Origin of the sequence: Microvirga sp. Mcv34, from assembly GCF_024519725.1 — a bacterium.
Lineage (GTDB): Bacteria > Pseudomonadota > Alphaproteobacteria > Rhizobiales > Beijerinckiaceae > Microvirga.
Window position 1 is genome coordinate 1 of record NZ_JALJRK010000016.1, and the last position, 57133, is coordinate 57133.

The following is a 57133-nucleotide window of genomic DNA, read 5'->3' on the forward strand; positions in this document are numbered from 1 at the left end:
CCCGCCACCGCAACCTCATCTTTACCAGACAAGGCGCCACTCAAGTTACAAGGATGAGGGCTATGTATGGCATCCTTTAGCGGAATGGACCTCACCCCCGCCCGGCGAGCACCGACACACCCGCCGCATCGAACACATGCAGCGCGCGGCGCGGCACGTGGGCCGTGTAGGAGCCGCCGGGCGCCGCGTCGGTTTCGCCCGGGGCGCGGACGATCACGTCGTCGCCGCTCGCGAGCCTCATATAGACATAGCTCGACTCGCCGAGCTGCTCGACCGCGTCGATGGTGCCGCGCAGCGAGGCCGTGTCGGCTCCACCCACTTCCATGTGCTCGGGCCGGATGCCGATGGTCACGGGGTCGCCCGCCGACAGGCTGCCGGGTCTCACATCCACCAATGCTTCCGTTCCGGCGAACCCGATGGTGGCGCGAGGGCCCTCCATGCGCAGGACCTGCCCCTTGATGAAGTTCATCCGCGGCGAGCCGATGAAGCCCGCGACGAACAGGTTGCGGGGAGACCGGTAGAGCTCCAGCGGCGCGCCGACCTGCTCGATCCGGCCGTGGTTCATCACCACGATCTTGGACGCGAGCGTCATCGCCTCCACCTGGTCGTGGGTGACGTAGATCATCGTGGCGCCGAGGTCGCGATGCAGCTTGGCGATCTCGAGGCGCGTGTTGACGCGCAGCGCCGCATCGAGATTCGACAGCGGCTCGTCGAAGAGAAAGACGCTCGGGTTGCGCACGATGGCCCGGCCGATGGCGACGCGCTGGCGCTGGCCGCCCGAGAGTTCCCGGGGCTTGCGGTCGAGGAGCGGCGTAAGCTTCAGGATCTCCGCCGCCTGCCGCACGCGCCGGTCCGCCTCGGCCTTGTCCGTCTTGGCGAATTTCAGCCCGAAGGCCATGTTCTTGTAGACGTTCATATGCGGGTAGAGCGCATAGGACTGGAACACCATGGCGATCTTGCGATCCGCCGGCGGCAGCTCGTTCACGCGCCGGCTGTCGATCCTGATCTCGCCGCCGCTCACCGTCTCGAGGCCGGCGATGATGCGCAGCAGGGTGGACTTGCCGCAGCCGGACGGGCCGACGAAAACGACGAATTCCCCGTCCTCGACCGAGAGATCGATGTCGCGCAGGATCTCCGTCACGCCGAAGGACTTGGCAACCTTGTGCAGGGAAACTTCAGCCATCGCGATCAATTCCAACCATGAGCCGTCACTTCACCGCGCCGGCCGTGAGGCCGCGCACGAGATAACGCGAGAAGACGAGATAAAGGACGAGCACGGGCGCGATCGCCAGGGTGAGCGAGGCGAGAACGGCATTCCAGTCCGTCACGTACTGGCCGATGAATTGCTGCACGCCCAGGGTGATCGTCTGCTTGCCGTCGCCAGGTGCCAGGATCAGCGGGAACCAGAGATCGTTCCAGACCGGCACCATGGTGAACACGGCGACCGTCGCGATGGCCGGGCTGATGAGCGGCAGGATGATGCTGAAGAAGATCCGGTACTCGCTCACCCCGTCGCATCGGGCCGCATCGCGCAGGTCCTTCGGGATCTGCTGGATGAACTCGCCGAGGATCAGGATGGCGAGCGGCAAGCCTTGCGCCACATAGACGAGGATCAGCGCCGTAAGCGTGTTGACGAGGTTCAGCTCCACCATCATGCGCAGGATGCTGACGCTGCCGAGGCGGATCGGCACCATGATGCCGATGGCGAGATAGAGGCTGAGCAGGGTGTTGCCGGGGAACCTGTATTCCGTCAGCGCCCAGGCGGCCATGGCGCCGATGAGCACGATCAGCACGAGGGAGACCAGGGTCACCGTCATGCTGTTGAAGAAATAGAGCCCGAAATCCGCGTTGGCGAAAACCCTGTCGAACCCGATGGTCGTGAAGGTCTGGCCGTTGGGCAGCCCGAGCGGATCGGCGAAGATCGCGCGCCGCGTCTTGAAGGCGTTGACCAGGATGAGGAGGATCGGGCCGAGCGCCAGGATCGTGTAGAGGATCAGGGCGATGTGGACGGCGATGCGGCCAGGTCTGGCGGTCGTTCCTCTGACGGTTGGTCCCATGGCGCCCTCAGAACGTATGCCGCTGCAGCCGCCGCTGCACGCCGAAGAGATAGATCAGCACGCCGATCAGGATGATGACGAGCATGGCGGTCGCCACTGCGGCCCCCATGGTCGGGCTGCCGACCTGGAGCTGGAAGCCGAAGAAGGTGCGGTAGAAGAACGTGCCGAGAATGTCGGTGGAGAAGTTCGGTCCCGCGAGCGCGCCCTTGATCGCGTAGATCAGGTCGAACGCGTTGAAGTTGGCCACGAAGGTCAGGATCGACACCACGCCGAGCGTCGGCAGGATGAGCGGCAGGCGCACGAACCAGAACACGCTGAAAGGCCCCGCCCCGTCGACGGTCGCGGCATCCAGCAGGTCGTCGGGAATGTTCAAAAGCGCCGCATAGATGAGCATCATGGGAATGCCGACGAACTGCCAGACCGAGATGAGCGAGACCGTGAGCAGCGCCGTCGATTCCTGGCCGAGCCAGGGGCCGAAGAGGCTTCTCAGGCCCACGGCGTCGAGAAGGCTCGGCGCGATGCCCCAGAGCGGATTGAGGATGAGCTGCCAGATGAAGCCGATGATGACCACGGACAGCATGGTCGGCAGGAAGATGAGCGTGCGATAGACGCTGCCGCCGGTGAGCCGCGGCAGGCTGAGCAGCATGGCAAGCCCGAGGCCGATGCCGTTCTGCACCACCATGTGGATGGCGAAGAAGATCAGGTTGTTGCGCAGCGCGTTCCAGAACTGGCCCGACCAGTTGGGGTCCGCCAGGAGGGTTCGAAAGTTCTGCAGGCCCACGAAGCTGCGCAGACCGGTCTCGTCACCCGCGTAGAGGCTCAGGCGGATCGTATCGATCAGCGGATAGATCGAGAACAGCGTGTAGATCGCCACCGCCGGCGCGAGAAAGACCGCGATATGGACCGGAAAGCGCGACCGGGCCCGCACCGCGTCCGTCGACTGAACCTGTGAAGCCGTGAGATCGGTCATGCTGCTCCGGGCCGAAGGAGAAGGAAAGGCGGGCCGCTTTTGGGAAGCGGCCCGCCCCGTCGCGCGTCGGCGCTTACTTCTTGTGCGGCTCGTACCAGCTGGCGAGGCCGTCCTCGGCCTTCTTGGCGGCCTCTTCCGGCTTCATGCTGCCGTTCATCACCTGGGCGCTCACGTTCCAAAGCTCGTTCTCGAGGTTCGGCGTGCCGCGCGACAGGATCTGATAGGAGTTGCGGATCGAGCTCTCGCAGGTGCCGCGCCAGCCGACGAACTTCGCAGCGACCGGGTCCTTCACCTCGACCTTCGCCTTGGAGAGCGGGAAGAAGCCCGGCAGCTCGTTGGCGTAGATGTCGGCGAATTCAGGTGAGGCCACCCACGACAGGAAGGTCTTGGCCGCATCCATGTTCTTAGACTTGGCGTTGATGCCGATCGCGATGTCCGTGTGGTCGCTGATGTAGCACTTGTCGCCGTCCTTCACGACCGGCGGCGCGAAGGCGTCGAACTGGAAGTCGGCCTGCTTGCGGAAGATCGGCACGTCCCAGGAGCCGGCCGGATAGATCGCCGCGCGGCCGAGCGTGAACAGGTTCTGCGTGTCGGGATATTTCTGCGACTTGTAACCGTCGCCCATATAGGGCGCCCAACTCGCCAGTTCCTTGAACACGTCCACATAGGCCGGATCGGTGAATTTCTGCTTGCCCTCGATGAGCGCCTTGCGGCCCTCCTCGCCCTTCCAGTAGTTCACGCCGATGTTCTGGAAGCCCATGGTGGCGGCCTCCCATTGATCGGCCGTGCCCATGGCGATCGGCGTGTATTTGCCGTCGGCCTTGATCTTGTCGAGCACCGCGTGGAACTCGGCCATGGTCTTGGGCGGCGTGAGCTTCAGTTCGTCGAAGATTTCCTTGTTGAAGACGAAGCCGTGGATCACCGAGGCCATCGGCATGCAGAAGGTGGTCTTGCCGTCGTCCGTGGACCAGGCGCTCTTGGCCACGTCGGAAAAGTTCTCGATGCCCTTCACGTCGTTGACGGAGACCAGGTTGCCCTTCTTGAACAGGTCGAGGGAGGCGTCGAACGGACGGCAGGTGATGAGGTCGCCCGCCGTGCCGCCGGCGAGACGCGCGTTGAGGGCGGCATTGTATTCAGTCGGCGGATCGGCCTTGAACTGTACCTTGATGTCGGGGTGCTTCTTGTTGAAGGCCGGAATGATCTTGGTGTTCCAGACATCCGCGTCGTCGTTGCGCCAGCTCTCGATGGTGAGCGTCTGGGCCGACGCGGCATGGGCGAAAGCAAGGGCCGACGCGGCCACCGAGGCGCCCGCGAGCAGCCGTCCTGCGCGACGCAGGAAAGCTTTCGAGTGGAGTTTCGTCATCGTCTTCGTCCTCCGTGACCGAGAGGCGCTCCTGACGCCCTCGATGATGATGGCCCTCTGATTGTCCCGTGCCGGTTTTATTGCATTCTTATGCTTTTCGACGGACCAGCCTGACTGTTCCACCGGAAAGCCCTTTGGACAAGTGACCTCATATTGGTATCGGCAAAATTCAAAGACAACTCCTCTTTGTGGACGCCGCGTACAATTTGCCGGCGCTCTTATTTCGACGCTTCACCCTCTTGTCCGATGACCACCGTCAGAGCTGTGGACAACGCGACTGGAGTTTCCATCCCGGCGCCTCTTCCCGAACTGGACATTAAGTGGCATGGTGCCTGTCCGTAAGATCCTTTCCGAGATCCCCCTGCATGACCGACCTTCTGTTCCTCGGCATTGACGGCGGCGGCACCAAGTGCCGGGCGCGGCTGCGCGATGCGAAGGGAACGCTTCTGGGCGAGGGAACTGGCGGCCCGTCCAACATCCGGCTCGAACCCGAACTGGTCTGGACCTCGCTCCTGACTGCCTGCCGCGAGGCGCTCGCGCAGGCGGGACTCCAGGAGAGCGATCTCGGGCGCATCCATGCAGGCATGGGGGCGGCCGGCGCCGGGCAGACCAGCGCGGTCGAGCGCCTTCTGACGCGCCCGCATCCCTTCGCGTCCTTCGAGATCGAGACCGACGCCCACACGGCCTGGCTCGGCGCCTTCAAGGGCGGCGACGGCGCCATCCTGATCGTCGGCACGGGCTCCTGCGGCTATGGCGGCACCAGCGGCCAGTGCCATTACGTCGGCGGCTGGGGCTACGAGATTTCCGACGAGGGCAGCGGCGCCGCCATCGGGCGCGAGTTGCTGCGCCGCTGCATCTGGGCCCATGACGGCCGCATCGCCGCGACGCCGCTCTCCGATGCGGTGCTGGCCGAGTTCAAGAACGACCTCGAGATCCTGGTCGATTGGGTCGGAAAAGCCCGCCCGGCCGATTACGGACGCTACGCGCCGCTCGTCCTGCAGCACGCGGAACGGCGCGACCCTCTCGGCATCGCCATCATCGAGGACGCGGCCGCTGGATTGAGTGCGATCGGCATGCGCCTCCTCGATCTCGGGGCTCCCGCGATCTGTCTGTTCGGCGGGTTGTCGGAGCCGCTCCGCCCCTGGCTGTCGCCGCCCGTGCAGCGCACCCTCGCGGACCCCATGGTCGACGCGCTCGACGGGGCCATCCTGCTCGCCCGTATGGCTCTCGGGGAGCCGCGGCCATGAACGAGCAATCCAGCGAACCGCTCGCCTTCGTGCCCCTGGACGAAGGCAATCCCACGCCGCTCTATCTCCAGCTCCAGCAATCCATCGAGGAGGCTGTCCGCAAGGGAGCCCTCAAGGCCGACGCGGCGCTGCCGGGCGAGCGGGACCTCGCCAAGCAGCTCGGCATTTCGCGCGTCACGGTGCGCAAGGCCATCACCGGCCTGGTGCAGAAGGGCGTGCTCGTCCAGCGCTGGGGTTCGGGCACCTTCATCGCCCCGCAGATGCGCCTCGAACAGCCCCTGTCCCGCCTGTCGAGCTTCACGGACGACATGTCGGCCCGGGGTCTGAACTCCTCGGCCGTGATGCTGAGCCGCTCGACCGGGCCGGCCTCCACGGACGAGCTGATGGCGCTCGGCCTCTCGCCGGGCGACCTCGTCAGCCGCGTCAACCGCCTGCGCCTCGCCAACGGCATTCCCATGGCGATCGAGAACGCGGTCATTCCCTCGAAGGTCCTGCCCGATCCCTCCCTCGTCAAGCAGTCACTCTATGCGGTGCTGCACGAGCACGGCTTCATGCCGACCCGCGCCCTGCAGCGCCTGCATGCGGTTCTCCTGAACGAGGAACAGGCCTCGCTGCTGGGCGTTGCGCCTCGGAGTCCCGCGCTCTACATCGAACGTCGCTCGTTCACCGCCACGGGCGAAGTCGTCGAGTTCACCTCGTCCTACTACCGGGGCGATGCCTATGATTTCGTGGCCGAGCTGACCATCAGCCAGCCCGAACGGATGCACAATGATGATACCTGACATGAATGCTTCTTCCCCGACCGCCATGCTGCGCGAGGCGCAGGAGGCGCCGCAGGTCGTGGCGCGCCTGCTCGAGAGCAACGCGCCCCTGTGCCGCGAGCTCGGCGAGCGCCTGCGCGCCTCGCCGCCGCCTTTCGCCGTCACCTGCGCGCGCGGCAGCTCGGACAACGCGGCGACCTTCGTCAAATACCTGCTCGAGATTCATTCCGGCCTCGTCACCGCCTCAGTCGGCCCGTCCGTGACCTCCGTCTACGAGGCGCGCCCGCGCATGCGCGACGCGCTGTTCCTCGCCGTGTCCCAATCGGGCCGCAGCCCCGACATCCTCAACCTCGCCCAGGCCGGTCGCGACGACGGCGCCCTGACGGTGGCGCTGGTCAACGACACGACCTCGCCTCTCGCCTCCACTTGCGAAGTGGTGCTGCCGCTCCATGCCGGTGCCGAGAAGAGCGTCGCGGCCACCAAATCCTTCATCGCGGCGCTCGCCGCCGGCTTGCAGCTCGTCGCGCATTGGTCGCAGGATCAGGAGCTTCTGGCCGCGCTCGACACCTTGCCGGACGTGCTCGCGAAGGCCGCCGCCACCGATTGGTCGGCGGCGCTGCCTGCGCTTTCCGACGCCGACAACCTGTTCGTCGTGGGGCGCGGCGTGGGCTTCGCCGTCGCGCAGGAAGCCGCCCTCAAGCTCAAGGAGACCTCCGGCGTGCACGCCGAGGCGATGAGCGCCGCCGAGCTGATGCACGGCCCGTGGACGCTCGCGGGCGATCACTTCCCGATCCTGGTGCTCAGCCAGCGCGACGAGACCCTGAGCGGCGTCAACGATCTCGTGACGAAGCTCGACGAGCAGGGCGTGCCCGTGATCGTGGCCGGGGCCGCCGAGGGCCGCGCCAGCGTCGCCCTGCCGGGCATCGAGGCGCATCCCTATCTCGCCCCCATCGCGCTCATCCAGAGCTTCTATCCCCTCGTGAATGCCATTGCGCTGGCGCGCGGCCGCAATCCCGACAGCCCGCCGCGCCTGCGCAAGGTGACGGAGACCGTCTGATGCCCATCGCCCTCGTGGGAGCCCGCGTCTTCGACGGCGCGCACATGCTCGACGGCCGCGCCGTCGTGATCGAGAACGGCCGCATCCTCGACCTGCCGCCTGCGCAGGACCTGGGCGCCGGGATCGAGCGTCGCCGGATCGAGGGGCTGCTCGCGCCCGGCTTCATCGACGTGCAGGTCAATGGCGGCGGCGGCGTGCTCTACAACGACGTGCGCAGCCCCGACGGCATCCGGACCATTGCCGAGGCGCACCGCGCCTACGGCACCACGGGCCTTCTGCCGACCTTCATCACCGACACCCGCGAGACCATGGCCGAAGCCGTGGAGGCGATGCGCCAGGCCCTGGCCGCGCGCGTGCCCGGCGTGCTCGGCATCCATCTCGAGGGGCCCTTCATCAGCCCCGAGCGCAAGGGCGTGCACAACCCCGCCTTCATCCGCCCGATGGAGGAGGAGGACATCGCAATCCTGACCTCGCTCACCGAGGGCCGCACCCTCGTGACGCTGGCGCCCGAGCGCACCGGCATGGAGGCGATCGCGCGCCTCGCCGCGGCGGGCGTGCTGGTCTGCGCCGGCCACACGGCGAGCGACTATGCGACGATCATGGAAGCCGCGCGCCACGGCCTGCGCGGCTTCACCCATCTCTACAACGCCATGCCGCCACTCGCCGGGCGCGATCCGGGCCCGGTGGGCGCGGCGCTCGACAGCCCGGACACCTGGTGCGGCCTCATCGTCGACGGGCACCATGTGAGCGATGCGGCATTGCGGGTCGCCGTCGCGGCCAAGGGGACCGAGCACATGATGCTCGTGACCGACGCCATGTCGGTGACCGGCACGGATCTCACCAGCTTCGACCTGCACGGCCGCACGATCTACCGCCGCGACGGCCGGCTCACCACGCAGGATGGAACGCTCGCGGGCTCCGATCTCGACATGGCGGGCGCCGTGCGCAACAGCGTGAAGCGGCTGGGCCTCGGCCTGCCGGACGTGCTGCGCATGGCCTCGCTGATCCCCGCCCGGTTCCTGCGCCTCGATCACGAACTGGGCCGCATTGCGCCGGGCTATCGCGCCGACCTCGTCCTCCTCGACGAGAGCCTACAGGTGCGGCAGACTTGGATCGGCGGCAACAGCAACTGAACGGGATTCTTTCGATGAGCGCACAACGGGTTCTCGTGGTCGGGCTCGGGAACATGGGCCTGTCCCATGCCCTCGCCTACAGCCGGATCGACGGCTACGAGATTGCGGGGCTCTGCACGCGCAATATCGATGGCCTGGACCTTCCGGCCGCCTTGCAGGGCGCACCGCGTTTTTCCGATTTCGAGGAAGCCCTTGAGGCCGTGAAACCTGACGTCGTGTCGATCAACACCTGGTCCGACACCCATGCGCCCTATGCCATCCGTGCCATGGAGGCGGGCGCGCATGTCTTCGTGGAGAAGCCGCTCGCCGATAATGTCGCGGATGCGGAACGCGTGGTTGAGACGGCGATGCGAACAGGACGCAAGCTCGTCATCGGCTACATCCTTCGCCACCATCCCTCCTGGATCAGGTTCATCGAGATTGCCAGGACGCTGGGCACGCCCCACGTGTTCCGCATGAACCTCAATCAGCAATCGAGCGGGACGGCCTGGGAGGCGCACAAGCGCCTGCTGCAATCCCTCTCCCCCATCGTCGATTGCGGCGTGCATTACGTGGACGTGATGTGCCAGATCACGAAGGCGAAGCCCGTGCAGGTCCATGGCGTCGGCACGCGCCTGACAGACGACATGCCGGCCGGCATGTACAATTACGGGCACCTCCACGTGACCTTCGACGACGGTTCGGTCGGCTGGTACGAGGCCGGATGGGGCCCGATGATGAGCGAGACGGCCTATTTCGTGAAGGACGTGATCGGCCCGAAGGGCAGCGTGAGCATCGTCATGGCCGAGACGGCCGGCGGGATCCGCTCGGACGACGTCAACGCGCATACCAAGACCAACCAGATCCTGCTGCACCACGCGGCGCTCAAGGACGATGGCAGCTTCGCGAAAGCCGACGAGCGCATCAGCACCACGGACGAGCCCGACCACGACGCCCTCTGCGAGCGCGAGCAGCGCTTCCTCCTACGGGCGATCCGCGAGGACCTGGACCTGACGGATCACATGAACGACGCCGTCCGCTCGCTGCGCATCGTCCTCGCCGCCGACGAGGCCGTGCGCACGGGACGAGTCATTTCGCTCTAACAAACGCTAGAACTTACCTCCACCCTCATCCTGAGGAGGATTGCGCGAGCAATCCGTCTCGAAGGAGGTTCCAGAGAGCACTGGATGCTCCTTCGAGACGGCGCTACGCGCCTCCTCAGGATGAGGTGAGTGAATGTAAGTGGCCTTGGTGCCGACTGTAGATCAGCTTTTCTCATAGAGAACGAAGCTGCGGCTGCGGCCCGCGAATTCCCGCTCGTATTCCCGGGACACCCGCCAGCCGTAGCGCTCGTAGAACCGGCGCGCGGCATGGTTGTCGCGGAAGCATTCGAGTCTTCTTGCGCCGCGTTCTTCCGCCTCGCGCAGCAGGAGCGCACCGCCGCCTTTACCACTCGCATTGGGATCCATGAACAGCATGTCGATATGGCCATCGGTCATGAGCAGGAACCCAGCCGGGCCGCCATCGGCGAGCGCGACCAGCATGCGCGGCCACGAGGCGGTGAACCGCTCGGCGAAGAAGGCGGCGTCGCGGCCTGCGAGCACGTCCTGCTCCAGGATGTCCGCGAAAGCGGTCCGGTAGGATCGCTCGGCGATGGCCGACAGGGCCGGGGTGTCCTCAGGCCTAGCCGGTCGCACGATCACGATTGGCCCCGCAGGCGCGGATCGAGCGTATCGCGCAGGGCATCGCCCAGAAGATTGAACCCGAAGGACAGGAACAGGATCGCGAAGCCGGCGAAGATCGCGCTCCAGGGCGAGAGCATGAGGAAGTTGCGGCCTTCCGACAGCATCAGGCCGAGCGACGGCGTCGGCGGCTGCGTGCCGAGGCCGAGGAACGACAGTGAGGCCTCGACCAGGATGGCGGCTGACAGCAGAAGGCTCGTCTGGACCAGGATGACGGAGGCGAGGTTCGGCAGGATGTGCAGGAAGATGATGCGAGCATCCGAGGCCCCGATGGCTTTCGCGCCCGCCACGTATTCGCTCTCGCACAGGACGAGCGCCGGGCCGCGCAGGAGGCGTGCGAAGATCGGCGTGTAGACCACCGCGATGGCGGCGGCCGCACTGTAGGTGTGCGGACCCAGAACGGCGATGATGCCGATGGCGAGCAGCATCACCGGGAAGGCGAAGAGCACGTCCATGACGCGCATGATGATGCGGTCGAGCCAGCCGCGGTAATACGCAGCGATGAGGCCGAGCGCGCCGCCGGCGAAGAGCGCGATGCCGACCGCGATCAGGCAGGCGATGAGCGAGGTGCGGTAGCCGTAGAGGATGCGCGTCAGCACGTCCCGGCCGAGCTGATCCGTGCCGAACCAGTTGAGCCAGGAGGGCGGGCGCAGGCGCCGCGCGACGCTCTGCGCCATGGGATCATAGGGCGCGAAGAGCGGCGCCCCGAGGGCGAGGATGAGCTGGATCGCCACCAGGACGACGGCGAAGGCGAGAAGCTTGTTCTTGGCCAGTTGCTTCACGGCTCAGGCCCTCACGCGCGGATCGACGACGATGTAGAGGAAGTCGACGAGAAAGTTCACGAACACGAAGCCTGCCGTCACCACCAGGATGGTGGCCTGGATCAGCGGATAATTGCGCTCGGCGATGGCGCCGAGGATCAGGCGGCCGAGCCCCGGGATGGCGAAGACCTGCTCGACCACGATGGCGCCGCCGAGCAGATAGCCGGTCATGATGCCCACGCTGGTGAGAAACGGGATCAGCGCATTGCGCAGGGCGTGCTTGTAGACCACGCGGCGCTCCGGCAGGCCCTTGGCGCGGGCGGTGCGCACGTAATCCTGCCCCAGCGCGTCGAGCATGGCCGAGCGCACGAGGCGCGAGAGATTGGCGAGGATCGGCAGCGCCAGGGCGAAGGCGGGCAGCATCATGCGCTGGAGATTGCCGACGGGATCCTCCGAGAACGGCACGTAGCCGAGCGACGCGAAGCCTGGCGCCCAGGCGGAGAGGAGCAGGATGAGCACGATGCCGAGCCAGAAGGAGGGAATCGTCAGGCCCGCGATGGCGGAGACGCGCATGGCCACATCGGCCGCGCCGCCGCGGGTCTGCGCCATCAGGCAGCCAACCGGCACGGCGAGAACCGCCCCGACGAGGAGCGCGAGAAAGGTGAGCTCCAGCGTCGGCCACAGGTGCAGGAGGATTTCGGTCGAGACCGGACGGCCAGTCCAGAGCGAGGTGCCGAAATCGCCGCGAAGCGCGGATCCGGCCCAGAGCAGGTATTGCTCGACAATCGGACGGTCGAGCCCGACGCGGCGGTTCAGCTCCGCCATGCGCTCGGGGGTGATCTCGGTGTTCGCGCCCAGCATGATCGCCACCGCGTCGCCGGGGATCATCCGGATCATCAGGAACACGATGATCGACACGCCGAAAAGGACGATGACGAGGTCGATGAGGCGTGCGAGCAGGACGCGGTTCATGCGGACGGGCTCTCTTCAAACAAAGATCCCGGCGCCGCGCGAAGGCGGCGCCGGGATGATGGCGGATGGATCAGTAGGATGCGTTGCGCAGCATCAGGAGCGAGCGGTTCGGCATCGTCTCGAAGCCCTGCAGCTTGCTGTTCATGGCCGAGAACAGGGTGCCGTAGGTCAGGTGCGCCACCGGACCCGAGCAGGCGAGCTTCTGCTGCACCTTGTCGTAGGCGGCTTTGCGCGCGGCCTGGTCCTGCTGGGTGCGCGCCTGATCGAGCAGCCCGTCGATCTCAGCGTCCGAATACTTGAACACGTTGGTCGAGCCGCCGGTGCGGAACGTGCGATAGAAGTAATCGTCCGGATCGGGCTGGCCGGCATTGATCGAGGCGAACAGGTCGAAGTTGCTGTTGCGCCAATCCTGGATGAACTGGCCCTGCTCCTGGTTGACGAGCTCGACCTTGAAGCCCGCCTTGTTCAGCTGCTCCTGCACCACCTGGGCGATGTCCTTGATGTCCTGGCGCGGCAGGACCTTCATGGTGACGGAAACCGGCGTGGCGACGCCCGCTTCCTTCAACAGCGCCTGCGCCTTTGCAGGATCGGGCTTGTAGCAGGCGAACTTGCTCACATCGAGCGCCCAGTTCTTCAGGGCCGGCGACAGCGGGCCGCCGGGAACGCCGGCGCCGAAGAGCGCCGCGTCGACGATCTCCTGGCGGTTGATGGCGTAGTTCACGGCCTCGCGCACCTTCGGATTGTCGAAGGGGGGCTTCGACACGTTCATGCCGATGAGCGTGTAGGCGAGATCCATGGTCTCGGAGAGCTTCACGTTCGGCTTGCCCTTGAGCTGCAGGGCCGTGGCCGCGTCGATGTTGGGCAGGAGTGCGTATTGGCCGTTGGTCAGGCCGACCTGGCGGGTCGCCGATTCGGGCACGATGTTGAACTTGAGGCCTGCGAGCTTCGGCATGCCCTTGTCCCAATAGGCCTCGTTCTTCGTGAGAAGGATGAAGCCGTTGGGCTGCCATTCCTGGAACTTGAAGGGGCCGGTGCCGACGGGCGCCTTCTGCAGGGCGTCCTTGTTCGCCTCCATGCTGCCCGGCACGATAGCGATGGTGGCAAGCGAGCTCAGGAGCGCGGCTGACGGCTCCTTCAGCTTCAGCTCCACGGTCGTGGGATCGACCGCGTTGGCGCTCTCAATCGCCGAGAGGCGGCTCGCGAGCGGCGAGGCGATGTCCTTGCTCAGCACACGGTTGAGCGAAGCGACCACGTCCTTGGCCTCCATGGCGGAGCCGTCATGGAATTTCACGCCCTGGCGCAGCTTGAAGGTATAGCCCTTGCCGTCCGGCGCGGCGGTCCAGGATTCGGCCAGACCCGGGACGATCTTCAGGTCCTTGTCGACGGCCGTGAGGCCCTCGTAGATGTTGCCGTTCACCACCATGAAGCTCGGGAAAGCCGTGATGAGATGCGGATCGAGACCCGTGGGGCCGTTATCCGCTCCGATCTCCAGAACCTGAGCCGAGGCGGAGGCCATCGCCGCCACCATGAAACCTGCACCGATTGCGCTGCGCAGTGCTGACCTGACCATGCGTCTTTTCTCCCTTGGAAGCCGCCGGGGATTTATAGGCCATCGGCGGGAGCCTGTCATGGTCCAATCTCATACCACTCTGGACCAGTTCAGCGCCTGTGCTATGGTCGGGCGGTCATTCAGAGCATCCCGGAGCCCCCATGTCGCAACGTCCCCTCGTCAAAGCCATCGGCGTGATCAGCGGCACGTCCATGGACGGCATCGACGTGTCCGTCGTGGACACGGACGGCGACACCGTCGTGAACCCGGGACCGGGACGGACCTTCTCCTATCCGGACGATCTGAGAAAAACCCTCCAGGCGCTCATCGCCCAGCCGGAGCGGGCGCAGAGCGAGCCGCTCGAGGAGCTCGAACGGGCGGTGACGGACGCGCATATCGCGGCGATCCGGCGCTTCATGTCGGAAACCGGCATCGCCTCCGGCGACGTAAGCCTGATCGGCTTTCACGGTCAGACCGTCTATCACCGGCCGGAGGTGCGCTTCACGCGCCAGCTCGGCCTCGGCGACCGGGTCGCGGCGACGCTCGGCATCGACACGGTCCACCGCTTCCGCCATGCGGACGTGGCCTCGGGCGGCGAAGGCGCGCCCTTCGTGCCGCTCTATCACCGGGCCCTGGCGAGCGGGCTTGCCCAGCCTCTCATGATCCTCAATCTCGGCGGCGTCGGAAACGTCACCTATATCGACCACGATACGGTGATTGCCTTCGACACCGGCCCGGCGAGCGCGCTCCTCGACGATTTCATCCTGCGCCGCCGGGGCCTGAGCTTCGACGAGAACGGACAGCTCGCGGCCTCGGGCCGGGCGGATGCGAAGCTCGTCATGGAGTTCATGCTCAATCCGTTCTTCGACCGCCCGGCCCCGAAATCCCTCGATCGTCAGGATTTTCATGCCCGCGCCAAGGGCGTGGAGGCCTTGTCCGACGCGGATGGCGCCGCGACCCTGGCGGAGTTCACGATCCAGTCCGTCATCGCGTCCCTGCGCCACGTTCCCCGCGCGCCGCAACGCTGGCTCGTCACCGGCGGCGGACGGCGCAACGCGCATTTCATGAAGCGCCTGCACGCGGAACTCGGCGTGCCCGTCGCCCCGGTCGAGGCTGTGGGATGGGACGGCGATTTCCTGGAGGCGCAGGCCTTCGGCTATCTGGCCGTGCGCTCCACCCTCGGCCTGCCGCTCAGCCTTCCCACCACGACGGGCGTGCCGCATCCCATGCCCGGCGGTGAACTGAACCGCGCGGCGTGAACGCATCATGGCTCTGACGTCCCTGATCGACCGGGCCTTCGCGCCCGCCGCCGCGTCCGTTCGCGACGGCAGGATCCCCGGCGCCGTGCTCGGCCTCGTCACGGCCGACGGCGAGCGGGCCGTGCAATGGGCAGGCCACGCGCAGATCGAGCCGGAGCGCCACGATGTTTCCCGTGAAACATGGTTCGACCTCGCGTCCCTCACCAAGGTCATCTTCACCACGACACGCATCCTGCATCTGGTGGAAGCGGGCCGGATCGCGCTCGACGATCCGCTCGTGACGGTCATTCCCGACCTACGCCAATACGACGTGAACGCGGCGGAGCGGCGGCTCACCTTCCGCCAATGCCTCGCGCATCAGACGCATCTGCCCGCCGTCGAGCCGCTCTACACCTACGGTCAGGACCCGAATACCCTGCGCGCCTTCATCCTGCAGCGCGTCTGGCAAAGCGGACCTCCGGTCTATTCCGACATCAACTTCATGCTGCTCGGCATCGCCATCGAGCGCATCACCGGACAGGCGCTGATCGACCAGCCCCTGCCCGAGCGTTTCTCCTTCCGGCCGGACCCGAAGCTGTGCGCCGCGACCGAGAAGGACACGTGGCGCGGACGCATCGTCCGCGGCGAGGTGCATGACGAGAACGCTTTCGCCCTCGGCGGCGCCTCGGGCCATGCGGGACTGTTCGGCACCATCGACGGCGTGCTCGATTTCGCCCATTCGCTTCTCGACGGCTCAGTCCTTTCGCCCGAATCCATCAAGGCCATCCGCACGCGCGAATCGGAGAAGCGCACGGTCGGATGGGAGGGCTTCCATCCGGGCTGGCACGGGGGCGATTCCTGCTCCTCAGACACTATCGGTCACACGGGCTTCACGGGCACCGGTCTATGGCTCGATTTCGAGCGTGGCCTCGCCTGGTCGCTGCTCACCAACCGCGTCCATCCGAGCCGTCACACGGACAGTGGGATCCTCCCCTTGCGCCGTGCAACGGCCGAGCAGGTAATCGCGTTGTTCGACCGAACCGCATGACTTTAAGGATGCCGACAGAAAGTTGATCGCAGCCCCGTCTGGGCTCGTTCAAACCGTTGTGAAGGATCGCCAACTGGTCCTATATTGGTCTGGAAGAAAGTTGGCACAATGGCGACAGAACATTTCAGCACCCGCTACCAGGATCTCGACACCTGGCCGAGCCTCGACGTCCTCTCGGCTTTCTATGAAGGCCAGCTTGCAGCGGTAGCCGCCGTCAGGCCCTCCCTCCCGGCCATCGCGGCCGCGGCGGAAGAGGCGGTGAAGCGCCTGCGCCGGGGCGGGCGGCTCGTCTATGCGGGCGCCGGCACCTCGGGCCGCATCGGCGTCCAGGACGGAACGGAACTGCCTCCGACCTTCAACTGGCCCGACGACCGGGTGGTCTATCTCATCGCCGGCGGCCAGGGCGCCATCATGCAGGCGGTCGAGAACGCGGAGGATTCGGTCGAGGAAGGCATCGCGGGAATCCGCAATAATAATATCGGCCCGGACGACGTGGTGATCGGCGTCGCGGCCAGCGGCCGGACACCCTTCACCATCGCGGCGCTCAAGGAAGCGGCCTCGCGCGGCGCGCAGACCATCGGCATCTCCAACAATCCCGACACGCCCATTCTGGATGCCTGTTCGCACCCGATTCTCGCCGATACGGGCGAGGAGGTGATCGCAGGCTCGACCCGCATGAAGGCGGGCACGGCGCAGAAGATCATTCTCAATCTCCTGTCCACCCTGATCATGGTCCGCATGGACCGGGTCTATCGCGGCCTCATGGTCAACATGCGGGCGACGAACGCGAAGCTGCGCCGCCGCAGCGAGATCATGGTGTCGCAGATCACCGATTGCGACGACGACACGGCCATCGAGGCGATCCGGCAATCGGACGGCGACCTGAAGACCGCCGTTCTCATCGCGCTCGGCGCGAGCCTGGAGGATGCGCGCGGCGCGCTCGCGCGAAACGGTGGCAATCTGCGCAAAGCCCTGGCAGACTTCGGCAAGACTGCATAAGGGCCGGCCGGTCACCCGGCTGAAACAAGAGGCGACAGGTCATGGGGCTGGGGCTTGGCATCGACGCGGGTGGCACCGCCACGCGCTGGCGGCTGGCGGATATGGGCGGCCAATGCGTGGCCCAGGGCTCCGTCGCTCCCCTGACCGGCCATCTCTTCTCCGCCGCCGCCGAGGAGCGCGCCCGCCAGATCGTCCTCGACATGGCCCAGGCGGTGATGAAGCAGGGCCGGCCGCTCGGCATCATCGCGGGCATCACGGGGCTGACCCGCGACACCCCCGCCGAGGCGACCATGCGTTCCATGTTCGCGGAAACATTCGAGCTCGCGCCCGACAAGGTCTTCGTCGCGGAGGACATGTGGATCGCCTACCTGTCCTATTTCGCCCTGGGCGAAGGCATCCTGGTCTATAGCGGCACCGGCTCCATCGGCTATTACCTGTCGGACGACAAGGAGGTCATCCGGGTCGGCGGACGCGGCAACCTGATCGACGACGGCGGCTCCGGCTTCTGGATCGCCCGAGAGGCCCTCAAGGCGGTCCTGCGCGCCGAGGAGGAGAGCCCAGGAGCGGGTTGGACGATGATCCTCGGCACCTGCCTCGCCAAGGCGCTGGGCGGCACGGATTGGAACATCGTGCGCTCCTTCGTCTATGGCGGCGATCGCGGCAAGATCGGCTCCCTCGCCCGCGCCGTGGGCGAGGCGGCCCAGGCCGGTGATGAAACCGCGCTGCGGATCCTGAAAGACGCAGGCGAGGAGCTGGCCCGCCTCGCCAATGCGCTGATCAAGCGCCTCGGCCCCCGGCCCGTGGCTCTGGTGGGCGGCTCGGCGCGCCTTCACCCGGTCCTGTCGAACGCCTTCCGGAAGCGGCTGGTGGCGCCGGTCGAGTTCATCGCCACCGACCTGGACGCCGCCCTTACGGCCGCCCGGCTGGCGGCCACGCTCAACAAGGTGTGATGCAGGATCGAGACCGCCCCGTGCGGCTGCCGTAGGCCAGGCCGGGGATCCACGATCAAGTGCAACGCCATGGATCCCCTGCCCGCATTGTGTGCGCCGGAGATGACGCCCTCCACGTCATGGCCGTCCCCGGACTGGATCCGGGGATCAGTCCCGGCTATCCCGATCCGGTGAGGCTCGCCGCTTCAATCCATCGGGATCACCGGCACGAGGCCGGTGATGACATGGGAGGGCGCGCGTCGCCCAACCCACGAGCCTGGAAGAGCTTGCCTAATCGGCCCTGCTCGTCCAAGACTTCCGGCATCGTATCCAGATCCGAGACGATTTCAGCGATGCATGCTCTCTTCGTGGGCCAGACCTATATCGACGTGACCTTCCTGGCGGACGAGCTTCCGACCGGGGACGAGAAAACCGTGGCGCGGGATTATGCGATCTCGTTCGGCGGCAACGCGGTCACGGCCGCCTTCGCGTGCGCCAAGCTCGGAATCGCCCCCGACCTGCTGACCTCCATCGCGGACGACTGGCTCGGCCGCATGTTCATCGACATGGCGGCGAAATACGGGATCTCGGTGCACCACCGTAAGGTCCACGAATCGTCCCTGTCCTTCATCATGCCCCGGGGCGGCAAGCGCGCCATCGTCCGCTGCCGCGACGACCATTACCTGCATCCGGTACCGCCGCTGAACCTCCAGGGCTGCAAGGCCCTGCATCTCGACGGCCACCAGGCGGATGCGGCCATGCACTACGCCAGGATCTGCCGCGAATCCGGCATTCTCACCTCCCTCGACGGCGGCGGCCTGCGCTCCAACACCCATGAGCTCCTGGAGTTCATCGACGTGGCCATCGTGGCCGAGCGTCTGTGCGAGCAGATGGACCTGAGCCCGTCCGGGATGCTGGACTACCTCAAGAGCCGCGGCTGCAAGATCGGCGGCGTGACCCTCGGCGAGCGCGGCCTCGTCTGGTACGACGAGACCGGGCAGGAAAGCGTCCTGCCGGCCCTGAACGTTCCCGGCGAGGCGGTGGTCGACACCAACGGCGCCGGCGACATCTTCCACGGTGCCTATGTCTATTCCGCCATGGCCCGTCCCGACCTGCCCTGGCGTGAGCACTTCATCTTCGCCCGCGCGGCGTCCGCCCACGCGATCCAGCATCTCGGCAACGAAGCGAGCCTTCCGTCCATCGAGGACATTGCCCAGGTGCAGGAGCGTTACACGGAGCGCAAGCTGGCCGCCTGAGCCTTAACGGCCTCCGCCGTTCGAGGCGTCGGTGGCCAGATCCCACCGTCGCGTGATCCCGACGGCTTCCAGGAACGCTTCGTCGTGGCTAACGATCAGCAGCGCGCCGTCATAGGCCCGCAGCCCCGCCTCGACGGCCTCGATGGAATCGATATCGAGATGGTTCGTCGGCTCGTCGAGAATCAGGAAGGCGGGCGGCGTCGGCCCACCCAGCACGCAGGCGAGGCCGGCGCGCAGCAATTGCCCGCCGCTCAAGGTTGAGACGGGCTGCAAAGCCGCGTCGGCGCGGAACATGAACCGGGCCAGGGCCGACCGGCACGCATTCTCGCTCGTCTCCGGGTTGATGCGGCGGAAATTGTCGCGGATCGACAGGGAGGCTTCGAGCAGGCTCACCTGCTGGTCGAACAGCGCGAACTCCGTCATGACCCGCACACTCCCGCTCCAGGGCTGGCGATGCCCGGCGATCAATGCCAGCAACGTGGTCTTGCCCGAACCGTTCGGCCCGGTGATGGCGACGCGCTCCGGCCCGACGAGCGCGAACGAGACATCGCGCAGGATCGGCCGCCCCGGCCCGTAGCCGACACTTGCGCCTTCGATGGCGAGCACCGTCCGGCCGGCCGGCAGACGCGTCGGCGGCAGCACGACGGAGAACGGCTGCAGGATTTCGATGCGCTCACGCGCGGACGCGGCCTCCTCGTGGGCCTGCACGCGGCGGCGTTCGGCCAACCGGGCATTGCTGGCGCTCGTCTCCTCGCTGCGGTTCTTCAACCCGTTCATGAGGATGCGCGGCATGTCGCCCTTGGCACGCTTTCGCTTGCCCGCGCCGTCCTTGCGCGCCTTCTTCTCGGCGGTCTCCTGTGCTTTCCGGTCGATCTCGGCCACGCGTTTTTCCGCATCGGCCAGGTCGCGCCGAGCGGCTGCGAGTTCCAGCGCCTTGCGCTCCCGGTAGCGGCTCCAGTTGCCGCCGTAGCGCGTCGCCGCGAGCGAGGTCAGCTCGACGATGGCATCCATCACGTCGAGCAGGTCCCGATCATGGCTGACCACGATGGCCCCTCCCCGCCAGCCGGCGAGAAGGCCGAGCACAGCGTCGCGCCCGTCCCGGTCGAGGTTGTTCGTCGGCTCGTCGAGGAGCAGGAAGTCGGGCTCCGCGAAGACGAGCGCCGCGAGACGGGCCCGGGTGTTCTGTCCGCCCGACAGGCTCCAGAGCAACGTGTCGGGCGGCGCATCGAGACCGAGCTTCGCAAGGGCGGAGGCCATGCGGGCCTCCAGCGTCCAGTCGGCATGGGCCAAATCCTCGGCCGAGGCGTCGCCGGTTTCGGCGCGCCGCAGGAGCGCCAGCGCATCGACGGCGCCGAAGAGGGACGCGATGGTCCCGCGCGTCTCAGCCTGCACCGTCTGGCGGAGGAGCCCCAGGCTGCCATGAACGGTGACGTGGCCCGCATGGGGCTGCAGCGCGCCGGAGATCAGATTGATGAGCGTGGTCTTGCCGACACCGTTGCGGCCAACGAGCCCGGTCCGCTCGGGACCGAAGTTCAGATCGATGTCGGAAAGAAGGGAGCGGCCGTCAGGCGCGGTCCAGGACAGATGGGAGAGCGTAATCGAGGCAGGCATGGCGATGGATGTTCCCGGTGGCAAGGCAGATCGGCATTGCTGTCCGGTTGAAATCCATTGCGGGGCACATCCTCTTGAAAGCGACGCCTCTCGGGCGTCCGGCATCCTCTATAAAGGGGCCTGCGCCCGGCGGCAAGTTCGCGGCCGGGCGCCTCGTCGTCACGACGCCGTCAGGCGGCTTTCTTCTGGTAATCCTTCACGTCCGAGAACCGGATCGCCTTGTAGCGGTCGACCTCGTATTGAAGGTTGAACATGTTCGGCGCCATGAAGACCGGCGCGTCATCGAGATCCCGCGCCATGGACGACAGATGGCCCTCGATGAACTTGTCGAGTTCGCGCGGATCGTCCGCTGTGATCCAGCGGCAGATGGAGAAGCGGGTCGGCTCGTAATCGATGGGCAGGCCGTATTCGGCCGCGAGCCGCTCCTTCAGCACGTCGAGCTGCAGCGCGCCGACCACGCCGACGATGGCGCCGGAGCCGTCCTGCGGCACGAAGAGCTGCACGACGCCTTCCTCGGCCATCTGCTGCAGGGCCTCGCGCAGCTTCTTCGCCTTCATGGCATCCTGCAGCTTGATGCGGCGCAGGATTTCCGGCGCGAAGCTCGGCACGCCGCGGAACACGATGTCCTCGCCTTCCGTGAGCGTATCGCCGATGCGCAGGGTCCCGTGGTTCGGAATGCCGACCACGTCGCCGGCCCAGGCCTCGTCCGCAATGGCGCGATCCTGGGCGAAGAAGAATTGCGGCGAGTTCAGGCTCATGGGCTTGCCCGTGCGCACGAGCTTCACCTTCATGCCGCGCTGGAGTTTCCCTGAGCAGATGCGCATGAAGGCGATGCGGTCGCGGTGGTTCGGATCCATGTTGGCCTGGATCTTGAACACGAAGCCCGACATCTTGGGCTCGCCCGCTTCGACAAGGCGCTTGTCGGCCTCCTGGCCGCGCGGCGGCGGCGCATAGGCGGCCAGCGCGTCGATGAGGTCGCGCACGCCGAAATTGCGCAGGGCGCTGCCGAAGAACACGGGCGTGAGATGGCCTTCGCGGAAAGCCTGCAGGTCGAAGGGCTTGCAGGCTTCTTGCGCCAGCATGACCTCCTCCTGCCACGCATCCGCCTCTTCCGGTGGCAGCAGGCTCATCAGCTTCGGATCCTCCGGGCCCGCGACCTCCGTCGGCTCCTCGTCCGTATCGATGCGGCGGACCATGTTGCGGCGCAGGTCGAAGGTGCCGGCGAAGCTCTTGCCCTGGCTGATCGGCCAGGTGACGGGTGCGGTGTCCAGCGCCAGGGTCTTCTCGATCTCATCGAGGAGGTCGAAGGGGCTGCGCGCCTCGCGGTCCATTTTGTTGATGAAGGTCACGATCGGGATGTCGCGCATGCGGCACACTTCGAAGAGCTTGCGCGTGCGCGCCTCGATGCCCTTCGCGGCGTCGATCACCATGATGGCGGAATCCACCGCCGTCAGGGTCCGGTAGGTATCCTCCGAGAAGTCCTCGTGGCCCGGCGTGTCGAGCAGGTTGAAGACGCAGCCGCCATACTCGAAGGTCATGACCGAGGTCACGACCGAGATGCCGCGCTCCTTCTCGATGCCCATCCAGTCGGACCGGGTGGACACGCGGTTCTTCTTGGCCTTCACCTCGCCGGCGAGCTGGATCGCGCCGCCGAACAGCAGGAGCTTTTCGGTCAGCGTGGTCTTACCCGCGTCCGGGTGGGAGATGATCGCAAAGGTGCGGCGGCGGCCCACGGGGGCCGGAAGATCGGTCATGGCGGTCTAAAATTCTCTGGGAACGACGGTGAAGGACAGAACGCCGCAGCGCCCCGCCCTTTTGCTGGGCTCTTCTCACCCCATATGGGGGTTTCCCGTCAACAGCGAAAGGAGGTGATCCAGTGTCTCATTGTCATACCCTACGGTCCCCGGTTGCCGTGACCTGGATCTTGGCCTCTGCCGAGATTGGTGCGTAACGCACGTCAAGGAGCGGCTCCTTCAGGGCCGTGGAACCGACAATGGAAAGGCCGCCTCTCGGGGCGGCCTTTCTTTTTGGTTCAACGGATACCTACGCCCCGAGCAGCTTGCCCGTCCGCTTCGCCGTGGTGCCGGCCACCTTGGCGATCCGCATGCCTTTGGTGGCGAAGCGCACGGCGACGCGGGCGAACATCACGCCGTCGGTGGGTGCCTTGGCCGGGGTCACGGCGCCGGTGAGCGGGTCGATCACCTCCGCCAGGACGTCGCCCTCCTTCACGGTCGCGCCGATCTCAGCTCTGAACACCAGGATGCCGTTCTCGGGGGCCTGCGTCGGCTCGGAGGCCGCCAGGGGCGTGGCCCGGCACAGGGCCTCGGGAACCTGAGGCATCTCGCCGGCGATGGCGCCGCGCAGGATCAGGTAATCGATCAGGGCGGCCGCATCGGCTTGGCCGGTTTCATGGGTCACGTCGCGCTCGCCCCGGAACTCCAGCGTGGTGGAATGGCAGGAGAACGGGATCGGGTGATCCGGGAAGCGGTCGGCCAGCTCCGCCCAGGGGCGGCTGCAAGCCTCGTCGAAGGGCTCGTCGCCCGACTCGTCGGCGAGCAGATAAGCATGGGAGCCGATGAGCGCCGAGAGCGGGGCGAATTCCTCCGCCGAGCGGGTATGGGTGTAGAGATGCACCACGGCTTCGGAGTCGCAATGCAGGTCGAGCACGATGTCCGCCTCCTGGGCGAGGCCCAGCAGGGCCTTCTTCATGACCTCGGCGGCGTTCGACGGCTGCCAGGCCTCCAGCTCGGCCCGCAGGGCCTCGCGGATCAGGCGGACATTCGCCTCCCCGTCCTGCGTGAGCCGGCTCGCGATCCGCTCGGCCACCTTCGGGACGAGGTGCGGATAGCCCCGGTTGAAATTGACTCCGTCGGCGAGGTGAAAGCGCCCGATATGGTCTCCCATGACCCGCTGGGCGAGGCCGATGGGATTGGCGGCGGGCACGAGGACGATCTCGCCCTTGATCCTTCCCTCCGCTTCGAGCGCGGTCAGGCGCTCGCGCAGGTGGTGGGCCGCGATCATGCCGGGGATCTCGTCGGCATGGAGCGAGGCCTGGACGTAGATGCGAGGGCGGGCCCCTTCCTGTCCGAAGCGCTGAACCGTCAGGGACAGGTTCGCCCCGGGGGCGAGCGGCGAAAGAGCAATCTGTTCTGTTTTCATAGGTAACCAAAAGGGTTCCGACGCGGGAGACGGCCAAGCCGTCCCGGTGCGTTGTCAGCAGTGCCTTCAGGTAGCCTGCCACCCTTGCGATTGGAAGATGAAACGCTGCGGATTCGACACGATGGCGGCCAGCCCCTCCAGGGCCGGCTCCGGATTGACGATGGCGTAGACCGGAACCTTCCGGGCCCAGGCATCGTGCGGCGCCTTGCGGTCGAACGCCTCCCGGAAGTCGCCCGCCTGCAGGATGTCGATCATGCGCGGCGCGATGCCGCCGGCGATGAAGACGCCGCCGGAGGATTCGAAGGTCAGCGCCAGATCGCCGGCGAAGCGTCCGAGGAAGCGCGCGAAATGCCTCAGCGCATCCATCGCCAGCGCGTCGCCCTCACGGGCCGCCGCCAGCACGTCGTTGGGGATCGTGAAGGGGCAATCCACGCACCGATGGGCAGCCAGCGCCTTGGCGATGCGGAAGAGCCCGGGACCGGACAGCACGACCTCTCCCGAGACCCGCCCGCCGACCCGCTCCAGATGCGGCCAGATGGCGGTCTCCTCGTCGTTCGTCGGACCGAATTCGATATGCCCCGCCTCGGTCGCAAGGATCGCCAGGCGATCCTCCACTGGGACCAGGGCCCCTGCCCCGAGCCCCGTGCCTGGGCCGAGCACGACCCGGGCGCCGTGCTTCGGCGGCGGGAACGTGCCGATGGGGGCAAGATCGCCCTTGGCTTCGTCGAGTACCGCCACGGAGGCGGCGACCGGCGTGTAGTCGTTGACGAGGGTGACGCGTTCGAGGTTCAGCGCCTTGCCGATGGCCTGGGCGTCGATCACCCAGCTCGCATTGGTGAGGCGGATCGCGGGCGCGTCCACGCGGGTCGCCACCGCGATGATGGCCGAGCGGGGCGCGGGCCCGTCATAGGCTTCGAGCGCGATCCTGATCGCTCCGGCCGGATCGGGCGTCTGAGCCGTCAGCTTGCGCGGCAGGAGTTTGACGGCCGCTCCGGGCGCGGAGAGCACGGCGAAGCGGGCATTGGTCCCGCCGATATCCCCGAGCAGAACAGGAAATGCAAACATCAAAGCCTATCGTCCTTTCTGCCCCTTACGCCAAACGACCCCGATCAGAACGCCTCCTCCCAGCTCCGGCTCAGGCGCACGGCGGAGTTGATGAGACCGACCATGGAATAAGTCTGCGGGAAGTTGCCCCACAATTCCCCGGTCGTGAAATCCGCATCCTCCGAGAAGAGCCCGAAGGAATTGCGCAAGCTCAGGATGTGCTCGAACAATTCCTTCGCCTCGTCCTTGCGCCCGATGGCGTTCAGCGCATCCACGTACCAGAAGCCGCAGATCATGAAAGCCGTATGCATGAGGCCGAAATCGTCTTCCACATCATAACGAAGAAGAAGATCGCCGCGCCGCAGCTTCGCGCCGACGGCTTCCACGGTCGCGATGAAGCGCGGATCCTCCGCCTTCACGAAATCGAGTTCCGCCAGGAGCAGGAGCGTCGCGTCGAGATCGGCGCCGCCGAAGGACGAGACGAAAGTCCCCGTCTCGGCATTGTAGGAACGCTCGTTGATGACCCTGTGCATATGGTCTGCATTCTCCCGCCAGAACGCGGCCCGGTCCTCGCGCCCCATGGCTTCGGCGATCTTGACGAGACGATCGCAGGCCGCCCAGCACATCACGCTCGGAAACGTATGAACGGCCGCCTTGGTGCGCAGTTCCCAAGGTCCGGCATCAGGCTGGTCGAAAACCTCGATGGCGCGGTGGCCCAGCTTTTCCAGATGCGCGAACAGGGCCCGATTGCCGGTGCGGATCAGCCGCCTGTCGAGGAAGGCGTGCACGGAGGCCAGCACGACGCTGCCGTAGGCGTCGTTCTGGATCTGCGTATAGGCCGCGTTGCCCACGCGCACGGGCCCCATGCCGCGATAGCCGGCCAGCGCCGTCGCCTCACGCTCCTCGAGGTCGGGCGAGCGCGTGATGCTGAAGAGCGGCGGCATGTCCTTCTGGTCGGGGATCGCCTCCATGTCGTCGACGATGTTCGTGATGTAGGTGAGGTATTCCTCCATCGTCTTGGTGGTGCCGAGCCGGTTCAGGGCCTGGATGACGAAATAAGCGTCGCGCAGCCAGCAATAGCGGTAGTCCCAGTTGCGCTGCGTATGCGGCGCCTCCGGCACCGAGGTGGTGAGCGCCGCCACGATGGCGCCCGTCTCCTCGTAGTTGCAGAGCTTGAGCGTGATGGCGGCGCGGATCACCGCTTCCTGCCAGTCGAACGGGATGGAGAGCGAGCGCACCCAGTCGCGCCAGAAATCGACCGTGCTGTCCAGGAAGGCCCGGGCCGTGGAATCCGTCTCGGAGCGGAGCGGCTCGTCCTCGCCGAAGAAGAACGACAGGGGCCGGTCGACCACGAAGGGCCGCTCATCCTGCACGTAGGACACGGAGGCGTCGGTGGTGAGACGCAGCGAATAGGCCGGTCCGACGAAGCGCAGATGGTTGCTGCCGCGGGTCAGGCTGGGCGGGCAGCCGCCCCAGTCGTAATGGGGCCGCAGGCGCACGCGGATGCGCGGGCGGCCCTTCACCGGATAGACCCGGCGGATCAGCATCGGCGGGCGGAAGGTACGGTCGTAATGCTTGAAGCGCGGGGCGAAATCCGTGACCTCGAGAATGTTGCCGAACGAATCCGTCATGCGCGACACGAGCACGGCCGTGTTCTCGAGATAGGTCTGCTCGCAGCTCACCATGCCGACCATGTCGATGGCGAAGATTCCCTTCTGCTCCGCGTCGGTCTGGCCCTCCGGGCTGTCGAGCAGGGCGGAAAACACCGGGTCGCCGTCGAAGCGGGGAAAGCAGCTCCAGACGATCTGCGCACGGCGGTCCACAAGGGCCGAGATCGTGCAGTTGCCGATGACGGCAAGATCTAGCGAACTCATATCAGCAATCATCCCCTTTGAAAGGCAGCGTCCCTTCGTAAGCCCACGTGGACAGGCAATGTCGCAGATCCGCAGGCGTTCCCAGGCGGACCCTGGCAATGGTGTCTCCCTGGCCGATGCGCACGGACAGGCCGTCATGCGCATTGACGGTCTTGAACCCGTGCTCGTCGGTGAGATCGTCGCCGATGAAGATCGGGCGCCGACCCTTGTAGGGAGCCTCCTGGAGGAATCGCTCGATCACCTTGCCCTTCCCGGCCGCCGAGGGAAGGATTTCTGCCACAGCTTTTCCGTGTTGAACACGGTAATCCGCGCCCAGTGCCTCGACGGCCGCCCGGGCGGTGGCGAGGGCGAAATCCTTCTCGTGCGGAGCAAGGCGCCAATGAATGGCGACAGAGCAGCCCTTGTCTTCGATCAGGACGCCCTCCTTGTCGGCAACGACCCGGGACAGGCGCTCGACCGCCTCCCGCAGGGCGGGGTGCTCGTCGGGATCGCACATGGAGAGCTGCCCGGCGATGCGGTGCTCGAGCCCGTGAAGGCCGGCCATGTCGAACACATGGGGCACGAAGCGCGCATCCAGAAACGCGACGGGGCGTCCGCTGATGATTGCGAGCGCACCGCCGAGCCGCTCATGCAGCCGGGTAAGAATGTCCGGCAGACCCGGGTCCACGGCCACCGCGTCGGGCCGTTCGACGATGTCGACGAGGGTTCCGTCGAAATCGAGGAAGAGCGCATAGTCCTTGTTCACGTCAGGCATCGAATCGGGTCTCGCAAGAGTTTCACGCATTGGCCGGTGCAAGCTTCCGCCCCCTGGCGATCAACCGCCTGATCCGCTGCTGCTTGCGCAGGCGGGAGGCGGCCAGCAGCATCTGGCCCGCCCACCGATAGACGTTTCTCTCCTTGACCTGATCGCGCATCAGCCGCATCCGCTCCCGTTGCTCGGGCTGCGGCATGGTCAGTGCGCGGTTGATGGCCTCGCCCATGGCGTGGGCGTTATAGGGATTCACGATCAATGCTTCGGACAGCTCGCGGGATGCGCCGGCAAAGGCCGACAGGATGAGCACGCCCTGTTCGTCGTCGCGCGCGGCCACGAACTCCTTGGCGACGAGGTTCATGCCGTCGTGCAGGCTCGACACGATGCACAGATCCGCCGCCCGGAAGAGCTCGAAGACCTGGTCTGGCTCGTGATGGCGGACGAGCAGCTTGATGGGCTCGTATCCGTTGCCGCCATGCCTCTCGTTGATGTCGCGCGCCAAGGCTTCGGCCTCTTCCTGGAGCTGGCGGTAGTTCGAAAGCTTGCTTCTGGTAGGCGCCGCCACCTGAACGAAAGCAAAATTACCGTGCCATTCCGGGTGCTCCGTCAGCAGCGCGTCGATGGCCTGCATGCGGTCGAGAATGCCCTTCGTGTAGTCGAAGCGCTCGATGCCGACGCCGATGCGCATGTCGGGGGACAGGCCCAGGCGCTCGCGCACGATCCTGCGGCATTCCTCCACGGGCTTCTGGCCCTCCATGGCGGTCGGCGGCCACTCGATCGAGATCGGATAGGGCCGGATCAGGGTTTCCTCGCCGCCGAAGAACACCGAATCCTTTTCCCGGTCGATGCGGCTCTCCACATAGGAATCGACCGCGTCCATGAAGTTGTTGCAATGGGCCTGGGTGTGGAAGCCGAGGATCGAGGAGCCCAGGAGCCCGTCGATGATCTCCTCGCGCCAGGGGCAGATGCCGAAGGTCTCCGCGTTCGGCCACGGGATGTGCCAGAAGGTCACGATGGTGGCCCGGGGCAGCCGGTCGCGGATCATGCGCGGCAGCAGGGCGAAATGGTAATCCTGCACGAGGATGATCGGATCCTCGCGCTTGGCCTCGGCCACGATCGCCTCGGCGAATTTTTCGTTCACGGATCGGTAGTACTGCCAGTCCGCCTCCCGGAAGATCGGCCGCACGAAGGCGATGTGGCACAGGGGCCAGAGCCCCTCGTTGGCCGCGCCGTAATAATACCCGTCCTGCTCCTCGTCGGTGAGCCAGACGCGACGCAGGGTATAGGAGGGGTGATTCGGCGGCACGGGCACCCGGTCGCTGGCGTCGACCGTCTCCCGGTCCGCCGTGCCGCTGCCATGGGCGACCCAGGTGCCGCCGCAGGCGCGCACCACCGGCTCCAGGGCCGACACGAGGCCACTGGCCGGGATCTGCAGGGAAATCTCGCCGCTCTCCGTCCGGTTGTGGATGTAGGGCTCGCGGTTCGACACCACGATGACCTCCGAGCCCGACAGCTCGTTGGAGAGCGCGGCCCTCAGGGTCTCGGGGCTCCAGTCCGTATGGGCGGCGTCGATGGTCCGCCGCGAGGCTTCCAGCTCCTGGAGCACGTCGCGGATCTCCTGCCCGAGCGGGATGATGTTCTCCTCGACGGGCGGGTTGGCGTTGCCCGCGCGGGCGCTTTCGAGGGCCTGGCGGATCGAGGCCAGCCAGCGGCGCATGATGATGGCCGCGATCATGGCCGCCAGGGCCGCGGCCCCAAAGGCGACGCCGGCGAGAGCCAGGAAGAGATAATTCCTCGCCTCCCCGCCGCGCTGGTCGGCATAGCTCAGATCGTGCAGGACCACGAGATGACCGGTCCGCCCCCCGACATTCAGCGGGAAGGAGCTGACCAGGATGTTGTGATCCTGGTTCCTGACGACGGAGAAGCTTTCCGCGTCGGACCGCGAGGCCTCCCGGCAGGAAAAGGACGGGGGCATGTTGCTGGTGGGGAAGCGCAGTTCCTGCCCGTCGCAATAGCCGATGGCGAGAACGCGCTCGTCGGTAGCGATGCGCTCGAACAGGATGCCGGCCTGCTGGATGTCGTTGCGGGCCAGGAGACCGCTCACCTGATCCCGGACGGAGTTGAAGACGAGGCGGGATCGCAGCTCGACGTCGCGGCGCGACCATTGTTCCACGAAGGATGTAGCAAAGGGCAGCACGGCCAGGATGACGATGGCCGCGACGAGCATTGCGATACCGCCAAAGCGGAAGATGATCCTCAAAACGCTAAGTCCCTTAAGAATACCAAGACCGTCATCGAGGCGGGCCGGTCCGATCCTGCGACGGAACCGCGGATTTTGCCTTCGATGGAGGAGCGCAGGAGAACCCAGCCCTCGCCCCTGTTATGGGTTCCCGCGCGGAACTTTCCAGGCTTGGCAGGTCTGCGGTTGAATCTCTTACGCCTTGTTCGGCACGGACAACGCTCCCGGGGGCTCAAACGAAAACCGCGGCCGAGGCTCATGGCCTCGACCGCGGTTTTCGATATTTGTCCGGACTGGAGGGATCAGTGCTCGCGGAAGGCGCGGGCGATCTGCTCCTCCATGGGCTTGAAGAAGTACTCGAACGGGGTGCGCTGGTTCACCTCGACGAAGACCTCGGCCTGCATGCCGGCGATCAGATGAAGGTTCTCGAGCTTCTTGATCTCGTCCTGGGGCAGCTCGACGCGGATCGTGTAGAAGGTCGCGCCCGTCTGCTGATCGCGCGATACGTCGGCCGAGATCCGGGCGACGGTGCCGTGCAGATCCGGGATCATGCGCGCATTCGAGGCATGGACCTTCACGGTCGCCTTCTGGCCGATCTTCACCTGGTCGATCTCGTTGGGCAGCACCTTGGCTTCGAGTTCGAGCTTGTCGTTCACCGGAACGATGTTCATCACCGGCTCGGCCGGGGAGATCACGCCGCCGATGGTGTGAACGTTCAGCTGGTGGACATAGCCGTCGCTCGGCGCGCGGATGTCGATGCGCTTCAGCTGGTCCTCGGCCGCCACGCGCCGCTCGGTGTATTCCGCGATCTTGCCCTGGATCTCGCGCAGCTCCTGCATCGCCTCGGCGCGCATCTGCTCGTCGATCTGGATGATCTGGAACTTGGTCTCGGCGATACGGCTCTCGGCCTGCGCGACGGCGGCGATGAGCTGGCCGCGCTGGCCTTCGATGCTCGCGGCGTCACGCTCGAGGGCGTTCAGGCGCGTGATCGGGACCAGATTCTTCTCGTAGAGATCGCGAACGCCCTTGAGTTCCGCCACGATCAGCTCGGCCTCACGGGCCTTGGCCGTCTGCTGGGCCTTCAAGCCCACGATCTCGTCCTCGGACTGCGCAATGCGCTTGCGGAGCTGGTCCTTCTGCGCGTCGCGCGAGGCGCCCCGCGCGGTGAAGAGCGTGCGCTCGGACGACATGATCTTGATGACGGCCGGCTCGTTGGTGCGGCTGGCGAATTCATCGGGCGTCCTGACTTCGGTCGCTCCATCGCGCTCGGCTTCCAGGCGCGCCTGGCGGCCGAGATACTCATCGAGCTGCTTGGACACCACCTGCAGGTTGGCGCGGGTCAGGGTCTCGTCCAGGCGGACCAGGAGATCGCCCTGGGACACCCGGTCACCTTCCTTGACCTTCAGCTCGCCGACGATGCCCCCGGTCGAGTGCTGGACCTTCTTCACGCTGGTATCGACCACGAACTGGCCGCCGGCAACAACCGCGCCGGAAAGGGTCGACGTGGCCGCCCAGAGGCCGATGGTTCCGGCGAAGAGGGCGATCATGGCCACGCCGCCGATCGTCGATTGCCGCAGCATCCGCTGGTGGGCGGAGGGTTTCTTGGGAGCTTGAATGACCAACATTTAACCAACCTCTCGCAGGTTCGCAGCCTGGGCTGCCGGCGCCTGCTGCGGCCGCACCGGGGCCGGTGCCGGCGTCGCATTGCGTTTCATGACGGACTGCAGAACCTCGTCGCGCGGTCCGACAGCCTTGATGCGGCCCTCTTCCATGATGGCGACCTGATCGACCTGGCCGAGAGCCGCCGGACGGTGCGTGATCACGATCACGACGCCGCCGCGCTTGCGAACTGCCAGGATGGCTTGGTTCAGAGCCTCGTCGCCGGCGCCGTCGAGGCTGGCATTCGGCTCGTCGAGCACGACCAGGAACGGGTTGCCGTAGAGGGCGCGGGCGAGGGCCACGCGCTGGCGCTGGCCACCCGACAGGGAGGCGCCGCTCTCGCCGATGCGGGTATCGTAGCCGTCGGGCAGGTTGAGGATGAGCTCATGCGCACCGGCGGTCTGAGCCGCGGCGATGATATCCTCCGGGTTGGGCTTCGGCTGGAAGCGGGCGATGTTCTCGGCGACCGTGCCCTCGAACAGCTCCACGTCCTGCGGGAGATAGCCCACGTGGCGGCCGAGAGAATCCGGCTCCCACTGGTCGAGCGCCGCGCCGTCGAGGCGGATCTCGCCGCGCAGGGTCGGCCACACGCCGACGAGGGCGCGGGCGAGGGTCGACTTGCCCGAGGCGCTGGGGCCGATGAGGCCGAGGCCCTGACCGGCCTGGAGTTTGAGCGAGGCGGCCTGGACGATCGGCAGCGAGGCGCCGGGAGCCCCGACATAGACCTCTTCCACCGACAGGGCGGCCTTCGGGGCGGGCAGCGGCATGCGCTGGCCCTGGGCCGGCACGAGCGACATGATGTGCTGCAGGCGGCGATAGGCCTGGCGGGAGGCGGTGAAGCCCTTCCAGTGCGCGACCGCGATTTCGATCGGGGCGAGAGCGCGGGACATCAGGATCGAGCCCGCGATCATGAGGCCGCCCGACATCTGTCCCTGGATCACGTAATAGGCGCCGAGACCGAGGACGGCCGACTGGATGACCATGCGGAAGACCTTGGCGAAGGCGCTGATGCCGGCCGAGGATTCGCTGGCGAGCAGGCCGTCATTGACGTGACGGACATGCACTTCGTCGTAGCGCTTGGCCAGGAAGCCGAGCATGCCGTTGGCGCGGATGGCCTCCGCGTTGCGGCGGCTCGTCTCGGCCATGGCATGGCGCTCGGCGCCGCTCTTGGTCACCTCATAGGACGGGGCCTTGCTCTTGGCGTCCGTGTAGAGGGTCAGGATGATGATGACCACGCCGCCGACCACGGACAGGACGCCGATGCCGGGGTGGATCATGAAGCAGCCGATGAGGAAGATCGGCATGAAGGGCATGTCGAACAGGGCTGTCGGACCCAGGCTCGACAGGAAGCCGCGGATCGTGTCGACATCGCGGATCGGCTGCATGCTCTCGGCCTGCTTGGCGCCCTTGAGGGGCATCGTGGCCACGAGATCGAAGACCCGGTGGGAGAGCAGCTCGTCGAAGCGGGCGCCGATGCGGGCCAGCATGCGGCCGCGCAGCATGTCGAGGCCGCCCGATAGGGAATACGCCGCGAGCGTGATCAGCGACAGGCCGATCAGGGTGGGGATGCTCCGGCTCGACAGCACGCGGTCATAGACCTGGAGCATATAGAGGGAGCCGGTGAGGGCCAGAAGGTTGACCACTGCCGAGAACACGGCAACCCCGGTGAAGGAGGGAAGACAGGACTTCAGAGCGTCTTGGACCTCTGTGCTTTCTTCCCGATTTCTCGATGCCTGCTTCATAATCTGTTTCCATCGGCCGACCGGCAATCCGGTGCCTTCGTGGTGGTAGAGCCATTGTGTAAGGTTATACCTTACCACAATGTTCGCCATCTGGCGATGGCTGCGATGTCGGGCTGTGGCCCCACAAGAGTATCCCGTTATGGTTAGGCCCGGAAGGGCCGGTTTCTCAGTACTCTTATGGGAATTGGAGGTGCCCCAAGATGGTCGCTTTCCGTTACGCCATCTTTGTAACCCTATTATATGTAACTATGTCAACAAAAAGTTCGATTCAGATATAAATTATTGATGTTCCTACCGATTTAGGGAGGCACGTAACGCAATTACCGAATTGTAAAGATAACCCTTTGGTAAACTTTCAGGGTTAATGCTCTCTGACCTGGAAATGAGGTCGGAATATGGACATCAACATACGTTCTCAGGCCCCCAGCGGAGCCGCCGAACAGGCCGGCGCAGCACCCGTTCACCCGACCCGGCTCGACCCCATGGCCAGTGCGGCCCTGGAAGAGGCCATCCGGAGCGCGAAGCTCGGCCTGAAGCCAGCGCCCTCCCCCGCGGCTGGAACAAGCGAAGCAGCGGCAGCGGGGCATCGACCCTCTCGCGCGAGGTACCTGGGACAAGCCGCCATGGCTCTTCTCCTGGTCGGAGCCGGCTGGACCGCCTCCTACATGGGAACATTGGCCAACCAGGAGGCCATCCGGCGCCTCGAAACCGAGACGACCCGCAGCCGGGATATCCTCGCCCGGCTGAGCACCGACCTGGACACCCTTCGAGAGACGGTCGTCGCGTTCAAGGATGTCGAGCACACCGCGTCCACATCGTCGGCGTCCGAACGGACGGAACTGTCGGACAAGGTCGAGCGCCTGACCGTCAGCCTGGAAGAGCCGGGCAAGAAGTTCTCCTCCCTCGAGGAAAGGTTCGGGCGGATGGAAAGCCAGATCATGACGGCTCTTGCGGAGCTGAACGCCAAGCCGGCGGCTCCGGCCGCACCTCCGGTGACGGAGGCGGTCCTGCGCGAGGAAGTCCCCGCGCCCAAGGAAGCTCCTGCTCCTAAGGAAGCTCCTGCCCCCAAGCCGCTGAAAAGCGAACCGGTCGACGGATGGGTACTCCGGGAGGTCTATGACGGCGCGGCCCTCGTCGAGAACCGCAGCCGCCGCCTCTACGAGGTCATGCCCGGCGGTCTCTTGCCCGGCGTCGGCCGCATCGAGGCCATCGAGCGCCGCGGCGCCCGCTGGGTGGTGGTCACCGACAAGGGCTTCATCGGCACCTACCGTTAACGGGGAATGATGCCCCTCAGGCCGTAGACGAGCCCCGCGAAGACCGCGAGGCTCGCCACATAGATCAGGACGAACCAGAGAAGGCGTTTCGCGCGCGATCCCGGCGGGCGATCCATGTCAGTCCGCATCAATGATACCCGTAGCCGCCGCCCGAGATCTCCTCGGCGACCTTGCCGCGGAAGACGTAATAGGCATAGGCCGTGTAGGCAAAGGTGATCGGCAGCACGATGGCGAAGCCGACCAGGGCGAAAAGCTGCGAACTGACCGTGTTGGCGGTGTCCCAGATCGTGAGGCTCGGCGGCACGATGAAGGGAAAGAGGCTGACGCCGAGGCCGAGATAGCCCAGCAGGAACAGGGCAATCGTCAGGAAAAACGGCCTCACGTGCCGCCCCTCCTCCAGGTCGCGGAAGAGCCGGTAGGCGACATAGGCCGTGACCAGCGGGATCGGCGCGAGGAAGGCGATATTCGGCCAGGTGAACCAGCGCGTCTCGATCTGCCGCCCCAGGAACGGCACCCATACCGACACGATCGCCATGGCGAGAATGGTGGCGAGGAGAAAGCGCACCGCCATGCGGCGCGCCCAGATTTCCAGTTCGCCCGTGGTCTTCATCACGCACCAGGTCGCGCCGAGAAGCCCATAGCCGCAGATGAGGCTGATGCCGGTGAGCACGCTGAAGGGCGTCAGGAAATCGAAGGTGCCGCCGGTGAACTGGCGACCGTCGGTGGGAAAGCCCTGCACGAAGGCGCCCAGCACCATGCCCTGGAAGAACGTCGCCAGGAGCGAGCCGAAGAAGAAGGCGTTGTCCCACACGAATTTCGAGCGATCCGCCTTGAAGCGGAACTCGAAAGCGACGCCGCGGAAGATCAGCGCGATCAGCATGAGGATGATCGGCACGTAGAGCGCCGGCATGAGGACCGCATAGGCGATGTGAAACACCGCGAAGAGACCGCCGCCGCCGAGGATGAGCCAGGTCTCGTTGCCGTCCCAGATCGGCGCCACCGAAAACATCATCCGGTCGCGCCAGTTCTCGCTGCCGGCCGCCTTGAAGAGGATGCCGACGCCGAGATCGAACCCATCGACAATCACGTACATGGCGACGGCGACCGCGATCAGCCCCGCCCAGATCAGCGGCAGCCAGAAGGCCAATCCTTCGTGTTCCATACCGAAACCGAACATGCCCTGCCCTCCTATTCCGCCGGCTGCGCGCGATGGCCCGGCCGTCCCTCGATCGCCTCATCCGGCACCGAGAACGGACGTTTCGGCCTCCTCCCGAGACCGTCTCCGGGGATATCCTCGACCGGGTCGGGCCCGCGCCGCAGGAGCTTGGCGAGGTAATAGGAGCCGAAGCCGAACACGAAGGCATAGACGACGATGAAGATCAGGAGCGACGCGGTCACCGCTCCAGCCGCGATGGGAGAGACCGCATCGGCCGTGCGCAGCTGACCGTAGACCACGTAAGGCTGACGGCCGATCTCCGCGACGAACCAACCGAAGAGCACGGCGCCGAAACCAGACGGCGTCATGATCATGGCGGCGGTCAGGAAGGTTCTGTTGGTGAAGAGCGTACCCTTCCAGCGCAGATAGAGGCTCCACAGCCCGATGCCGAGCATGGCGAACCCGATGGCGACCATGATGCGGAAGGAGAAGAACACGGGCCAGACCGGAGGACGCTCGTCCGGCGGCACTTCCTTCAGGCCGGGCACGACGCCGTCGAAGGCATGGGTCAGGACCCAGCTGCCGATCTTCGGGATGGCGATCTCGTAATGGTTCGTTTCCGCCACCTCGTCCGGAAGGGCGAACAGACGAAGCGGCATATTCGCCATCTTGTCCCAGTTGCCCTCGATGGCCGCCAGCTTCGTCGGCTGGTATTTGAGCACGCCGAGGCCATGGAGGTCGCCGATCAGGATCTGCACCGGCACGAAGATGGTGGCGAACCACAGCGCCATGGACAGGGAGCGCCGCGAGGCTTGCAGCTTCGCGGGCGGCGCGTCGTGGGGATGCCGGAGCAGCATCCAGGCCGACATGCCGGCGACCGCGAAAGCCGTTGTCAGATAGCAGCCCATCACCATATGGGCGTAGCGAAGCGGGAAGGACGGGTTGAAGACGACCTTGAACCAATCGACCGGCACCGCCTTGCCGTTCTCGATGGCGAACCCGTCGGGCGTCTGCATCCAGGAATTGGCGGACAGGATCCAGAAAGCCGAGATCAGCGTTCCCAGCGCCACCATGCAGGTGGCGAAGAAATGCAGGCGGTCGCCGACCTTTTCCCAGCCGAAGAGCATGATGCCCAGGAAGGCCGCCTCCAGGAAGAAGGCGGTGATCACCTCGTAGGCGATGACGGGTCCGAGCACGTTGCCGGTGAATTCGGAATATCGCGACCAGTTCGTCCCGAACTGGTAGCTCATCACGATCCCGGATACGACGCCGAGCCCGAAGGAGACGGCGAAGACCTTGACCCAGAAGCGGAAGAGGTTGCGATAGAGCGGGTCGCCCGTGCGCAGCCAGTTGAATTCCAGCGCCGCGAGCCAGCTGGCTAGACCGATGGTGAAGGCCGGGAAGATGATGTGAAAGGCGACCGTGAACCCGAACTGGATGCGCGAGAGCAACAGGGCATCGAATTCCATTTTCCGCTTCCCCTCATCGGCCTACCTGCCTGCTTTTAGGGCGACAGCCGGCAGCGACCAGAGGGCGGGACTGTTTCCAGCTCCGAGGGAACGGCTCCTTTCCTGACCTGCCGCCCTCTCAACGGCGAACCGGGGTGCCTTCGCGGATCACGCTCCCGCGGCTCAATGGGCCCGCAGATGGGGATCGTGCCGCATGGAAATCGGCCGCCATCCCGTGCTCAGGCGCTGCAGCGCCTCGAGCTCGATCGGGTCATGGCTGCAGAAGATCCTCACATTGTCGCGTTCGTCGTTGGCCAGGACACGCAGCCGCTCCTGGTTGTGGAGGCGAAGCGGCCGGTCCTCCTCCATCAGGGTCTGATAGGCGCGCAGCCCCGGCGTGCAGGAGGGGTCCTCGTCCATCTCGTGCCGGTGGAAATAGGCATCGCCGGCGTTGAGCAGCCAACCCTCCGGCGTGTCGATGGCGATGCCGGCATGGCCCATGGTGTGGCCCGGAAGCGGGATCATCAGAATCTCGGGCGGCACCCCGTCGAGGTCGCGGACGGAGCGGAAGCCGAACCACCCCTCGCCCGTCGGATCATAGAAACGCCAGTCCCGCACCTCGTCCCATTGCCGGGGGCTGTAGCGGCGGCGGTGGATGAAGCCCTGCCTCACCTCCGCCTCTTCGATCTCCGCACGCAGGACATGAACGGTCGCTTCCGGAAAATCCTCAAGGCCGCCCGCATGGTCGAAATCGAGATGGGTCAGCACGATGTGGCGCACGTCGCGCGGCGAGAAGCCGTGACTCCGCACCTGCTCCAGCGCCGTATAGCGGTGTTCCAGCTGGATCCGATTCGTGTGGATGAAGAGCGGGCTGATCCGCCCATAGGGATCTTCCACGTCCCTGGAGCCGAAGCCCGTATCGACTAGGACGAGGCCATTGTTGTCCGTCTCCACGAGCAGGCAATGGCAGATCAGATGGCCCGTCAGGCCAGGGCTCGCACCATCCCAAAGCTTGCCCCCGACGGGACACATGCAGCCGCAATTGAGATGGTGAATCCGCATGACGAGGCCTCGCTGAAATCGTGGTGGCGAAGCCCTAACGGACGAGACAGGGAAATGTTCGCGCCGCTCGTCGAAGACGGACGGTCCATCACCTACGGCAAGCGAAGGGCGGAAACGTGCTCGCCGTTCCGGCATTCATGGCGGCGACCACCATCATGTTGGCGAGGTCGAGTTCCTCAGCCGAGCGCGGGCACACATCGCCCTTGATCGTGCAGCCCGAAGCCAGGAAGGCATCGTGACGCTCGATGAAGTCTCGGCTCAGGCCCGTCATGCCGCGATGGGCAAGGGCGTCCGACCACGCCTTCCTGTAGCGGGCGCACTTCACCTCGGGCCAGCTTTGAGGCTGCGCCTCCTGCGCGACCGAGGGTGCGGCGAGGCAGGCGAGAAGGGCCGCGACGGCGGCAATCGAGGACGGTGAACGGCTCATCTCGCCTGGTTCCGGTTGACCGGATTGGATGACCACGCGGGAGGTGCGAGGTCAAGGCGCCTCGGCATCTCCTCTCTCATCAGCGGCCTCGGGCCGCCCCGTTCATCAAACCCGCATCTCGGGCTGATGCTTGTGCTTTCGACCCGCCGACGCACGACGCTTCTTCGCGGGTTTCTTCTCCGCCTTCTTCTCGACCTCACGGGAGAGGCGCTGCTCCAGCAGGGCCAGCACGGCGGCCTCTTCGGGCTTCAGGCTGGCGAGGTCCTCGCGCAGCTCCGTCTCGATCTCCTCCTTGATGTCCAGCAGCAGGCCTCCGTCGAGATAGGACGCGAAGATCTCCGGGTGCACGTAGCATTTGCGGCAGATGCTCGGCGTGTTGCCGAGGCGCGAGGAAACCCTCTCGATGGCCGCGCGGATGTTCTTCTTCGCCTTCGCGTCGCTGTCGAATTCCTCGAATTCCGCGAGAGCGAGCGCCGCGAGCACGGTCCCGGCCCAGGTGCGGAAATCCTTCGCCGTGATGTCGCGTCCGGTGATTTCCTTCAGATAGGCGTTCACGTCGGCCGAGGCGATCGATTGCTGCTCACCTGTCTCGTCGAGGTACTGGAACAGGTCCTGTCCCGGCAGGTCCTGGCACGCCTTCACGATACGGGCGATGCGCCGGTCCTTGACCTGCAGGCGCCACGTCTTGCCGCTCTTGCCCTTGAACTGGAAGCGCAGCTCGCTGCCGTCTACCTTCACATGCGGATCGCGCAAAGTGGTGAGGCCATAGCTCTTGTTTTGCTTGACGTAATCCGAATTGCCCACGCGAATGAGCGTGTTCTCCAGGAGATGCACGACCGTCGCCAGCACCTTCTCGCGCGGCAGGCCGCGCAAGCTCATATGCTCGTCGATGGTCTCGCGGATCGCCGGCAGCCCCTTGGCGAATTCGAGCATGTGCTCGTATTTCGTACTCTCGCGAACCTCGCGGAAAGCAGGATGATAGCGATATTGCTTACGGCCCTTGGCGTCGCGGCCCGTCGCCTGGATGTGGCCGTTCGCCCTGGCGCAGATCCAAACATCCGTGTAGGCGGGCGGGATCGCAAGCGACCTGATGCGCTCGAGCGTCGCCTTATCCTCGACCCTTCCGCCGCCTGGCTTGGTGTAGGTGAAACCCTTGCCCGACTTTTTGCGCCGAATTCCGGGCTCCTCGTCGGAGACGTAGAGCAGTCCCGCCGTCTCGGCGGCATCGCGAGGATCGACGATGTTCTCGGTGGTGGCGTTCGGGTCCAGCATGGCAAGCCTTGATTGAGGTGCAAGACGTCAACCGGGCCGCGCCAGTCCGGGTTCCCTGGAGGATTGTGCTCCGCGGGATCTGCGACTGTCGTTGCGGATCTTGAAGACCAGGATGGTGGCGCTCAACCCTAAGCTCAGCAGGTTGAAGATCATCACGGGCCAGCTGCCGATCAGGTACCCGTAGGCCGACCACAGCACGAAAGCGGTGACGGTGACCATGTACATGTGCTTCGAGATCGCCTTGGTATCCCGCTCGCGCCACGCCTTGATCACCTGCGGGACGAAGCTCGATGTCGAGAGGATGCCCGCAATCGTCGCCAGGACGGTCGGCAGCCAATCCGCCATGTCTGTTCTCTCCCTCTTTCAAGAATGACGGCAACGGGTCCCGATCGAGGGAGTTCCCTTTTGCCCCTTGCGGAGGGTAGAAGGGCGAAACCGTTTCATCTGGATTGTTCCTTGTCTTCCTTGTCCCAGCCTGACGTTCGGGGCCGCAAGCTCGTCTTCGTGATCACCGAGGACTGGTTCTTCGCCTCCCACTTTCTGCCCATGGCCAGGGCCGCGCGCGAGCTGGGCCTCGACGTCACGGTCGTGACCCGCGTACGCTCGCACCGGGACGTGATCGAGGCCACGGGCGCCAAGGTGATCCCGCTCGAAGCCGAGCGTCGTAGCCTGAATCCCATAGCGGCGGGCTATGCCGCCGGGCAGCTGGCGGCGATCCTGAAAGGCGAGAAGGCGGACCTCGTTCATTGCATCGCCCTTAAGGGAATCCTGGTTGGAGGCTTTGCCGCCGCCATGGCGGGCATCCCCCGCCGGGTCTATGCGCTGACCGGCTCCGGTTTCCTGGGCGCGCGCAAGGACATGGTCGCGCGCCTGTCGCAGCGCGCCGTGCGCCTGCTCGTGCGTGGCTTGGAGACGAACAAGACCCGCTACGTTTTCGAGAACACGGACGACCCTAGGCTTCTCGGCCTCGACCCGGCCAGCGATCGGGTGACGATCCTCGGCGGCGCCGGCATCGATCCGGATCTTCTCAGGCCGAGCCCCCTGCCCCCGTGCCTACCGCTCAAGGTCGCCCTGGTGGCCCGCATGCTCTGGTCCAAGGGAATCGACGTAGCCGTGGAGGCCGTGCAAACCGCAAGGGCGCAGGGCGCGGCCGTCGAGCTGTCTCTCTACGGCGCCCCCGATCCCTCCAATCCGAAGGCGATCCCGGAGGAGACCCTGAAAACGTGGAGCGCCGATCCCGGGATCTCCTGGTATGGGGCGACCAGGGACGTGGGCGCCGTCTGGCGCGAGCACCATGTCGCGTGCCTGCCCTCGCGCGGCGGCGAGGGCCTGCCTCGGACGCTGCTGGAAGCCGCCGCCTGCGGCCGCGCCATCGTCACCACGGACGTTCCGGGATGCCGCACCCTGGTGCGGGACGGCATCGAGGGCCTCCTCGTCCCTCCCGGGGATGCGACGGGCCTCGCCGCAGCGCTCGTCGCCCTGTCGCGCGAGCCCGAACGCGTGGCGCGCATGGGAGAGGCCGCCCGCGCCCGGGTTCTCAACGGTTTTACCGAGCGGGACGTCATCGAGAGCGTCAAACGGCTCTACCGCTCCATGCTGGCGTCATGATTTCCGATCCCGTGGCCTTCATCCGGTCCGAAACCCGCCTTCGCCCCGTGCCCCATGCGCCGGAAATCTCCCTGCATGTGGCCGACGAAGCGACGGAGCTTTGGCAGAAAACCGAGGAGGAGCTGGGCGAGATCGGTCTGCCGCCTCCTTTCTGGGCCTTCGCCTGGGCGGGCGGGCAGGCGCTCGCCCGCTACATCCTCGATCATCCGGAAACGGTACACGGACGGCGCGTGCTGGATTTCGCCTCGGGTTCGGGGCTCGTCGCCATCGCGGCCATGAAGGCGGGCGCCGCCGAGGTCACCGCCTGCGACATCGATTCCTTCGCCATTGCGGCCATGGGCCTCAATGCCGCGGCCAACGGCGTTTCCATCACCCCGCTTCAGGAGGACATCGTCGGTCGGGACGGAGGCTGGGATACGGTGCTGGCCGGCGATATCTGCTACGAGCGCGATCTCGCCGAGCGTGTCATCCAATGGCTGTTCTCCTTGAGCGAGAGGGGCGCCACGGTGCTGATCGGCGACCCGGGACGCAGTTATCTGCCCAAGGACCGGCTGGAGATTCTCGCCGCCTACGAGGTTCCGGTGACTCGCACCCTCGAAGACGCTGACATCAAGAAATCCAACGTCTGGCGCTTCCGGCAACCCTGATCGGCCGCCAGAGGGCCGATCTCGTCGCCGGGCGGTCCTCGAAGGGGCCCTTCCGGTCCGCTGCTCCAGGCCGCGCTTGACGAAGAGGGCTTTTGGCATCAGCTAAACGGCGGCAGCCCGGAGCTGCCGTCGTGGATTGCAGCATGTCCCTCACCTCGTCTCCCGAGACCTCCTCCGCTCCTGAGAGCCTCGCCGGTCCCGCCCCGCGCCACCGCACGGTGGGCGTGCGCGTGGGCTCCGTCATGGTCGGAGGCGGCGCGCCGATCGTCGTTCAGTCGATGACCAACACCGATACGGCGGACGTGGACGCGACCGTGAAGCAGGTCGCCGCCCTCGCCCAAACGGGATCGGAGATCGTGCGCATCACCGTGGACCGGGACGAGGCCGCCGCCGCGGTGCCGAAGATCCGCGAGAGGCTCGACCGGCTCGGGATCGACGTGCCGCTTGTCGGCGACTTCCACTATATCGGCCACCAGCTTCTCGCCGACCATCCCGCCTGCGCCGAGGCGCTGGCCAAGTACCGAATCAATCCCGGCAATGTGGGCTTCAAGGAGAAGAAGGACCGGCAGTTCGGGGCCATCGTCGAGCAGGCGATCCGCTACGGCAAGGCGGTGCGCATCGGGGCCAATTGGGGGTCGCTCGACCAGGAACTGCTGACCCATCTCATGAACGACAACGCGGCCTCGGCGAACCCTCGCGACATGCGCTGGGTCACCCGCGAGGCCATGATCCAGTCCGCCCTGCTCTCCGCCGCCCGTGCGGAGGAGATCGGACTGGGGAAGGACCGCATCATCCTGTCGGCGAAGGTTTCGGCCGTGCAGGACCTGATCGCCGTCTACCAGGATCTCGCCCGCCGGTCCGATTACGCGATTCACCTCGGCCTCACCGAGGCCGGCATGGGGACCAAGGGCATCGTGGCCTCGTCGGCCGCCATGGGGATCCTGCTCCAGCAGGGCATCGGCGACACGATTCGTTACTCCCTGACCCCGGAACCGGGCGGAGACCGGACCGTAGAGGTCAAGACGGCCCAGGAACTGCTCCAGACCATGGGCTTCCGCACCTTCGTACCGCTCGTCGCCGCCTGCCCGGGCTGCGGACGCACCACCTCGTCGGTGTTCCAGGAACTGGCGCGGGACATCCAGAACTGGATCTCCACCTCCATGCCCGAGTGGCGCCGGACCTATCCCGGCGTCGAGAACCTGAACGTGGCCGTAATGGGCTGCATCGTGAACGGGCCGGGCGAGTCGAAGCACGCCCATATCGGCATTTCGCTCCCCGGCACCGGCGAGCAGCCCGCCGCCCCGGTCTTCATCGACGGCCGCAAGGCCATGACCCTGCGCGGCCCGACCCTGGCCCAGGACTTCCAAAAAATCGTTCTCGGCTACATTGAGAAGAACTACGGCCAGCCTGGGCGCGATGCTGCCGAATGAAGCGGCAACCGTGGCCATGGAACCTCTGGCGAAATTCCGTTTTTAAGCTAAGGCGCGATGTGCTAGAGAGCGCGCCGCGACGGCAATGACGGCCGCTGCGCTCTTTGGAAAATGGGGCGGAGACCAAGCCGCCCTTCGTCGTTTGCAGGGTGTTTCAACAAGGGCCGTCTGCGGGCACGTCCGCGAAGAAAAGCACATATGGCAGAACAGCACGCCGTTGCCCCGGGACATGCCGATTCCGCAGCCCCCGAGGCCACCTTACCGGACAGCCACTCAAAGGCGAGTTTCTGGACCCTGACCCTGGGCGCCATCGGCGTCGTTTACGGGGATATCGGCACCAGCCCTCTCTACGCCATGCGTGAAACCGTTATGGCAGCTACCGGCGGCCACCATGGAACGCCAGTCCCCCTCACCCGCGAACTGGTGATCAGCATCCTTTCACTCCTGCTATGGGCGCTGATCCTCACGGTTTCCGTCAAGTACGTGGGCCTGCTGCTGCGGGCCGACAACAAGGGCGAGGGCGGTTCGCTGACCCTAGTCGCCCTGGCGCAGCGCGCACTCGGGCGGCGTAGCCTGCCGGTGCTCATGATGGGCATGGCGGGAGCAGCCCTGTTCTATGGCGATGCCGCCATCACGCCGGCAATCTCGGTGCTGTCGGCCCTCGAAGGCCTCAAGCTCGTCGCGCCTTCCTTCGATGCCTATGTCCTGCCCGGCGCCCTGGTCATCCTTATCGCCCTGTTCACTGTACAAAGCCGCGGCACCGGCAAAGTGGCGGCCTTCTTCGGCCCGCTCACGCTCCTGTGGTTCATCTCCATGGCGGGCCTCGGCCTGATCCATATCGCCGACGACTGGGAAGTGCTGCTGGCCTTCAATCCCTATCACGGCGTGTCGTTCCTCCTGACGCATCCGGGTACCGCCTTCGCCATCCTCGGCAGCGTCTGCCTGGCCGTGACCGGAGCCGAGGCGCTCTATGCGGATCTCGGCCATTTCGGCCGCAACCCGATCCGCGTGGCCTGGGGTACCGTCGTCTTCCCGGCGCTGGCGCTGAACTATCTCGGCCAGGGCGCCCTCGTCCTGTCGAATCCCGAAGCCATCACCAACCCCTTCTTCCTACTGGCCCCGCCCTGGCTGCTCCTGCCTCTCGTGATCCTCGCGACACTCGCGACCATCGTGGCGAGCCAAGCCGTGATCACCGGCGCCTATTCCCTGACCCGGCAGGCCGTTCAGCTCGGCCTGCTGCCGCGCCTGGAGGTTCGCTTCACCTCGGAAACGCACCAGGGGCAGATCTACCTGCCGCGGGTGAACTGGCTTCTCCTGGCCGCCGTCGTCGGCCTCGTGCTGCTCTTCGGCTCCTCGAGCAGCCTCGCCAGCGCCTACGGCATCGCGGTCTTCGGCACCATGGTGGTCACCACCCTGCTCGCCTGCCTGGTGATGAGCCGGAGCTGGGGCTGGGGTCCGGTGAAGACCGGGCTCATCATGATCCCCCTGTTGCTGATCGACCTGACCTTCCTGTCTTCGAACCTAGTCAAGCTTCTCGACGGCGGCTATGTACCCCTGATCATCGCGGGCGTCTTCTTCGTGGTCATGTGGACCTGGGTGAAGGGAACCCGGATCCTGTTCGAGAAGACCCGCAAGATCGACGTGCCGTTCCTCGAACTGGTGCAGATGCTGGAGAAGAGCCCGCCGCACCGGGTGAAGGGCACGGCCGTGTTCCTGACCAGCGACCCGGACACGGCGCCCGCCGCCCTCCTTCACAACCTCAAGCACAACAAGGTGCTGCACGAAAAGAACGTGATCCTCACGGTCAACAGTGCGGACGTTCCCCGGGTCGAGGACGAGGACCGCGTGGCCCTCGAGCATGTGGGCGATTCGTTTTGGCGTATCCGCCTGAGCTACGGCTACATGGAGACGCCCAATATCCCGCGCGGCCTCGCGATCCTGCGCAAGCAGGGCTTCAAGTTCGACATCATGGCGACGTCGTTCTTCCTGTCCCGCCGCTCGATCCGCCCCGCCAGCCAGTCGGGCATGCCGCTCTGGCAGGACAAGCTCTTCATCAGCCTGGCGAAATCGGCAAGCGACGCCACGGACTTCTTCCAGATCCCCACCGGGCGCGTGGTGGAGGTCGGCACGCAGGTGACTGTATAGGCCTGTTGCCCTTGGGATCGGGCGGTGTCAGTCTGGTCGGTCCATGACCGACGCCATCGCCGACATCGCCCTCGTTCGCCCGAGCCTGGACTGGCTCCCCCTCTACGCCGATGCCCTCGCGCGGGGCTGGTCGCCCAACACGGACCAGGACGTCAGCCGCGATCAGCTTCGCCAATTCCGGCGCAACCCCGAGCGCTTCCTGCGCGACCTCTACCACAGCCCCATGGTGCTGCTGCCGGACGGGCGCGAGGTTCCGCGTCTCCCGGCGCACGATTTCTGGATCGGCGACGGGGATTTCTGCGGCCGCATCGGCTTTCGCTTCCAGCGCGGCACGGAGGACCTGCCGGTCGCCCTCTACGGCCATATCGGCTACACCGTCGTGCCCTGGAAGCAGCGGCGCGGCTATGCCACGCAGGCGCTCCGCATGATCCTGCCGGTCTGCCGCTCGGAAGGCTTCTCGCGGGTGCTGATCACCTGCGACGACGACAACGAGGCGTCGCGGAAGGTCATCCTCGCCAATGGCGGCGTGCCAGCAGGCTCCCTCCCGCATAACCGCCGCCCCGGTCACGCCAAGCTGAAGTTCTGGGTGCCGACGGGCTGAGCCTGAGCCCCGCCCGCTCCCGGCTGCGGAGTCGAGACGACCCCGCGGCCCCTCTCGCTTGCCGGTTCAGACGATGAAGAAATCGTTATAGGTCAGCGCCTGCGCCCCCGCCATGACGGCGAATTGGACCGGCGCGAAGGCCGTCCCAATGCCGTCGGCATCGTAGGAGAGCGATCCCGTCGTATTGTCGTAGATGATCCTGTCGTTGGCATCGGCGGCGGCCGTTCCGACATGGAAGGCATCCTCCGTCAGGGCGCCCTTCGGCAGCGCCGCGAAGATGGCACTGTCCAGCTGGATCTTATCGGTCCCGGGGGTGTAGCCCCGAACGGTGTCGACGTTGTCGCTGCCCGGGGCGGTGTTGAAGAGGAAGGTATCGGCACCGCTGCCGCCAGTCAGCACGTCGTTGCCGAGACCGCCGTTGAGGATGTCGCGGCCGGTGCCTCCGGAAAGGCTGTCATTGCCGATCCCTCCGTCGAGACGATCGTTCCCCCGACCGCCGATCACCGTGTCGTTGCCGCTTTCGCCGAACAGCCGGTCGTTGCCCGATCCGCCGTCGAGCCGATCGTTCCCTGCCCCGCCGAAGATGCGGTCGTTGCCGCCGAGCCCAGGCAGGAAGTCGGCATCGGCCGTGCCTCTGATCGTATTGCTGCGGTCATTCGCAATCGTGAGCCATTGCCCCCGGATCGCGCCTTCCGGAGAACCCGACGTCGTGGCGTCCGTATAGAAGGGTGCATCGACTCCGGGAATACTCAGGTTGAGGATGCTGGCGAACCCCACGATCCAGACGCTGGCCGGATCCGCCGGATCCCAAGCGCCGCTCAAGGTCCAGGATCCGTCGCTATTGGGGGTGATCTGCAGACTGGGGTCCTGGTCGGGATTGATCTGACCGAAAACGAGCTCGCCGACATAGCCTGCCGTAGCGAAATGGAAATGGAAGCCCGTGACGTCGTCACTGGGATCGGCCGTCTGAGGCCCGGTGCCCGTCACGGCCCCGAAATCGAGTCCCTTCACATTGAACGTGTAGGCGGCCGTGACGGCAATGCTGTCGTAGACGATCGTCCCGACGGCTGTCGCTGGCGAGTTCGTCGACGGCACGACTTGACTTCCGGTCATGTTTACACGGAACGCTGTGGCCATCTATTCCTCCCGTGATCCAAGCCCCCGGGTAAGAAGCCCTGCCATCGGCTCCGGTCGACACGCCTTGTCGACCATCGGATGCTCTTCGTGACTGCATCATGCGTTGATGCCGGGCTGACAAAAGCTTGAACCAAATCGGACGATTTTTACAGGTTCAATGAGCCCCGCAGCTTTCGGGTTACGCCTTCATCGCATGTAACCGGGTAGCGCTATTTTGAGACCCAAATCCGTAGGATTCCGGCTGCGTCCATGGGCCGGAACGGCTTTGTCCGGAACGTTCGGTGATCACGCTCCGCGAGCGGAAGTCGCTCATTGCACAAGCGATTTTTGTAGATCCAACGATTTCATGGCGCCTCTCGCATGCCTGGGCAGCCCCCGCGACCCCCGGGAGAGGCCTGCGGCCCCGTCGCGTCCATGATGTCTGTTGCGAAGGCAACGCTTTCAGCGGGCGAATGCGTGATTATCCATAATAGTACAATGGCTTAGCTTCCATCGGACGCGTGACGGATTTCTGCACGCGAACGACGCGATGGATGATGGGCGAATCCCGTTGCCACCGGATTCACCGAGAGGAAACCTCGTAAAACGGGATGTCAGACTCAGACCTGCCGCTCGACCACGAAGCGCACGGCTTCCCGCAACGTCTGGGCTTGCGGGCCGAACCCGTCGAGAGCGCCCTCAGCCTGCTCCACGAGCTGTCGGCACTCGCGCTGGGCGCCTTCCATCCCGAGCAGGTCCACGAGGGTGGCCTTGCCCTTCTCCTGGTCCTTGCCCGTGCGTTTTCCGAGAGCTTCCGGGGTGGCCTCCCGGTCGAGAATATCGTCCGCGACCTGGAAGGCGGCGCCGAGCGCCCGTCCGTATGCGACGAGCTTTTCGCGCGCCCGCGCATCGGCCTGTCCCAGGATCGCGCCCGCCTCCACCGAGAAGGTGAGGATCGCGCCGGTCTTCATCATCTGGAGCAGCCGCACATCGGCCTCGCCCATGGTGACGGTCCCGTAGCGCCCCTCCGCGGTCAGGTCGAGAAGCTGCCCTCCGACCATGCCGCCCAGCCCCGATGCGCGCGCGAGGCCGAGCACGAGGTCGGAACGAATGCCCGCATCCACGGCCGTCGCCGGATCGGCGAGGACCTCGAAGGCGAGGGTCTGCAGGGCGTCGCCCACCAGGATGGCGGTCGCCTCGTCATAGGCCTTATGCACGGTCGGACGCCCCCGGCGCAGGTCGTCGTCGTCCATGGACGGCAGATCATCATGCACCAGGGAATAGCAATGCAGGAGCTCGACCGCGCAGCCCGCCCTGAGCGCCCCCTGCCCTTGCACTCCGAGGAGGCGCGCCGCCTCGATGGTCAGGAAGGGGCGCAGGCGCTTGCCGCCTCCGAGGACCGCGTGACGCATGGCGGCCATGAGGCGGGGCGGGCGGGCAAGCTCGCCCGGAGCGGCTTTGTCTGATAGCAAGGCTTCGAGACTTGCTTCGACAACCTTCGCGGCGTCGGAGAGCCGTGTGGTGAAAGAGCTGGTGGATGGCGTCATGATGAGCCTGGATTCGGATGGAGCCGCCGCTCCACCCGAGGGGAGCGTTGATGAACGAGCGAGGCCGAGATGGACGCTGCGGTCGGGGCGGCCGCGGACGCCGATGACGGTCGCCCGCTTTATCCGCCGACTCGTCCGGATCGGCCTTGGTCTCATTCTCTTATGGGTCGGGGTGGTCTTTTGGCTAGGCCTTTTGTACTGGACCGTGCCGCCGGTCTCGACCCTGATGCTCGGCCGCTGGCTCACCCTGCAGCCCGTCGAGAGAACCTATGTAGCTCTGGACGAGATCTCGCCGAACCTGCCACTCGCCGTCATGACGTCCGAGGACAGCCGCTTCTGCGAGCATGGCGGGGTGGACTGGGACGCGCTCTGGGACGTGGTGGAGGCCGCCGACGGAGACGGCCCGTCCCGTGGCGCCTCGACCATTCCCATGCAGGTGGCGAAGAACCTCTTCCTGTGGCCGAGCCGTTCCTATCTCCGCAAGGGGCTGGAGATCCCGGTGGCCCTCTATCTCGACCTGATCTGGTCGAAGCGGAAGATGATGGAGGTCTATCTCAACGTGGCCGAATGGGGCGACGGCGTCTTCGGAGCCGAGGCGGCCGCCCAGAAGTATTTCCGCAAGCCCGCCAGGAACCTGACCCGCCAGGAGGCCGCCCTGCTGGCGCGGGCCCTGCCCAACCCCCTGGTGCGCAATCCGGCCCGGCCGCGGCCCGGTCACCGGGCCCTGGCGGGCCAGCTCCAGTCGCGCATGGCACGGGCCGCGCCCTTCAGCGACTGCCTCAGGCCCTAACCCCTGCGGCAATGAAAAACCCTCGGAATGCGTCGAGGGGCTAGATATTTCCCCAAAGACCTTGTATGAGGCGCAACCTCATCAAGTTTGAGATGTGAGCGTTCCCCGGTTGAGCGGGCGCTCCGCTATTTTAACCGGAGACGAGATATGGCCGTTCCAAAAAGAAAAACGTCGCCTTCGCGGCGCGGAATGCGTCGCTCCGCCGATGCCTTGCAGGCCCCGACCTACATCGAGGACAAGGATTCCGGCGAGCTGCGCCGCCCCCACCATGTTGACCTGAAGACCGGCATGTACCGTGGCCGTCAGGTTCTCAAGGTGAAGACCGACGCTTGATCGACGCGATATGCGACGATCCGAACCGGCGCCCCAGGCGCCGGTTTTTTTATGCCCGCAATCCCCAAGGGGCCTGATTTCGCTTTGCTTTTTACCCTTCATTAAGCCTGGGGGCGGATCCTGCATCCCTTGATATTCCGGGCGGTCAGGCGTGCGAAGGCGCTCTTGGCCCGCCCCGGATCGTGCGAATTTCGAGGGTGAGTGTGATGGCGACGAAGGGGCAGGGCCGGACCGGGCTGTTCAAGGGCGTTTCCCGGCCGCGGCGCCAGGCCTCCCGGAGCCACCTGCCTCCGGCCGCGAGCGTCACCTATGCCTGGGACATGATGTCCGACGTCCTGACCTGGGGCCCCGGCGCGGCCGAAACCCTCGGTCTGCCGGCGAAAGACCTACCGAAGACCGGCCAGGCCTTCTCCCACCTGATCGAACCCGGTTGCGGCCTGCCCCGCCAGGATGCCATCGCGGTCACCGCGGATTCGGGCGGCGCCTACGAGACCCGCTATGCCCTGCGCTTCGAGCCCGACCGGGTGGTCATGGTCGAGGATGCGGGCCGCTGTCAGCCCGACATCCAAGGGCTCCCCTCCTTCGCTCGCGGCCAGTTGCGCCTTGATCTGGCTCCGGCGGCCCGGGACCTGCTGCCCGCGATGCTGAAACAGCGCTCCGATCTTCTGTGCGGCATCCAGAACGGCATCAACGAGGCCCTGAGGGTCTCCCAGACCTGCACCCTGATCGTTGGTGCCCTCGAAGACGAAGGCGCCGACGCGATGGCGGAAATCGCCCGGAAGGTGCGCCCGATGATGCGCCGCCACGATCTCTTCACCGTCCTCGGTCCACATCGCTTCGCCCTGACGCTGACGTGTTGCCCGGCCGCCGATGCCCCGAGCGCCATGAGGCGCCTCGCCGGTCTCATCAAGGATCACCCGGCTGTCGCCTCGCTGAATCTCGGGGCGTCCTGCGCGCCGGACCATACCTTCAAGGCCATCAAGCTGCTGCGTTTCGCCGAACAGGCCTTGGCCTCGGGGCTCGAGCGCGGGGAAGCCTGCAGGCTCTACGACGCGCACCCGAAGGCCCCCCCGCCGGATGCCGAGCAGGCCCCATTCGACTGGATCGCCGCTCTCAACGACCGGAGCTTGGCCCTGGCCTGCCGGCCGGTGGTGGAGGCTCAAAGCCGCGCCCCGGCCCTGATGCAGGCCTGCACCTCCCTGGCACTCCCCGGGGGCCACGCGCTCCCGCTCGGCCCGGTTCCGAAGCTCAAGGACACGAACCTCGCCCTCCTGGTCGATGCTCGCATGCTGGAGCAGGCAGCCGACCATCTGAACGACCATCCGGGGATGCGCCTGGCGCTGCCGGTCTCCGCCAGGACCCTGAAGGATAGCGAATGGCTGCCCATGCTGGCGGCCCATCTCGGCGCCCGGCCTGGCATCGAGTCGCGGCTCATCGTCGAGGTTCCCGAGATCGCCCTGGCCGAGTGCCGGACGATCCTGGGCCGCCTCCACGCCATGAAGGCCTTGGGAATGGGCCTTGCGCTCACCGGCTTCGGAGCGGGCCATGTGACGCCGGACCAGCTGCGAATGCTGCCCATCGACCTTCTCAAGATCGATGGCGTCTTCATTCAGCCGCTCAAGCGTTCGACCGACGACCGCCTCACCGTCAGGACCCTGATCGACAGGGCCCAGCATCTCGGCATCGCGACCGCGGCCGAATGGGTGGATGACGAAGCCACCGCCCGCCTGCTGACATCCTGGGGCGTGGACTACATGGAGGGGGCCCTGTTCGGCGAGCCCGAGATGCTCCCGCAGGCCTCGAGCCTGCAGCGGATGCTGAAGAAGGCGCGCGGCTGATATCGGGCTACTTGCTCGACAGCTTGTCGAGCTTCGCCTGCATATCGGCCATCTGCTGCTTCAGGCGATCGAGGTCGTTCGCCTCCTCGCCCTTGGCCGCCGGCTTCGTCTCGGGCGTCCCCGACGCGGCTTGAGGGAAGGGCGAGAACATGCGCATGGCTTCCGTGAAGAAGCCCATGTTCTTGCGCACCTGCTCCTCCATCGCCTGGAAGGCCCCCGGACCGAAGGTCTGCGCCATCTGTTCCCGTAGCTTCTGCTGCTCCTGGGACAGGTTGTTCATGGAAAATTCGAGGTAGCTCGGCACCAGGGCCTGCATGCTGTCGCCGTAGAAGCGGATGAGCTGGCGGAGCACCGTGACCGGCAGGAGGTTCGGCCCTTCCTTGTTCTCCTGCTCGAAGATGATCTGCGCCAGGACCGAGCGGGTGATCTCCTCGCCGGACTTCGCGTCATAGACCACGAAATCCTCGCCTTTGCGCACCATGCCGGCCAGATCTTCCAGCGTCACGTAGGTGGATGTGCCCGTGTGGTAGAGGCGGCGGTTGGCATATTTCTTGATGACCGTCGGTTGTTTGTCCGTCGCCATTTCGCCCGATACGCTCCCGGGAAAACTAACATGGCCGAAATCCCGATCCCGATCCGCAGGATACCGGCCGTTAATGATTATAAGTCTTATGCCGGCCGATCAAAGCGCCAAAAGTCTAAGGCGCGTCGGAGCAGGGTTGCACGATCCGGTCCTTGACATCCCACCCTCTGGGGATTTGATCGAGCCGGCACTACATTCATTCTGCGACCAGACAATCAGCATGAGGAGAGAGGAATGGCCGGAGACAGGATCGTCATCGTCGGCGCGGCGCGCACCCCCGTCGGCTCGTTCAACGGCGCCTTCGCCAATACCCCGGCTCATGAGCTCGGCGCCATCGCCATCAAGGCGGCCCTCGAACGCGCCAAGGTCGAAGGCGGAGAGGTGGACGAGGTGATCCTCGGCCAGATCCTCACCGCGGCCCAGGGCCAGAACCCGGCCCGTCAGGCCGCCATGGCGGCGGGCGTACCGCAGGAAAAGACCGCCTGGGGCCTCAACCAGCTCTGCGGCTCCGGCCTGCGCACGGTCGCCATCGGCATGCAGCAGATCGCCAATGGTGACGCCAACATCATCGTGGCGGGCGGCCAGGAATCCATGTCGCTGGCGCCCCATGCCGCCCATATGCGGTCCGGCACCAAGATGGGCGATTTCAAGCTCATGGACACCATGCTCAAGGACGGCCTGATGGACGCCTTCCACGGCTATCACATGGGCAACACCGCCGAGAACGTGGCCCAGCGCTGGCAGCTCACCCGTGAGGAGCAGGACCAGTTCGCCACCGGCTCCCAGAACAAGGCCGAGGCCGCCCAAAAGGAAGGCCGTTTCAAGGACGAGATCATCCCCGTGACGATTTCCTCCCGCAAGGGCGACATCGTCGTGGACCAGGACGAGTACATCCGCGCCGGCACCACGATCGAGTCGCTCGCCAAGCTGCGCCCTGCCTTCTCGAAGGAAGGCACGGTTACGGCGGGCAACGCCTCGGGCATCAATGACGGCGCGGCCGCCATCGTGCTGATGACGGAGGCCGAGGCGGAGAAGCGCGGCCTGACCCCGCTCGCCCGCATTGCCTCCTGGGCGACCGCCGGCGTCGATCCGGCCATCATGGGCACGGGCCCGATCCCGTCCTCGCGCAAGGCCCTGGAGAAAGCCGGCTGGAAGGTGGCCGACCTCGAGCTCGTGGAAGCCAACGAGGCGTTCGCCGCCCAGGCACTCGCGGTCAACAAGGACATGGGCTGGGATCCGTCCATCGTGAACGTGAACGGCGGCGCCATCGCCATCGGCCACCCGATCGGCGCATCAGGCGCCCGTGTGCTCGTGACTCTTCTCCACGAGATGGGCCGGCGCAACGCCAAGAAGGGTCTCGCGACCCTCTGCATCGGCGGCGGCATGGGCGTGGCCATGTGCCTCGAGCGCTGAACGGCCTGACGCACCAAGACTGCTAAAACGTCATGAAGCTCCGGAAATTCCGGAGCTTCTCTCTTTCCCGTTCCGTCAAATATCCTAAGCTATGTTGTCAGGGGCTCGGATCGGGCCGCCTGACAGTGAATGGATCCGACAGAGATCCGAGCGGGAACGGTCTTGGGAAGGAAACAGCATGGCGCGTGTTGCAGTGGTTACCGGCGGCACCCGCGGCATCGGTGCCGCGATTTCGAAGGGCTTGAAGGACGCGGGCTACAAGGTTGCGGCCAATTACGGTGGCAATGACGAAGCAGCCAACCGTTTCAAGCAGGAGACCGGCATCCCGGTCTTCAAGTTCGACGTTTCCGATGCGGCATCCTGCGAGAGCGGCATCAAGGCGGTCGAAGCCGAGCTCGGCCCCGTCGACATTTTGGTCAACAACGCGGGCATCACCCGCGACGGCATGTTCCACAAGATGACCTACGACCAGTGGTCTGCCGTCATCCGCACCAATCTCGATTCCATGTTCACCTGCACGCGCCCTGTGATCGAGGGCATGCGCGAACGCGGCTTCGGGCGCATCATCATCATCTCGTCCATCAACGGCCAGAAAGGTCAGATGGGACAGGCGAACTATTCCGCTGCGAAAGCGGGCGTGATCGGCTTCGCCAAGGCCCTGGCGCAGGAGAACGCCAACAAGGGCGTCACGGTCAACGTGATCGCGCCCGGCTACATCGCCACGGAAATGGTGAAGGCCGTCCCCGAAGAGGTTCTCAAGTCGAAGATCCTGCCGCTCATCCCCGTCGGCCGCCTCGGCGAGGCGGAGGAGATCGCCCGCAGCGTGCTCTTCCTGGCCGCCGACGAGGCCGGCTTCGTCACCGGTTCGACCCTGTCCGTCAACGGCGGCCAATACATGGCCTGACCGACTTGGCCTGACCGACTTGGCCTGATTGACTTGGCCTGATCGACTTGACCTGACCCGCACGGCATCGTTCCGGACCCGGCCTGTTCGCGCCGGGTTTCGGAACGACGCGCCCTATCCTGCCTGCAATACGGAGAATGTGACGAATGAACCGCATCGACATGGCGGGCCGAACCGTCGTGATCACGGGAGGGGCTCGCGGCATCGGCTATGCGATCGGCGAGCGCCTCGTGCAATCGGGCGCTCGCGTCGCCATCTGGGATCTCCGCCTCGACGAAGCCCGGACCAGTGCCGCCGCGCTCTCGCAGAATTGCCTCGGCCTGAGCGTCGACGTCTCGGACGGCCTGTCGGTCGAGCACGCCGCGCAGCAGACCCACGCCGCCTTCGGGCGCATCGACGGCCTGGTGAACGGCGCCGGGATCACGGGACCGGTCAAGCCTCTGGCCGAGTATTCCGTCGAGGAGTGGCGCAGCGTCGTCGAGGTCAACCTGACCGGCACCTTCAATTGCTGCCGCTTCATCGTGCCGATCATGCAGGAGAACGATTACGGCCGCATCGTCAACATTTCCTCGGTCGCCGGCAAGGAGGGCAACCCGAACCTCGCCGCCTACAGCGCCGCGAAGGCGGGCATTATCGGCCTCACCAAGTCGCTCGGCAAGGAATTGGCCAAGACCGGCATCGCGGTGAACTGCATCACGCCGACCACGGCCAAGACGAAGATCCTCGATTCCCTGACGCCGGAATTCATCGAATACATGCGCGTGCGCATCCCGCGCGACCGCTTCGCCGAGCTGCACGAGATCGCCGCCATGGTGGCCTGGATGCTCTCCGAGGAGAACTCCTTCACCACGGCTGCCACCTTCGATCTCAGCGGCGGGCGCACGACCTACTGAAATTTCTCCATCATCGTATCTCGGCCCTTCGCGTCATCGACGAAGACATGGTAGGTGGCGGCCATGACGACTCGCACCGCCACCTCCATCGGCCTCATCGCCATCCTGCTCTGGTCCATGCTTGCCCTGTTCACGGCGGCGACGGGCACGATTCCGCCGTTCCAGCTCAACGCCATGACGTTCCTCGTCGGCGGGCTGGTGGGCGTGGGGAGCTGGATCGTGCGGCCTCAAGGGCTCAAGGCCCTGCACCAGAAGCCGGTCGTCTGGGCCTTGGGCATCGGCGGCCTGTTCGGCTACCACGCGCTCTATTTCGCCGCCCTGCGCTGGGCGCCGCCGGCCGAGTCGGGCCTGATCAACTACCTCTGGCCACTGCTGATCGTGCTGTTCTCCTCGCTCCTGCCCGGCGAGCATCTGCGGCGCTCGCATATCGTGGGAGCGCTGCTCGGATTCGCCGGCGTCATCGTGCTGATCGCCGGACGCGGCGCCTTCGATGCCCGCGCCGAATACATGCCCGGCTATATCTGCGCCTTCGTGGCCGCCTTCGTCTGGGCCGGCTATTCGGTGCTCTCCCGCCGTTTCGGCCAGGTGCCGACCGATGCGGTGGCGGGCTTCTGCCTCATGACCTCGCTCCTGAGCCTCGTCTGCCACCTCGCCTTCGAGACCACTGTCTGGCCCGAGACGACGACGCAATGGCTCGCCCTCCTGGCGCTTGGCCTTGGCCCCGTGGGCGCGGCTTTCTATGTGTGGGACATCGGCATGAAGCGTGGCGACATCCGCTTTCTCGGAGTCGCCTCCTATGCGACGCCGGTGCTGTCGACCCTGCTGCTGGTGGTCGCCGGCTATGCGGAGCCGACCCTGACGCTCGTCCTCGCCTGCGGCCTCATCGTGGCCGGTGCTCTTATCGCTACTCTCACACCGAAGAAGACCGTCCCGGCATGACCCGGTGAGTATAGCGGTAGGCGGTCTCGAAACCGAGCGTGCCGTAGAGAGCGCGGGCGATCTCGTTTTCCTCGCGCACCTGCAGATAGGCGGTATGCGCGCCCTCCCGGCAGCCCCAGGCCATGAGGCTCGCCACCACGCGCCGGCCCAGGCCGATACCGCGCAGGTCCGGCGCGACCACGATGTCGTAGAGGCCGACATAGCCGCGCTCCACCACGCCGAGGCCCCAGGCCACCGGCCTCTCGTCGAGGCTGAGCGTGGCATAGGCTGTCTTCTGGCGGATTCGGGACACGATCCTCATCAGGGTCTCGTCATCGGCCTTGTCGCCGCCGTAGGATTCCGCCGCCGCCCGCACCCAGCGCTTGGATGGCTGCGGATCGAGGTTGACTTCCGGGTCGCTCTCGCAATCGCCGATCTGGATCGGAGCCGTGAGCACGTGCGTGGGCTCGATGTCCTTGAAGCCCCGCTCCTTCAGCAGCTCGTCCACCTGGGGCGCCTCCACGCCGTTGAGGCGGAAGGTGGGACGCACATTGGCCTCCACGAAACGCGCGACCATGTAATCGAGAA

Annotated in this window: 50 protein-coding genes (1 of these 50 cut by a window edge); 23 read left to right on the forward strand and 27 right to left on the reverse strand. The window is 65.9% G+C overall.

Annotated elements, in window-relative coordinates; translation table 11 throughout:
- Positions 1 to 91: 91 nt before the first annotated feature.
- From OC446_RS10880 to OC446_RS10895, 4 genes are all read right to left on the reverse strand, one after another.
- Positions 92 to 1183 (reverse strand): ABC transporter ATP-binding protein, encoded by a 1092-nt coding sequence (locus tag OC446_RS10880; RefSeq protein WP_262029050.1) that lies wholly within the window; start codon positions 1181 to 1183, stop codon positions 92 to 94.
- Positions 1184 to 1208: 25 nt separating this feature from the next.
- Positions 1209 to 2057, reverse strand: a complete 849-nt coding sequence (locus tag OC446_RS10885) for a carbohydrate ABC transporter permease (RefSeq protein ID WP_262029051.1) — start codon at positions 2055 to 2057, stop codon at positions 1209 to 1211.
- A 7-nt stretch (positions 2058 to 2064) separates the two neighbouring features.
- On the reverse strand, positions 2065 to 3027 hold the full coding sequence (locus tag OC446_RS10890; RefSeq protein ID WP_262029052.1) for a carbohydrate ABC transporter permease: 963 nt from the start codon (positions 3025 to 3027) through the stop codon (positions 2065 to 2067).
- Positions 3028 to 3100: 73 nt separating this feature from the next.
- Complete coding sequence (locus tag OC446_RS10895; protein ID WP_262029053.1) at positions 3101 to 4390, reverse strand: ABC transporter substrate-binding protein; 1290 nt, start codon at positions 4388 to 4390, stop codon at positions 3101 to 3103.
- A gap of 365 nt (positions 4391 to 4755) precedes the next feature.
- On the opposite strand from OC446_RS10895, the gene OC446_RS10900 reads away from it, so the two are divergent.
- From OC446_RS10900 to OC446_RS10920, 5 genes are read left to right on the forward strand one after another with little or no spacing between them, the layout of a single operon-like run.
- Positions 4756 to 5637 carry a BadF/BadG/BcrA/BcrD ATPase family protein gene (locus tag OC446_RS10900; RefSeq protein WP_262029054.1) on the forward strand — a complete coding sequence of 294 codons (882 nt, stop codon included), beginning with the start codon at positions 4756 to 4758 and terminating at the stop codon, positions 5635 to 5637.
- The gene (locus OC446_RS10905) at positions 5634 to 6419 is read left to right on the forward strand and encodes a GntR family transcriptional regulator (RefSeq protein ID WP_262029055.1); all 786 of its coding nucleotides are present in this window, start codon (positions 5634 to 5636) and stop codon (positions 6417 to 6419) included. Before OC446_RS10900 ends, OC446_RS10905 begins: the two co-directional genes overlap by 4 nt.
- Before the next feature lies 1 nt (position 6420).
- Positions 6421 to 7455 (forward strand): SIS domain-containing protein, encoded by a 1035-nt coding sequence (locus OC446_RS10910; RefSeq protein WP_262029056.1) that lies wholly within the window; start codon positions 6421 to 6423, stop codon positions 7453 to 7455.
- Positions 7455 to 8588: an N-acetylglucosamine-6-phosphate deacetylase gene (gene nagA, locus OC446_RS10915; protein WP_262029057.1), complete on the forward strand. Its 1134-nt coding sequence runs from the start codon at positions 7455 to 7457 to the stop codon at positions 8586 to 8588. Before OC446_RS10910 ends, nagA begins: the two co-directional genes overlap by 1 nt.
- 14 nt (positions 8589 to 8602) lie before the next feature.
- The gene (locus OC446_RS10920; RefSeq protein WP_262029058.1) at positions 8603 to 9670 is read left to right on the forward strand and encodes a Gfo/Idh/MocA family protein; all 1068 of its coding nucleotides are present in this window, start codon (positions 8603 to 8605) and stop codon (positions 9668 to 9670) included.
- A 162-nt stretch (positions 9671 to 9832) separates the two neighbouring features.
- On the opposite strand, the gene OC446_RS10925 is transcribed toward OC446_RS10920, so the two are convergent.
- The 4 genes from OC446_RS10925 to OC446_RS10940 all read right to left on the reverse strand — a co-directional run bounded on the left by OC446_RS10925 (position 9833) and on the right by OC446_RS10940 (position 13612).
- Positions 9833 to 10270 carry a GNAT family N-acetyltransferase gene (locus tag OC446_RS10925; RefSeq protein ID WP_262029059.1) on the reverse strand — a complete coding sequence of 146 codons (438 nt, stop codon included), beginning with the start codon at positions 10268 to 10270 and terminating at the stop codon, positions 9833 to 9835.
- Complete coding sequence (locus tag OC446_RS10930; protein WP_262029060.1) at positions 10267 to 11091, reverse strand: ABC transporter permease; 825 nt, start codon at positions 11089 to 11091, stop codon at positions 10267 to 10269. Before OC446_RS10930 ends, OC446_RS10925 begins: the two co-directional genes overlap by 4 nt.
- A 3-nt stretch (positions 11092 to 11094) precedes the next feature.
- Positions 11095 to 12042: an ABC transporter permease gene (locus OC446_RS10935; RefSeq protein ID WP_262029061.1), complete on the reverse strand. Its 948-nt coding sequence runs from the start codon at positions 12040 to 12042 to the stop codon at positions 11095 to 11097.
- A gap of 70 nt (positions 12043 to 12112) precedes the next feature.
- Positions 12113 to 13612, reverse strand: a complete 1500-nt coding sequence (locus OC446_RS10940; RefSeq protein ID WP_262029062.1) for an ABC transporter substrate-binding protein — start codon at positions 13610 to 13612, stop codon at positions 12113 to 12115.
- A gap of 140 nt (positions 13613 to 13752) precedes the next feature.
- On the opposite strand from OC446_RS10940, the gene OC446_RS10945 reads away from it, so the two are divergent.
- The 5 genes from OC446_RS10945 to OC446_RS10965 all read left to right on the forward strand — a co-directional run bounded on the left by OC446_RS10945 (position 13753) and on the right by OC446_RS10965 (position 19061).
- The gene (locus OC446_RS10945) at positions 13753 to 14850 is read left to right on the forward strand and encodes an anhydro-N-acetylmuramic acid kinase (RefSeq protein ID WP_262029063.1); all 1098 of its coding nucleotides are present in this window, start codon (positions 13753 to 13755) and stop codon (positions 14848 to 14850) included.
- Positions 14851 to 14857: 7 nt separating this feature from the next.
- On the forward strand, positions 14858 to 15877 hold the full coding sequence (locus tag OC446_RS10950) for a serine hydrolase domain-containing protein (protein ID WP_262029064.1): 1020 nt from the start codon (positions 14858 to 14860) through the stop codon (positions 15875 to 15877).
- A 108-nt stretch (positions 15878 to 15985) separates the two neighbouring features.
- Entirely contained in the window at positions 15986 to 16876 is an 891-nt protein-coding gene (locus tag OC446_RS10955) for an N-acetylmuramic acid 6-phosphate etherase (RefSeq protein WP_262029065.1), read from the forward strand.
- A gap of 41 nt (positions 16877 to 16917) precedes the next feature.
- Positions 16918 to 17826, forward strand: coding sequence for an N-acetylglucosamine kinase (locus OC446_RS10960; RefSeq protein WP_262029066.1), 909 nt, complete (start codon positions 16918 to 16920; stop codon positions 17824 to 17826).
- A 332-nt stretch (positions 17827 to 18158) separates the two neighbouring features.
- A complete protein-coding gene (locus tag OC446_RS10965) occupies positions 18159 to 19061 on the forward strand; it encodes a sugar kinase (protein ID WP_262029067.1) in 903 nt (300 codons plus the stop codon).
- Positions 19062 to 19064: 3 nt separating this feature from the next.
- On the opposite strand, the gene OC446_RS10970 is transcribed toward OC446_RS10965, so the two are convergent.
- The 9 genes from OC446_RS10970 to OC446_RS11010 form a co-directional block, all read right to left on the reverse strand.
- Complete coding sequence (locus tag OC446_RS10970) at positions 19065 to 20672, reverse strand: ABC-F family ATP-binding cassette domain-containing protein (RefSeq protein WP_262029068.1); 1608 nt, start codon at positions 20670 to 20672, stop codon at positions 19065 to 19067.
- A gap of 170 nt (positions 20673 to 20842) precedes the next feature.
- Positions 20843 to 22426: a peptide chain release factor 3 gene (locus tag OC446_RS10975; protein WP_262029069.1), complete on the reverse strand. Its 1584-nt coding sequence runs from the start codon at positions 22424 to 22426 to the stop codon at positions 20843 to 20845.
- Between the two features lie 289 nt (positions 22427 to 22715).
- Positions 22716 to 23831, reverse strand: a complete 1116-nt coding sequence (locus OC446_RS10980) for a succinylglutamate desuccinylase/aspartoacylase family protein (protein WP_262029070.1) — start codon at positions 23829 to 23831, stop codon at positions 22716 to 22718.
- Between the two features lie 66 nt (positions 23832 to 23897).
- Positions 23898 to 24839, reverse strand: a complete 942-nt coding sequence (locus OC446_RS10985) for a glucokinase (RefSeq protein ID WP_410055058.1) — start codon at positions 24837 to 24839, stop codon at positions 23898 to 23900.
- A gap of 101 nt (positions 24840 to 24940) precedes the next feature.
- Positions 24941 to 26749, reverse strand: a complete 1809-nt coding sequence (locus OC446_RS10990; RefSeq protein WP_262029072.1) for a glycoside hydrolase family 15 protein — start codon at positions 26747 to 26749, stop codon at positions 24941 to 24943.
- Position 26750: 1 nt separating this feature from the next.
- Complete coding sequence (gene otsB, locus OC446_RS10995; protein ID WP_262029073.1) at positions 26751 to 27503, reverse strand: trehalose-phosphatase; 753 nt, start codon at positions 27501 to 27503, stop codon at positions 26751 to 26753.
- A gap of 22 nt (positions 27504 to 27525) precedes the next feature.
- Entirely contained in the window at positions 27526 to 29727 is a 2202-nt protein-coding gene (locus OC446_RS11000; protein ID WP_262029137.1) for a trehalose-6-phosphate synthase, read from the reverse strand.
- A 314-nt stretch (positions 29728 to 30041) separates the two neighbouring features.
- A complete protein-coding gene (locus OC446_RS11005; protein ID WP_262029074.1) occupies positions 30042 to 31364 on the reverse strand; it encodes an HlyD family type I secretion periplasmic adaptor subunit in 1323 nt (440 codons plus the stop codon).
- Positions 31365 to 33140, reverse strand: a complete 1776-nt coding sequence (locus tag OC446_RS11010) for a type I secretion system permease/ATPase (RefSeq protein ID WP_262029075.1) — start codon at positions 33138 to 33140, stop codon at positions 31365 to 31367.
- Between the two features lie 395 nt (positions 33141 to 33535).
- On the opposite strand from OC446_RS11010, the gene OC446_RS11015 reads away from it, so the two are divergent.
- Positions 33536 to 34414, forward strand: coding sequence for a hypothetical protein (locus OC446_RS11015; protein ID WP_262029076.1), 879 nt, complete (start codon positions 33536 to 33538; stop codon positions 34412 to 34414).
- Positions 34415 to 34541: 127 nt separating this feature from the next.
- On the opposite strand, the gene cydB is transcribed toward OC446_RS11015, so the two are convergent.
- The 6 genes from cydB to OC446_RS11045 form a co-directional block, all read right to left on the reverse strand.
- On the reverse strand, positions 34542 to 35591 hold the full coding sequence (gene cydB, locus OC446_RS11020; protein ID WP_262029077.1) for a cytochrome d ubiquinol oxidase subunit II: 1050 nt from the start codon (positions 35589 to 35591) through the stop codon (positions 34542 to 34544).
- An 11-nt stretch (positions 35592 to 35602) separates the two neighbouring features.
- Entirely contained in the window at positions 35603 to 37039 is a 1437-nt protein-coding gene (locus OC446_RS11025) for a cytochrome ubiquinol oxidase subunit I (protein WP_262029078.1), read from the reverse strand.
- A gap of 162 nt (positions 37040 to 37201) precedes the next feature.
- Positions 37202 to 38080 carry an MBL fold metallo-hydrolase gene (locus OC446_RS11030; protein ID WP_262029079.1) on the reverse strand — a complete coding sequence of 293 codons (879 nt, stop codon included), beginning with the start codon at positions 38078 to 38080 and terminating at the stop codon, positions 37202 to 37204.
- A gap of 88 nt (positions 38081 to 38168) precedes the next feature.
- Entirely contained in the window at positions 38169 to 38507 is a 339-nt protein-coding gene (locus tag OC446_RS11035; RefSeq protein WP_262029080.1) for a hypothetical protein, read from the reverse strand.
- Positions 38508 to 38612: 105 nt separating this feature from the next.
- A complete protein-coding gene (locus OC446_RS11040; RefSeq protein WP_262029081.1) occupies positions 38613 to 39779 on the reverse strand; it encodes a DNA topoisomerase IB in 1167 nt (388 codons plus the stop codon).
- A 27-nt stretch (positions 39780 to 39806) separates the two neighbouring features.
- Positions 39807 to 40124 carry a SemiSWEET family sugar transporter gene (locus tag OC446_RS11045; RefSeq protein ID WP_262029082.1) on the reverse strand — a complete coding sequence of 106 codons (318 nt, stop codon included), beginning with the start codon at positions 40122 to 40124 and terminating at the stop codon, positions 39807 to 39809.
- Between the two features lie 111 nt (positions 40125 to 40235).
- Here OC446_RS11045 and OC446_RS11050 point away from each other — a divergent pair, with 111 nt between their 5' ends.
- The 5 genes from OC446_RS11050 to OC446_RS11070 all read left to right on the forward strand — a co-directional run bounded on the left by OC446_RS11050 (position 40236) and on the right by OC446_RS11070 (position 46210).
- Positions 40236 to 41387, forward strand: a complete 1152-nt coding sequence (locus OC446_RS11050; RefSeq protein ID WP_262029083.1) for a glycosyltransferase family 4 protein — start codon at positions 40236 to 40238, stop codon at positions 41385 to 41387.
- Positions 41384 to 42034, forward strand: coding sequence for a class I SAM-dependent methyltransferase (locus OC446_RS11055; RefSeq protein WP_262029084.1), 651 nt, complete (start codon positions 41384 to 41386; stop codon positions 42032 to 42034). The genes OC446_RS11050 and OC446_RS11055 overlap by 4 nt, the downstream gene beginning before the upstream one ends.
- A 143-nt stretch (positions 42035 to 42177) precedes the next feature.
- Positions 42178 to 43464 carry a flavodoxin-dependent (E)-4-hydroxy-3-methylbut-2-enyl-diphosphate synthase gene (ispG, locus tag OC446_RS11060; RefSeq protein ID WP_262029085.1) on the forward strand — a complete coding sequence of 429 codons (1287 nt, stop codon included), beginning with the start codon at positions 42178 to 42180 and terminating at the stop codon, positions 43462 to 43464.
- 198 nt (positions 43465 to 43662) lie between these two features.
- Complete coding sequence (locus OC446_RS11065; protein ID WP_262029086.1) at positions 43663 to 45609, forward strand: potassium transporter Kup; 1947 nt, start codon at positions 43663 to 43665, stop codon at positions 45607 to 45609.
- 43 nt (positions 45610 to 45652) lie between these two features.
- Positions 45653 to 46210 (forward strand): GNAT family N-acetyltransferase, encoded by a 558-nt coding sequence (locus tag OC446_RS11070; RefSeq protein WP_262029087.1) that lies wholly within the window; start codon positions 45653 to 45655, stop codon positions 46208 to 46210.
- 66 nt (positions 46211 to 46276) lie between these two features.
- Here the strand turns inward: OC446_RS11070 and OC446_RS30850 are convergent, their stop codons facing one another.
- Both OC446_RS30850 and OC446_RS11085 read right to left on the reverse strand, forming a co-directional pair.
- Entirely contained in the window at positions 46277 to 47347 is a 1071-nt protein-coding gene (locus OC446_RS30850) for a calcium-binding protein (RefSeq protein ID WP_315986494.1), read from the reverse strand.
- A 599-nt stretch (positions 47348 to 47946) separates the two neighbouring features.
- Positions 47947 to 48873 carry a polyprenyl synthetase family protein gene (locus tag OC446_RS11085; RefSeq protein WP_262029088.1) on the reverse strand — a complete coding sequence of 309 codons (927 nt, stop codon included), beginning with the start codon at positions 48871 to 48873 and terminating at the stop codon, positions 47947 to 47949.
- A gap of 103 nt (positions 48874 to 48976) precedes the next feature.
- On the opposite strand from OC446_RS11085, the gene mtgA reads away from it, so the two are divergent.
- The 3 genes from mtgA to OC446_RS11100 all read left to right on the forward strand — a co-directional run bounded on the left by mtgA (position 48977) and on the right by OC446_RS11100 (position 51834).
- Complete coding sequence (gene mtgA, locus OC446_RS11090; protein ID WP_262029089.1) at positions 48977 to 49663, forward strand: monofunctional biosynthetic peptidoglycan transglycosylase; 687 nt, start codon at positions 48977 to 48979, stop codon at positions 49661 to 49663.
- Between the two features lie 147 nt (positions 49664 to 49810).
- On the forward strand, positions 49811 to 49996 hold the full coding sequence (gene rpmF / locus OC446_RS11095) for a 50S ribosomal protein L32 (protein WP_009493255.1): 186 nt from the start codon (positions 49811 to 49813) through the stop codon (positions 49994 to 49996).
- 206 nt (positions 49997 to 50202) lie between these two features.
- Complete coding sequence (locus OC446_RS11100; protein WP_262029090.1) at positions 50203 to 51834, forward strand: EAL domain-containing protein; 1632 nt, start codon at positions 50203 to 50205, stop codon at positions 51832 to 51834.
- A 7-nt stretch (positions 51835 to 51841) separates the two neighbouring features.
- On the opposite strand, the gene phaR is transcribed toward OC446_RS11100, so the two are convergent.
- Entirely contained in the window at positions 51842 to 52417 is a 576-nt protein-coding gene (gene phaR, locus OC446_RS11105; RefSeq protein WP_262029091.1) for a polyhydroxyalkanoate synthesis repressor PhaR, read from the reverse strand.
- A 234-nt stretch (positions 52418 to 52651) separates the two neighbouring features.
- On the opposite strand from phaR, the gene OC446_RS11110 reads away from it, so the two are divergent.
- The 4 genes from OC446_RS11110 (at position 52652) to OC446_RS11125 (ending at position 56566) form a co-directional block, all read left to right on the forward strand.
- Positions 52652 to 53830: an acetyl-CoA C-acetyltransferase gene (locus tag OC446_RS11110; protein WP_262029092.1), complete on the forward strand. Its 1179-nt coding sequence runs from the start codon at positions 52652 to 52654 to the stop codon at positions 53828 to 53830.
- Between the two features lie 178 nt (positions 53831 to 54008).
- Positions 54009 to 54734 (forward strand): acetoacetyl-CoA reductase, encoded by a 726-nt coding sequence (gene phbB / locus OC446_RS11115; RefSeq protein WP_262029093.1) that lies wholly within the window; start codon positions 54009 to 54011, stop codon positions 54732 to 54734.
- Between the two features lie 146 nt (positions 54735 to 54880).
- The gene (locus tag OC446_RS11120; RefSeq protein WP_262029094.1) at positions 54881 to 55627 is read left to right on the forward strand and encodes an SDR family NAD(P)-dependent oxidoreductase; all 747 of its coding nucleotides are present in this window, start codon (positions 54881 to 54883) and stop codon (positions 55625 to 55627) included.
- A 63-nt stretch (positions 55628 to 55690) separates the two neighbouring features.
- Positions 55691 to 56566 (forward strand): DMT family transporter, encoded by an 876-nt coding sequence (locus tag OC446_RS11125; RefSeq protein ID WP_262029095.1) that lies wholly within the window; start codon positions 55691 to 55693, stop codon positions 56564 to 56566.
- Here the strand turns inward: OC446_RS11125 and OC446_RS11130 are convergent.
- On the reverse strand, positions 56538 to 57133 hold the 3' portion of the coding sequence (locus OC446_RS11130) for a GNAT family N-acetyltransferase (RefSeq protein ID WP_262029096.1). Its footprint extends 169 nt past the window's final position; 596 of the gene's 765 nt are visible here — the last part of the coding sequence; its start codon lies beyond the right edge, outside the window; it ends in the stop codon at positions 56538 to 56540. The two genes, OC446_RS11125 and OC446_RS11130, sit on opposite strands and share 29 nt — an antisense overlap.

Coding starts and splice junctions, on each gene's coding strand:
- OC446_RS11000 (WP_262029137.1), bottom strand. CDS start 29,727: ATGCTCGTCGCGGCCATCGTCATCCTGGCCGTGCTGCCCTTTGCTACA.
- OC446_RS10945 (WP_262029063.1), top strand. CDS start 13,753: ATGTCGCAACGTCCCCTCGTCAAAGCCATCGGCGTGATCAGCGGCACG.
- OC446_RS11055 (WP_262029084.1), top strand. CDS start 41,384: ATGATTTCCGATCCCGTGGCCTTCATCCGGTCCGAAACCCGCCTTCGC.
- OC446_RS30850 (WP_315986494.1), bottom strand. CDS start 47,347: ATGGCCACAGCGTTCCGTGTAAACATGACCGGAAGTCAAGTCGTGCCG.
- OC446_RS11100 (WP_262029090.1), top strand. CDS start 50,203: ATGGCGACGAAGGGGCAGGGCCGGACCGGGCTGTTCAAGGGCGTTTCC.
- OC446_RS10900 (WP_262029054.1), top strand. CDS start 4,756: ATGACCGACCTTCTGTTCCTCGGCATTGACGGCGGCGGCACCAAGTGC.
- rpmF (WP_009493255.1), top strand. CDS start 49,811: ATGGCCGTTCCAAAAAGAAAAACGTCGCCTTCGCGGCGCGGAATGCGT.
- OC446_RS10885 (WP_262029051.1), bottom strand. CDS start 2,057: ATGGGACCAACCGTCAGAGGAACGACCGCCAGACCTGGCCGCATCGCC.
- OC446_RS11125 (WP_262029095.1), top strand. CDS start 55,691: ATGACGACTCGCACCGCCACCTCCATCGGCCTCATCGCCATCCTGCTC.
- OC446_RS11025 (WP_262029078.1), bottom strand. CDS start 37,039: ATGGAATTCGATGCCCTGTTGCTCTCGCGCATCCAGTTCGGGTTCACG.
- OC446_RS11110 (WP_262029092.1), top strand. CDS start 52,652: ATGGCCGGAGACAGGATCGTCATCGTCGGCGCGGCGCGCACCCCCGTC.
- OC446_RS10895 (WP_262029053.1), bottom strand. CDS start 4,390: ATGACGAAACTCCACTCGAAAGCTTTCCTGCGTCGCGCAGGACGGCTG.
- OC446_RS10880 (WP_262029050.1), bottom strand. CDS start 1,183: ATGGCTGAAGTTTCCCTGCACAAGGTTGCCAAGTCCTTCGGCGTGACG.
- OC446_RS11005 (WP_262029074.1), bottom strand. CDS start 31,364: ATGTTGGTCATTCAAGCTCCCAAGAAACCCTCCGCCCACCAGCGGATG.
- OC446_RS10890 (WP_262029052.1), bottom strand. CDS start 3,027: ATGACCGATCTCACGGCTTCACAGGTTCAGTCGACGGACGCGGTGCGG.
- phbB (WP_262029093.1), top strand. CDS start 54,009: ATGGCGCGTGTTGCAGTGGTTACCGGCGGCACCCGCGGCATCGGTGCC.
- OC446_RS11085 (WP_262029088.1), bottom strand. CDS start 48,873: ATGACGCCATCCACCAGCTCTTTCACCACACGGCTCTCCGACGCCGCG.
- ispG (WP_262029085.1), top strand. CDS start 42,178: ATGTCCCTCACCTCGTCTCCCGAGACCTCCTCCGCTCCTGAGAGCCTC.
- OC446_RS11045 (WP_262029082.1), bottom strand. CDS start 40,124: ATGGCGGATTGGCTGCCGACCGTCCTGGCGACGATTGCGGGCATCCTC.
- OC446_RS11070 (WP_262029087.1), top strand. CDS start 45,653: ATGACCGACGCCATCGCCGACATCGCCCTCGTTCGCCCGAGCCTGGAC.
- OC446_RS10950 (WP_262029064.1), top strand. CDS start 14,858: ATGGCTCTGACGTCCCTGATCGACCGGGCCTTCGCGCCCGCCGCCGCG.
- OC446_RS11065 (WP_262029086.1), top strand. CDS start 43,663: ATGGCAGAACAGCACGCCGTTGCCCCGGGACATGCCGATTCCGCAGCC.
- nagA (WP_262029057.1), top strand. CDS start 7,455: ATGCCCATCGCCCTCGTGGGAGCCCGCGTCTTCGACGGCGCGCACATG.
- OC446_RS11040 (WP_262029081.1), bottom strand. CDS start 39,779: ATGCTGGACCCGAACGCCACCACCGAGAACATCGTCGATCCTCGCGAT.
- OC446_RS11120 (WP_262029094.1), top strand. CDS start 54,881: ATGAACCGCATCGACATGGCGGGCCGAACCGTCGTGATCACGGGAGGG.
- mtgA (WP_262029089.1), top strand. CDS start 48,977: ATGACGGTCGCCCGCTTTATCCGCCGACTCGTCCGGATCGGCCTTGGT.
- OC446_RS10905 (WP_262029055.1), top strand. CDS start 5,634: ATGAACGAGCAATCCAGCGAACCGCTCGCCTTCGTGCCCCTGGACGAA.
- otsB (WP_262029073.1), bottom strand. CDS start 27,503: ATGCCTGACGTGAACAAGGACTATGCGCTCTTCCTCGATTTCGACGGA.
- OC446_RS10955 (WP_262029065.1), top strand. CDS start 15,986: ATGGCGACAGAACATTTCAGCACCCGCTACCAGGATCTCGACACCTGG.
- cydB (WP_262029077.1), bottom strand. CDS start 35,591: ATGTTCGGTTTCGGTATGGAACACGAAGGATTGGCCTTCTGGCTGCCG.
- OC446_RS10920 (WP_262029058.1), top strand. CDS start 8,603: ATGAGCGCACAACGGGTTCTCGTGGTCGGGCTCGGGAACATGGGCCTG.
- OC446_RS10910 (WP_262029056.1), top strand. CDS start 6,421: ATGAATGCTTCTTCCCCGACCGCCATGCTGCGCGAGGCGCAGGAGGCG.
- phaR (WP_262029091.1), bottom strand. CDS start 52,417: ATGGCGACGGACAAACAACCGACGGTCATCAAGAAATATGCCAACCGC.
- OC446_RS10935 (WP_262029061.1), bottom strand. CDS start 12,042: ATGAACCGCGTCCTGCTCGCACGCCTCATCGACCTCGTCATCGTCCTT.
- OC446_RS10960 (WP_262029066.1), top strand. CDS start 16,918: ATGGGGCTGGGGCTTGGCATCGACGCGGGTGGCACCGCCACGCGCTGG.
- OC446_RS11015 (WP_262029076.1), top strand. CDS start 33,536: ATGGACATCAACATACGTTCTCAGGCCCCCAGCGGAGCCGCCGAACAG.
- OC446_RS10970 (WP_262029068.1), bottom strand. CDS start 20,672: ATGCCTGCCTCGATTACGCTCTCCCATCTGTCCTGGACCGCGCCTGAC.
- OC446_RS10965 (WP_262029067.1), top strand. CDS start 18,159: ATGCATGCTCTCTTCGTGGGCCAGACCTATATCGACGTGACCTTCCTG.
- OC446_RS11035 (WP_262029080.1), bottom strand. CDS start 38,507: ATGAGCCGTTCACCGTCCTCGATTGCCGCCGTCGCGGCCCTTCTCGCC.
- OC446_RS10980 (WP_262029070.1), bottom strand. CDS start 23,831: ATGAAAACAGAACAGATTGCTCTTTCGCCGCTCGCCCCCGGGGCGAAC.
- OC446_RS11010 (WP_262029075.1), bottom strand. CDS start 33,140: ATGAAGCAGGCATCGAGAAATCGGGAAGAAAGCACAGAGGTCCAAGAC.
- OC446_RS11030 (WP_262029079.1), bottom strand. CDS start 38,080: ATGCGGATTCACCATCTCAATTGCGGCTGCATGTGTCCCGTCGGGGGC.
- OC446_RS10975 (WP_262029069.1), bottom strand. CDS start 22,426: ATGACCGATCTTCCGGCCCCCGTGGGCCGCCGCCGCACCTTTGCGATC.
- OC446_RS10940 (WP_262029062.1), bottom strand. CDS start 13,612: ATGGTCAGGTCAGCACTGCGCAGCGCAATCGGTGCAGGTTTCATGGTG.
- OC446_RS10990 (WP_262029072.1), bottom strand. CDS start 26,749: ATGAGTTCGCTAGATCTTGCCGTCATCGGCAACTGCACGATCTCGGCC.